The sequence below is a fragment of the Brotaphodocola sp. genome (assembly GCF_983179755.1).
On record NZ_CFAHBC010000010.1, the window covers coordinates 1 to 57,671 of the forward strand.

54 protein-coding genes, 1 tRNA gene and 2 pseudogenes (1 of these 57 running past the window's edge) are annotated in these 57,671 nt (G+C 48.3%); 50 read left to right on the forward strand and 7 right to left on the reverse strand.

Features of this window, described 5'->3' with window-relative positions; genetic code table 11:
- Positions 1-396 precede the first annotated feature (396 nt).
- The 4 genes from AC4EVX_RS05575 (at position 397) to AC4EVX_RS05590 (ending at position 5,020) form a co-directional block, all read left to right on the forward strand.
- Positions 397-1,248, forward strand: coding sequence for a site-specific tyrosine recombinase (locus AC4EVX_RS05575; protein WP_490159771.1), 852 nt, complete (start codon positions 397-399; stop codon positions 1,246-1,248).
- 66 nt (positions 1,249-1,314) lie between these two features.
- Entirely contained in the window at positions 1,315-1,983 is a 669-nt protein-coding gene (locus tag AC4EVX_RS05580) for a peptidoglycan recognition protein family protein (RefSeq protein WP_490159750.1), read from the forward strand.
- Between the two features lie 128 nt (positions 1,984-2,111).
- Positions 2,112-4,334 carry a DNA topoisomerase gene (locus AC4EVX_RS05585; RefSeq protein WP_490159751.1) on the forward strand — a complete coding sequence of 741 codons (2,223 nt, stop codon included), beginning with the start codon at positions 2,112-2,114 and terminating at the stop codon, positions 4,332-4,334.
- 8 nt (positions 4,335-4,342) lie between these two features.
- On the forward strand, positions 4,343-5,020 hold the full coding sequence (locus tag AC4EVX_RS05590; protein ID WP_490159752.1) for an acyltransferase: 678 nt from the start codon (positions 4,343-4,345) through the stop codon (positions 5,018-5,020).
- Positions 5,021-5,296: 276 nt separating this feature from the next.
- Here the strand turns inward: AC4EVX_RS05590 and upp are convergent, their stop codons facing one another.
- The 4 genes from upp to AC4EVX_RS05610 all read right to left on the reverse strand — a co-directional run bounded on the left by upp (position 5,297) and on the right by AC4EVX_RS05610 (position 8,413).
- Positions 5,297-5,926, reverse strand: a complete 630-nt coding sequence (gene upp / locus AC4EVX_RS05595) for a uracil phosphoribosyltransferase (protein WP_308450656.1) — start codon at positions 5,924-5,926, stop codon at positions 5,297-5,299.
- Positions 5,927-6,041: 115 nt separating this feature from the next.
- On the reverse strand, positions 6,042-6,884 hold the full coding sequence (locus AC4EVX_RS05600) for a hypothetical protein (protein WP_490159753.1): 843 nt from the start codon (positions 6,882-6,884) through the stop codon (positions 6,042-6,044).
- Between the two features lie 148 nt (positions 6,885-7,032).
- A tRNA-Leu gene (locus tag AC4EVX_RS05605) sits at positions 7,033-7,115 on the reverse strand.
- Positions 7,116-7,216: 101 nt separating this feature from the next.
- Complete coding sequence (locus tag AC4EVX_RS05610; protein WP_490159754.1) at positions 7,217-8,413, reverse strand: LL-diaminopimelate aminotransferase; 1,197 nt, start codon at positions 8,411-8,413, stop codon at positions 7,217-7,219.
- Positions 8,414-8,653: 240 nt separating this feature from the next.
- Between AC4EVX_RS05610 and AC4EVX_RS05615 the strand changes: the two genes are divergently transcribed.
- The 10 genes and pseudogenes from AC4EVX_RS05615 (at position 8,654) to AC4EVX_RS05660 (ending at position 18,734) form a co-directional block, all read left to right on the forward strand.
- Positions 8,654-9,001: a zf-HC2 domain-containing protein gene (locus AC4EVX_RS05615; RefSeq protein ID WP_308450653.1), complete on the forward strand. Its 348-nt coding sequence runs from the start codon at positions 8,654-8,656 to the stop codon at positions 8,999-9,001.
- 196 nt (positions 9,002-9,197) lie between these two features.
- Positions 9,198-11,852, forward strand: a complete 2,655-nt coding sequence (polA, locus tag AC4EVX_RS05620) for a DNA polymerase I (protein WP_490159755.1) — start codon at positions 9,198-9,200, stop codon at positions 11,850-11,852.
- A gap of 232 nt (positions 11,853-12,084) precedes the next feature.
- A pseudogene (locus AC4EVX_RS05625) lies at positions 12,085-12,501 on the forward strand (GNAT family N-acetyltransferase); the annotation flags it as partial.
- A 156-nt stretch (positions 12,502-12,657) separates the two neighbouring features.
- A complete protein-coding gene (locus tag AC4EVX_RS05630) occupies positions 12,658-13,101 on the forward strand; it encodes a 2-thiouracil desulfurase family protein (RefSeq protein WP_490159772.1) in 444 nt (147 codons plus the stop codon).
- A 217-nt stretch (positions 13,102-13,318) separates the two neighbouring features.
- Positions 13,319-13,819, forward strand: a complete 501-nt coding sequence (locus tag AC4EVX_RS05635; protein WP_308450651.1) for an SseB family protein — start codon at positions 13,319-13,321, stop codon at positions 13,817-13,819.
- A 51-nt stretch (positions 13,820-13,870) separates the two neighbouring features.
- Entirely contained in the window at positions 13,871-14,506 is a 636-nt protein-coding gene (coaE, locus tag AC4EVX_RS05640; RefSeq protein WP_490159756.1) for a dephospho-CoA kinase, read from the forward strand.
- Entirely contained in the window at positions 14,503-15,300 is a 798-nt protein-coding gene (locus AC4EVX_RS05645) for an MBL fold metallo-hydrolase (protein ID WP_490159757.1), read from the forward strand. Before coaE ends, AC4EVX_RS05645 begins: the two co-directional genes overlap by 4 nt.
- 373 nt (positions 15,301-15,673) lie before the next feature.
- Entirely contained in the window at positions 15,674-15,946 is a 273-nt protein-coding gene (locus AC4EVX_RS05650) for an ACT domain-containing protein (protein WP_308450648.1), read from the forward strand.
- 150 nt (positions 15,947-16,096) lie between these two features.
- Positions 16,097-17,461 carry a PFL family protein gene (locus tag AC4EVX_RS05655; RefSeq protein WP_308450647.1) on the forward strand — a complete coding sequence of 455 codons (1,365 nt, stop codon included), beginning with the start codon at positions 16,097-16,099 and terminating at the stop codon, positions 17,459-17,461.
- Positions 17,462-17,512: 51 nt separating this feature from the next.
- Positions 17,513-18,734: pseudogene (locus AC4EVX_RS05660) on the forward strand (class I SAM-dependent methyltransferase).
- Positions 18,735-18,818: 84 nt separating this feature from the next.
- On the opposite strand, the gene AC4EVX_RS05665 reads toward AC4EVX_RS05660, so the two are convergent.
- Positions 18,819-20,234, reverse strand: a complete 1,416-nt coding sequence (locus AC4EVX_RS05665) for a nucleotidyltransferase family protein (protein ID WP_177976590.1) — start codon at positions 20,232-20,234, stop codon at positions 18,819-18,821.
- A gap of 222 nt (positions 20,235-20,456) precedes the next feature.
- Here AC4EVX_RS05665 and pta point away from each other — a divergent pair, with 222 nt between their 5' ends.
- The 16 genes from pta (at position 20,457) to AC4EVX_RS05745 (ending at position 39,466) form a co-directional block, all read left to right on the forward strand.
- A complete protein-coding gene (gene pta, locus AC4EVX_RS05670; protein WP_177976591.1) occupies positions 20,457-21,452 on the forward strand; it encodes a phosphate acetyltransferase in 996 nt (331 codons plus the stop codon).
- A 278-nt stretch (positions 21,453-21,730) separates the two neighbouring features.
- Entirely contained in the window at positions 21,731-22,927 is a 1,197-nt protein-coding gene (locus tag AC4EVX_RS05675; RefSeq protein WP_177976592.1) for an acetate/propionate family kinase, read from the forward strand.
- Positions 22,928-23,143: 216 nt separating this feature from the next.
- Positions 23,144-23,671: a YceD family protein gene (locus AC4EVX_RS05680; protein WP_490159758.1), complete on the forward strand. Its 528-nt coding sequence runs from the start codon at positions 23,144-23,146 to the stop codon at positions 23,669-23,671.
- Between the two features lie 3 nt (positions 23,672-23,674).
- Positions 23,675-23,857 (forward strand): 50S ribosomal protein L32, encoded by a 183-nt coding sequence (gene rpmF, locus AC4EVX_RS05685; RefSeq protein ID WP_177976594.1) that lies wholly within the window; start codon positions 23,675-23,677, stop codon positions 23,855-23,857.
- 293 nt (positions 23,858-24,150) lie between these two features.
- Entirely contained in the window at positions 24,151-25,161 is a 1,011-nt protein-coding gene (gene plsX, locus AC4EVX_RS05690) for a phosphate acyltransferase PlsX (protein ID WP_490159759.1), read from the forward strand.
- 105 nt (positions 25,162-25,266) lie between these two features.
- Positions 25,267-25,497, forward strand: a complete 231-nt coding sequence (gene acpP / locus AC4EVX_RS05695; RefSeq protein ID WP_308450642.1) for an acyl carrier protein — start codon at positions 25,267-25,269, stop codon at positions 25,495-25,497.
- A 126-nt stretch (positions 25,498-25,623) separates the two neighbouring features.
- Positions 25,624-26,316 (forward strand): ribonuclease III, encoded by a 693-nt coding sequence (gene rnc / locus AC4EVX_RS05700; RefSeq protein WP_308450641.1) that lies wholly within the window; start codon positions 25,624-25,626, stop codon positions 26,314-26,316.
- 6 nt (positions 26,317-26,322) lie between these two features.
- A complete protein-coding gene (gene smc / locus AC4EVX_RS05705; protein ID WP_490159760.1) occupies positions 26,323-29,883 on the forward strand; it encodes a chromosome segregation protein SMC in 3,561 nt (1,186 codons plus the stop codon).
- 115 nt (positions 29,884-29,998) lie between these two features.
- Positions 29,999-30,940, forward strand: coding sequence for a signal recognition particle-docking protein FtsY (ftsY, locus tag AC4EVX_RS05710; protein ID WP_177978157.1), 942 nt, complete (start codon positions 29,999-30,001; stop codon positions 30,938-30,940).
- Between the two features lie 124 nt (positions 30,941-31,064).
- On the forward strand, positions 31,065-32,342 hold the full coding sequence (gene ilvA, locus AC4EVX_RS05715; RefSeq protein ID WP_177978156.1) for a threonine ammonia-lyase: 1,278 nt from the start codon (positions 31,065-31,067) through the stop codon (positions 32,340-32,342).
- A 179-nt stretch (positions 32,343-32,521) separates the two neighbouring features.
- On the forward strand, positions 32,522-33,778 hold the full coding sequence (locus AC4EVX_RS05720) for a chloride channel protein (protein ID WP_177978155.1): 1,257 nt from the start codon (positions 32,522-32,524) through the stop codon (positions 33,776-33,778).
- Between the two features lie 89 nt (positions 33,779-33,867).
- Positions 33,868-35,184, forward strand: a complete 1,317-nt coding sequence (locus tag AC4EVX_RS05725; RefSeq protein ID WP_490159761.1) for an amidohydrolase — start codon at positions 33,868-33,870, stop codon at positions 35,182-35,184.
- Positions 35,185-35,486: 302 nt separating this feature from the next.
- On the forward strand, positions 35,487-36,320 hold the full coding sequence (locus AC4EVX_RS05730) for an ABC transporter permease (RefSeq protein WP_490159762.1): 834 nt from the start codon (positions 35,487-35,489) through the stop codon (positions 36,318-36,320).
- Between the two features lie 15 nt (positions 36,321-36,335).
- Positions 36,336-37,373: an ATP-binding cassette domain-containing protein gene (locus tag AC4EVX_RS05735; protein ID WP_177978154.1), complete on the forward strand. Its 1,038-nt coding sequence runs from the start codon at positions 36,336-36,338 to the stop codon at positions 37,371-37,373.
- A 37-nt stretch (positions 37,374-37,410) separates the two neighbouring features.
- Positions 37,411-38,565, forward strand: coding sequence for an ABC transporter substrate-binding protein (locus AC4EVX_RS05740; protein WP_308450635.1), 1,155 nt, complete (start codon positions 37,411-37,413; stop codon positions 38,563-38,565).
- A 121-nt stretch (positions 38,566-38,686) separates the two neighbouring features.
- Entirely contained in the window at positions 38,687-39,466 is a 780-nt protein-coding gene (locus AC4EVX_RS05745; protein WP_177977319.1) for an ABC transporter permease, read from the forward strand.
- Between the two features lie 134 nt (positions 39,467-39,600).
- On the opposite strand, the gene AC4EVX_RS05750 is transcribed toward AC4EVX_RS05745, so the two are convergent.
- Positions 39,601-40,524, reverse strand: coding sequence for a PfkB family carbohydrate kinase (locus AC4EVX_RS05750; protein WP_308450634.1), 924 nt, complete (start codon positions 40,522-40,524; stop codon positions 39,601-39,603).
- A gap of 259 nt (positions 40,525-40,783) precedes the next feature.
- Here AC4EVX_RS05750 and AC4EVX_RS05755 point away from each other — a divergent pair, with 259 nt between their 5' ends.
- From AC4EVX_RS05755 to pgeF, 16 genes are all read left to right on the forward strand, one after another.
- Positions 40,784-41,491: an FCD domain-containing protein gene (locus tag AC4EVX_RS05755; protein ID WP_177977317.1), complete on the forward strand. Its 708-nt coding sequence runs from the start codon at positions 40,784-40,786 to the stop codon at positions 41,489-41,491.
- 76 nt (positions 41,492-41,567) lie between these two features.
- On the forward strand, positions 41,568-42,881 hold the full coding sequence (locus tag AC4EVX_RS05760) for an amidohydrolase (protein ID WP_308450632.1): 1,314 nt from the start codon (positions 41,568-41,570) through the stop codon (positions 42,879-42,881).
- Between the two features lie 175 nt (positions 42,882-43,056).
- A complete protein-coding gene (locus AC4EVX_RS05765) occupies positions 43,057-43,629 on the forward strand; it encodes a phosphatase PAP2 family protein (RefSeq protein WP_177978597.1) in 573 nt (190 codons plus the stop codon).
- 105 nt (positions 43,630-43,734) lie between these two features.
- The gene (locus AC4EVX_RS05770) at positions 43,735-44,370 is read left to right on the forward strand and encodes an endonuclease III (protein ID WP_177978593.1); all 636 of its coding nucleotides are present in this window, start codon (positions 43,735-43,737) and stop codon (positions 44,368-44,370) included.
- Positions 44,371-44,467: 97 nt separating this feature from the next.
- Entirely contained in the window at positions 44,468-44,809 is a 342-nt protein-coding gene (gene ylxM / locus AC4EVX_RS05775; RefSeq protein WP_177978591.1) for a YlxM family DNA-binding protein, read from the forward strand.
- 53 nt (positions 44,810-44,862) lie between these two features.
- Complete coding sequence (gene ffh, locus AC4EVX_RS05780) at positions 44,863-46,236, forward strand: signal recognition particle protein (RefSeq protein WP_490159763.1); 1,374 nt, start codon at positions 44,863-44,865, stop codon at positions 46,234-46,236.
- Positions 46,237-46,409: 173 nt separating this feature from the next.
- A complete protein-coding gene (gene rpsP / locus AC4EVX_RS05785; RefSeq protein ID WP_177978588.1) occupies positions 46,410-46,652 on the forward strand; it encodes a 30S ribosomal protein S16 in 243 nt (80 codons plus the stop codon).
- A 17-nt stretch (positions 46,653-46,669) separates the two neighbouring features.
- On the forward strand, positions 46,670-46,897 hold the full coding sequence (locus AC4EVX_RS05790; protein WP_177978586.1) for a KH domain-containing protein: 228 nt from the start codon (positions 46,670-46,672) through the stop codon (positions 46,895-46,897).
- Positions 46,898-47,026: 129 nt separating this feature from the next.
- A complete protein-coding gene (rimM, locus tag AC4EVX_RS05795) occupies positions 47,027-47,539 on the forward strand; it encodes a ribosome maturation factor RimM (RefSeq protein ID WP_177978595.1) in 513 nt (170 codons plus the stop codon).
- A gap of 88 nt (positions 47,540-47,627) precedes the next feature.
- On the forward strand, positions 47,628-48,401 hold the full coding sequence (trmD, locus tag AC4EVX_RS05800) for a tRNA (guanosine(37)-N1)-methyltransferase TrmD (protein ID WP_177978584.1): 774 nt from the start codon (positions 47,628-47,630) through the stop codon (positions 48,399-48,401).
- Positions 48,402-48,550: 149 nt separating this feature from the next.
- Entirely contained in the window at positions 48,551-48,898 is a 348-nt protein-coding gene (gene rplS / locus AC4EVX_RS05805; protein ID WP_177978582.1) for a 50S ribosomal protein L19, read from the forward strand.
- Positions 48,899-49,102: 204 nt separating this feature from the next.
- The gene (lepB, locus tag AC4EVX_RS05810; protein WP_308450628.1) at positions 49,103-49,642 is read left to right on the forward strand and encodes a signal peptidase I; all 540 of its coding nucleotides are present in this window, start codon (positions 49,103-49,105) and stop codon (positions 49,640-49,642) included.
- A 49-nt stretch (positions 49,643-49,691) separates the two neighbouring features.
- Positions 49,692-50,609 carry a ribosome biogenesis GTPase YlqF gene (ylqF, locus tag AC4EVX_RS05815; protein ID WP_308450627.1) on the forward strand — a complete coding sequence of 306 codons (918 nt, stop codon included), beginning with the start codon at positions 49,692-49,694 and terminating at the stop codon, positions 50,607-50,609.
- Complete coding sequence (gene rnhB, locus AC4EVX_RS05820; protein WP_308450626.1) at positions 50,609-51,268, forward strand: ribonuclease HII; 660 nt, start codon at positions 50,609-50,611, stop codon at positions 51,266-51,268. Before ylqF ends, rnhB begins: the two co-directional genes overlap by 1 nt.
- A complete protein-coding gene (locus AC4EVX_RS05825) occupies positions 51,265-51,606 on the forward strand; it encodes a YraN family protein (protein ID WP_490159764.1) in 342 nt (113 codons plus the stop codon). The genes rnhB and AC4EVX_RS05825 overlap by 4 nt, the downstream gene beginning before the upstream one ends.
- 40 nt (positions 51,607-51,646) lie before the next feature.
- On the forward strand, positions 51,647-52,504 hold the full coding sequence (pgeF, locus tag AC4EVX_RS05830) for a peptidoglycan editing factor PgeF (RefSeq protein WP_308450624.1): 858 nt from the start codon (positions 51,647-51,649) through the stop codon (positions 52,502-52,504).
- Between the two features lie 144 nt (positions 52,505-52,648).
- On the opposite strand, the gene AC4EVX_RS05835 is transcribed toward pgeF, so the two are convergent.
- Positions 52,649-53,857 (reverse strand): ribose-phosphate pyrophosphokinase, encoded by a 1,209-nt coding sequence (locus tag AC4EVX_RS05835; protein WP_308450623.1) that lies wholly within the window; start codon positions 53,855-53,857, stop codon positions 52,649-52,651.
- 236 nt (positions 53,858-54,093) lie between these two features.
- Here AC4EVX_RS05835 and AC4EVX_RS05840 point away from each other — a divergent pair, with 236 nt between their 5' ends.
- The 4 genes from AC4EVX_RS05840 to AC4EVX_RS05855 form a co-directional block, all read left to right on the forward strand.
- The gene (locus tag AC4EVX_RS05840) at positions 54,094-55,563 is read left to right on the forward strand and encodes a DUF512 domain-containing protein (protein ID WP_490159765.1); all 1,470 of its coding nucleotides are present in this window, start codon (positions 54,094-54,096) and stop codon (positions 55,561-55,563) included.
- 2 nt (positions 55,564-55,565) lie between these two features.
- Complete coding sequence (gene der, locus AC4EVX_RS05845; RefSeq protein WP_432629922.1) at positions 55,566-56,894, forward strand: ribosome biogenesis GTPase Der; 1,329 nt, start codon at positions 55,566-55,568, stop codon at positions 56,892-56,894.
- On the forward strand, positions 56,894-57,535 hold the full coding sequence (gene plsY / locus AC4EVX_RS05850) for a glycerol-3-phosphate 1-O-acyltransferase PlsY (RefSeq protein ID WP_177977137.1): 642 nt from the start codon (positions 56,894-56,896) through the stop codon (positions 57,533-57,535). Before der ends, plsY begins: the two co-directional genes overlap by 1 nt.
- 117 nt (positions 57,536-57,652) lie before the next feature.
- Positions 57,653-57,671, forward strand: partial view of an NAD(P)H-dependent glycerol-3-phosphate dehydrogenase gene (locus tag AC4EVX_RS05855; protein WP_177977136.1) — the beginning only. The gene runs 989 nt beyond the window's last position; the window shows 19 of its 1,008 coding nt (coding positions 1-19); the start codon lies at positions 57,653-57,655; the stop codon falls past the right edge of the window.

Sequence of the window (57,671 nt, forward strand, 5' to 3'; positions counted from 1 at the left end):
TGATTGGTTTTGCATTTTCAGATGCTCGGCCATTCAATGACCGAGTAGTTCACAAAATTAAGAGTTTTTTCATTTTTAAAAGATTGTGCCAAGATGTTGAAAGTGTCTACCGTTGACGCTCAACATCTTGTTTTTCTGTCTGGAAAATCATTCTTTTTATGGGAAGATGGAGGGCAAGGAGCGACTGAAGGAAAAAAGAATCGTTTGATTTTGCAGGGCAGAACGGCTATAATGATAACGAGTTGTCATGTGAGAGCGTGGCAAGGTAAGGGAATCAAAGACAAATGAAAACGTACAAAAGACGTTAATATAGATGAGCGAATTAGAGTTAAAAAATTTGCAGAGAGTCAAGTGAGTACTGGGAATTTTGTGAGACAGAGGGAAATATTTATGAACATTCAAACAGAGCTGGAGGAATTTTCCGTCTATCTGGAAAATGTGAAGAGAGCATCTCAAAATACCATTGTGTCTTATCGCCGGGATTTGCGCCAGATGCAGGAGTATCTGGAGAAGGAGGGGATTTTTGATCTCAGAAAAGTGACGAAGACAAGTTTGAATTCCTATATCCTTTATCTGGAACAGCAGGGAAAGGCGACGGCTACGATCTCGCGTATGCTGGCGTCGATCAAGGCATTTTTTCATTATGAATTTTCAAATAGAAAGATTTCTCAGGACCCGGCGGAGTTTGTCAAAGCGCCGAAGATCGAGAAGAAACCTCCGGTTGTTCTTTCTGTGGAGGAGATAACTCGGTTCTTAAGTCAACCGGACGGAAGCACGCCGAAGACAATTCGAGACCGGGCAATGTTGGAACTCCTCTATGCGACTGGAATTCGAGTTTCTGAGCTGATTGGGCTTTGCATGAAGGATGTCAATATGCAGGTCGGATTTATCGTGTGCCGGGCTGGAGCGCGGGAGCGTATTGTTCCGTTTGGGCGCAAGGCGAGCCAGGCATTGCGCGCTTATCTTGAGCCGGCGAGGGAGAAGCTTTTAGATGGCAAGTCATCTGAGTATTTCTTTGTGAATTGCAGTGGGGGTCAGATGTCGCGACAGGGCTTCTGGAAGATCGTCAAGGGCTATGGAGAGCAGGCGGGAATTGAGGCGGACATTACTCCGCATACTCTGCGTCATTCCTTTGCTGTCCATCTACTCAGCAGTGGAGCAAATGTGCAGGTGGTACAGACGATGCTCGGTCATGCAGATCTTACAACGACATTGGCATATCAGAAGATCGGTCTTAGTAAAGTATAGATAAAACAGTAAGTGTAAGCGTGTGCTTAAAGAGGAATAGAAGTGTCAGAAGAAAGCAGAAAAAAGATGCGTCAAAGACAGCTGGAGAGAAGACGGAGACAGAGACGACGCCGGCGAATAAAAGTAGCAGTGGAACGGCTGGCACTTTTTATTCTTTTGGCAGTGGCGATTCTTTTTATGACAAGTGCGCTCTTAAAAGTGAGAAGGCGGGAAAATCTGCAAGCCTTATCTCTGCCAGACTGGTGTCAGGAAGCCTATCTTCCGGTCAATCCGTATTCGAGACCGGGGACAGAGCGCACAAAGGTCAAAAACATTGTGGTGCATTATGTTGCAAATCCGGGGACGACGGCACGGGAAAACCGAAATTATTTTGCGGGGATGGCAGACGCACCGGAGTCAGAGCGCAGATCAGTGAGCAGTCATTTTATTATCGGACTTGAGGGGGAGATTCTGTGCTGTGTTCCGGTTCAGGAAGTGGCCTATGCAAATTATCCAAGAAATGAAGATACGATCTCGATTGAATGTTGTCACCCGGATAATTCCGGAAAGTTTACGCAGGAGACACAAAAATCACTTGTCAAATTGGTCTCGTGGCTGTGTGGCTCGTTGGATTTGAAGGCTTCAGATGTGATTCGTCACTATGATGTCAGCGGAAAGAATTGCCCGAAATATTACGTGGAGCATGAGGATGCCTGGACAACATTAAAAAGCGAGATTGCAGATCAGATCAGGTAAGAAGCTACAAGAATAATAAGTAAATCAATCCAATCAAGTGAGTCAGATCAATGGATTTCGAGTGATAAGATACGAAATAAATGGATACGTACAAAGGTTGATTGATAAAAGAGAGGAATTCAGACTGAATGGGAAAATCATTGTACATAGCCGAGAAGCCGAGTGTGGCACAGCAGTTTGCGACGGCACTCAAGATCTCGGGAAAGCGGGCAGATGGCTATATCGAGTCGGATACAGCGATCGTGACTTGGTGTGTCGGACATTTAGTGACGATGAGTTATCCGGAGGCCTATGATCCGAAATTTAAACGTTGGAGTCTGGAAACTCTGCCGTTTTTGCCAAAAGAGTTCAAGTATGAGGTTATCGGCGGTGTTGCAAAGCAGTTTCAGATTGTCTCTGGTCTTTTGAAGCGGGCAGATGTCGAGACGATTTATATTTGTACCGACTCCGGACGTGAGGGAGAGTATATTTACCGGCTTGTAGATCAGATGGCGGGAGTCAGCAAAGAAAAGAAGAGAAAACGTGTCTGGATCGACTCGCAGACGGAGGAGGAGATTCTTCGAGGAATCCGTGAGGCAAAGGACTGGTCAGAATATGACAATCTCGCCTCCTCCGCCTACTTGCGTGCGAAGGAAGATTATCTGATGGGAATCAATTTTTCTCGTCTCTTGACACTCAAGTACGGTCCGGGGATTTCCTCGTATCTGAGGACGAATCGAACCGTTCTCTCGGTTGGGCGAGTGATGACCTGTGTTCTTGGAATGGTTGTGCGACGGGAGCGGGAGATTCGAGAATTTGTGAAGACACCGTTTTACCGCGTGGTTGGCAGATTTTCGAGTCAGGAGATGGAGTTTGATGCAGAGTGGCGCGCGGTCGAGGGATCAAAGTATTTCCAGTCCCCGTATCTCTACAAGGAAAATGGATTTAAGGAGCGCCGTCATGCCGAGGAGTTGATTCACCTGCTTCAGGGGCAGTCAGCCTCTACCTCTGCAAATTTGCAGATGCAAAAACAGGGAGAGCCGGGAGATTCAGACGGTAGAGAAAACGGAACTGGAATCCAGGCACATCTCGTCAAAATTGAAAAGAAGAAGGAGACGAAGAATCCTCCGCTTCTCTACAACCTTGCGGAGCTTCAGAACGATTGTTCCAAGATGTTTAAGATCAGTCCGGATGAGACGCTCAAGATTGTACAGGAACTTTATGAGAAAAAGCTCGTCACCTATCCGAGAACGGATGCCCGCGTGCTCTCCACAGCGGTTGCAAAGGAGATTCACCGTAATATCGGCGGACTTCGCAATTTTGCCCCGGTCAAGGAATTTGCATCTTATGTGCTTGATGCGGGAAACTACAAGTCGATCGCAAAGACACGTTATGTCAACGACAAGCAGATCACCGACCACTATGCGATTGTTCCGACCGGACAGGGATTTGGGGCGATTCGCAGTATCTCTCCGCTTGCGATGAAGGTGTATGAGGTGATTGCGAGACGTTTTTTAAGCGTTTTTTATCCGCCCGCTGTTTATCAGAAATATGCGCTGGAGCTTGTGATCGGAGCAGAGCATTTCTTTGCGAATTTCAAGGTGCTCACGGAAGCGGGATACCTGAATGTCGCAGATGTGGCGCGAATGAAGAAACGCACAGACGATGGAAGTTCCAGAGAGACGGCTTCTCAGGAGGTATCTGGAAGCGGGGACGAGAAGGACGAGTCAGAGGTTAACCAGAAGGATCTGGAAAATCCGGCATTTGTCGCAATGCTTGCGTCCCTCAAAAAAGGAATGCAGTTTCCGGTCAAGGGGCTTGCGATCCGGGAGGGCGAGACTTCCCCGCCTAAGCGATATTCATCTGGATCAATGATTCTTGCGATGGAAAATGCTGGTCAGCTGATCGAGGATGAGGAGCTTCGCGCTCAGATCCGAGGAAGCGGAATCGGGACGAGTGCGACCCGCGCAGAGATTTTAAAGAAACTAGTGAACATCGAGTATCTTGCCCTGAACGGAAAGACGCAGATCATCACACCGACACTTCTCGGTGAACTGGTCTTCGAGGTCGTCCACGCATCGATCCGTCAGCTCTTAAATCCGGAGTTGACGGCGAGCTGGGAGAAGGGGCTGACCTATGTCGCAGAGGGAACAATCACGTCAGAGGAGTACATGGAAAAATTGGCGCGCTTTGTTGCCGGAAGAACCTACGGTGTCCTGCAACTTCAGAACAGCTGGCAGCTGCGCGGAAACTTTGAGGCAGTCGGCGCGATTTACCAGAAAGACCAAAAGGCAAAGAGCCGTGCGGATCGTGACGGGACAGGTCGCACCGAAGGTAGTGCGAAAAGCAAAAAGAAACAAGAAAAGGAGTAAAGAAGATTATGAAGAAAGAAGAAATGAAGACAGCAGAACTTTATACACTTGAGCATACGATGGCAAAATCCCTGCTTGAGCAGTTTGAGTATCCGTGGCAGGCACTTGAGCACATCGGAGAGTTTGTGGAGAACCTTGGAAAAACGCTCTCCGAGGAGGAATATGACAATCCGGTTCCGGGTGTCTGGATTCACCGCACCGCAAAGGTCGCCCCGACCGCAGGCATCATGGGACCGGTTGTAATCGGACCGGGAGCAGAGATTCGTCACTGTGCATTTATCCGCGGAAAAGTCCTGATCGGCGCAAACAGTGTTGTCGGAAATTCCTCAGAGTTAAAGAATTCGATCCTGTTTGACAACGTACAGGTTCCGCATTACAATTATGTGGGAGATTCGATTCTTGGATACAAGTCCCACATGGGTGCAGGTTCGATCACTTCAAATGTAAAGTCTGACAAGGAGCTTGTCAAGATCCACGCAGAGGATGAGGAGATCGAGACCGGACGCAAGAAGGTCGGTGCAATGATCGGAGATTGTGTTGAGGTCGGCTGTGGTTCCGTGCTGAATCCGGGTACGGTGATCGGAAAGAACAGTAACATCTACCCTCTCTCTAGTGTTCGCGGTGGCGTGGATGCAAATTCCATTTACAAGAGACAGGGTGAGATTGCAGAGAAGCATAATGATTAAAAACGCGCCAGGATGTATATGCATTGGTTGAATGATGTGCCAGGTTTTTATAAATGTTGACAGGAGCATATTGTATGATGCCCGTATAGGTGCTGGTATTGTATAGGTGTCGGAAACAAGAAGGTCAGGAAAACCCGCTACGTTCGCATTCGGAGCGAGTTTTCCTGACCTTACTTGTTGGAGACACCCTGTAAAAAAGTATTTATAAAAAGTACTTATAACAGAGAAACAGAGAAGTCTCAATTATTTTATTATTTGTGCGCGATACCGTGCATCTCACTTCGTGCCGAAGATTCTGTCGCCTGCATCTCCAAGACCCGGGCAGATGTAGGCATTCTCATTCAGGCAACGATCAAGATGTCCAACATAGATCTGGATGTCCGGATGAGCCTCATGGAGACGCTTGAGTCCTTCCGGAGCAGCGATGATCGACATGAACTTGATGTTCTTTCCGCCATGCTGTTTGATAAAGTTGACAGCCTCGACGCCAGAACCGCCGGTAGCAAGCATCGGATCGGTCACAACGATGGTACGCTGTTCGATCGGGTCCGGAAGTTTGCAGTAGTATTCGTGAGGCTCATGAGTCTCCTCATCACGGTACAGTCCGATATGACCAACTTTTGCACTCGGAACGAGGGCGAGAATACCATTGACCATGCCAAGTCCTGCGCGCAGGATCGGAACAATAGCGAGCTTCTTGCCGGCGATCATCGGGGTCATACAGGTCTCGATCGGTGTCTCAACCTCAACATCCTCGAGCGGAAGATCACGCAGAGCTTCATAGCCCATCAACATTGCGATCTCCTCGATCAGGGAGCGGAATTCGTTGGTTCCGGTGTTCTTATTTCTCAGAATTGAAATCTTGTGCTGAATCAGCGGATGATCAAAAATGGTAACATTTTCCATAAATCAAAGTTCCTTTCTCGATACAGTATTGTAAAACTAACCAAATTTTATCAAATTTAAGGACAAAGATCAAGAGTCATGCCAAGGTTTTGAAAGTCTCTTTTATAAGAGCCTTTTATTTATCTTCCGGGGTGTAGACCACCGTCACATAATCTCCAAGCTCATGGGTGACAGGAAGCATGATATAGATCTCTCCGTTTGACTCATAACTGAAACATCCCGGGAATCCATTCGTTCCGCCGAAATCCGCATTTGCAAGCAGGGCTACATTCTGTTCGCGGTCGGTATTTTTGAGAAACTCAAGAATAGCTGGCTGATCTGCCTGGTTGACACCGGAGAGCACAACCCCATCGGACATCACATAATCTGCAAGTTGAACCGGATCTGCATAATCACTCAGGCGAACATCGGAGATTTCGGTCAGATCAACGGTGTTTGTGAGAAAAAGATTTGAGGGATACGACGCCTGATTCGGATAGCAGTATCCGCGGTAGATCACGGTGAGCCGGCTCTGGTCAGCAGAGACGACTTTGCAGGTCAGCTCGAGTGTATCCTTTGCCTCATTGATTCCCCATCCGCCGAGAATGGAGAGAGCATTATTCTTTAATAATTCATTTGCAGAGGCGGTACGGTCATCATCGTTTAAGTCCTGAATCACCGGATATTGGATGAAGATTTTGTTGTTCATGTAAGTCTCCATCATCACATGGATTCCCTTTTTGGTAGAAGAAGCGTCCGCAGTCGTTTCCGCAGTGTCGAGCGTCAGACTGTCCGCAGAATCTACGCTTTCCGGGGCTGAGGCTGACTGAACCGTCTCAGTGGGGACTGAGCGGGCACCGGAGAGATCAATGACCTCCTGCTGACGCTTGCAGGCAGAGCTGAGAAGAGCGACAGAAAGGATTGTGAATGCACAGGCAGATCGCCGGATGCATTTCCATGTTTTTTTATGTGTAATCATACAGAAAAGTCCTCCCAATGAGTATAATCATACATTTGATGTATTCAATATATTTATGCAACCTATTATAATCGATAATCGAGCAAAAAGAAAGAGCCAACAGAATCATCGAGAGATAATTCTGCTGGCCCTTGCCCCTGCCAAGGAATGCCGGCAGCCGGACTCGAACCGGCACGAGGTCGCCCTCGTCAGATTTTGAGTCTGATGCGTCTGCCATTCCGCCACGCCGGCTTACTTACGCAACAAAAGAATTATAGCATAAGTGCCGAGCGTTTGCAAGCAATTTTTTCAAAAATTGGAATTTGAAATTTGATTTCAAACAACCGCTTCTCTTAGAACAGCTTCTCAAAGCGCTTCATTGCCTCGATCGTGTTCTCGTGGTTGTTAAACGAGGTTAAGCGGAAGTAGTTTTTGCCGTTCTCACCGAAACCAGCACCCGGAGTTCCGACAACCTGAGCATTGTTTAACAGGTAGTCAAAGAATTCCCAGGACTCCATTCCATCCGGGCACTCAAACCAGATGTAAGGCGAGTGAACACCGCCAAAGAAACGGATGTTTTTCTTCTTTAAGGTCTCAGCGATGATTCTTGCATTTTCCTGATAATAATGAATGTTCTCCTGGCACTGTTTCATGCCTTCCTCAGAGAAGACCGCAGAAGCACCCTTCTGGATGATGTAGGAAGTACCGTTGAACTTTGTGCACTGACGACGGTTCCACATTGCATGCAGAGACATTTCCTTACCGTTGGAAGCGGTGAAGACAAGCTCCCTCGGAACGACGGTGTATCCGCAGCGGGTTCCGGTAAAACCGGCGGTCTTGGAGAGGGAGCAGAACTCAATCGCACACTTCTTTGCACCCTCGATCGTGTAGATACTGCGTGGAAGTTCTGGATCGCTGACGAAAGCCTCGTAAGCGGAGTCAAACAGGATGACTGCATCATTTGCGAGCGCGTAGTCCACCCACTCCTTGAGCTGAGCCTTGTTATAGACAGCACCAGTCGGGTTGTTCGGGGAGCACAGGTAAATAATATCCGCATGAACAGACGGATCAGGCATCGGAAGGAAATCGTTTTCCGCATTTCCGGAGATATAGGTGACGTGCTTTCCGCCCATAAGGTTGGAATCCACATAAACCGGGTAAACCGGGTCCGGAATCAGAATCACATTGTCGTTGGAAAACAGCTCAGAGATGTTTCCGGTATCGCTCTTTGCACCGTCGGAGATGAAAATATCGGCTGGTTCAACCTCCGCACCGTTTCTTGCATAGTATTCAGAAATTGCCTTGCGCAGAAATTCATATCCCTGTTCCGGACCATATCCCTTGAAGGTCTCGGCGCTTGCCATTGCATCAACACCCTCGTGAAGTCCCTCGATGGCAAGGCTTCCGAGTGGAAGGGTAACATCTCCGATTCCGAGACGGATGATGTTTGCATCCGGATGTGCCTCCGAGTAAGCGGAAACACGATGTGCAATTTCGGAGAAAAGATAGCTTTCTTTTAAATCCTGATAATGTTCATTCAGCTTTGGCATAAAAAATCCCCTCTTCCTGTAAGTATGAACGCTCAAAGTCTCTCTTTCAAAAAAACAGGCATAAAGAGATTCTGGGAGCACATGAATTAAAAAAATACAAACACACTCTAGCAGAGATTAAAAATCAAGTCAAGAATAAGAAAATCAAAAAAAACACAGAGAAATGATAAAATAGGGTAGATTCGAGGACGGAATCAGTGGTATGATGGGGGCACATAAAAAAATAAGGTGGTGACAGGGATGACATGCCGGGAGGCGGAAAAACTGATTATGCCATTTATTGATATGAAGCTGGAGGAGGAAGAGCTGGAAGCGTTTCTGACTCATGTGAGCACCTGTCCGGAGTGCCGGGAGGAACTGGAAATCTATTATACGGTATCGTTAGGACTGCGCCAGCTTGATTCGGGTGCAGGCGGATATGACATTGCGGGAGCCTTGGAGGAAAGCCTTGAAGATGCGTGGATTAAGGTTCGCACAGCCCGTCTGCGAAAAGTGATTTGCTATGCGGTCAATACGCTCTGTGTGGCAGGGGTTCTGACACTTCTGGTGATGCAATTTCGCATCTGGGCAGAGACAGGAATTCTCTGATGGCACAGAAATAAAATGGGTTAAAAGAGCGGACTAGAAAGGAAAGAGGAAAGACTTTTTCGTCTGTCTTTGGGAAAAGGTACGCTCTTAATGCACTCAGAGGAAATAAAAACTGGCGATAAAAAACAGCCAAACTCAGACAAAAAAACGATCAGACTTTAGAAAATTAGGAATTTTTGAGATAAAGGAGAACAAGGTGGAAAAACTCGTACTGATTGATGGACACAGCATTTTAAACCGTGCATTTTACGGAGTTCCGGAGCTTACAAACTCGGAGGGACTTCACACGAATGCGGTTTACGGCTTTTTAAATATCATGTTTAAAATTCTCGAGGAGGAGCAGGCAGATCATCTTGCAGTTGCCTTTGATTTGAGTGCACCGACGTTTCGCCATGAAAAATATCCGGATTACAAGGGAACGAGAAAGCCGATGCCGGAGGAACTCAGGGAGCAGGTTCCTCTTATGAAGGAAGTGTTGACTTCGATGGGAATCCCGATCCTGAGTCTTGCAGGCTATGAGGCGGATGATATTCTCGGAACAGTTGCAAAGCGCAGTCAGGCAGATGGGATCGAGGTCTCCGTCGTTTCGGGTGACCGGGATCTCTTACAGCTTGCGGATACGCACATCAAGATCCGGATTCCGAAGACAAGCCGGGGAAAGACCGAGATCCATGACTATTATCCGGAGAATGTAAAGCGCGAGTATCAGGTAACACCGACCGAGTTCATCGATGTGAAGGCGCTGATGGGGGATTCCTCCGACAACATTCCGGGCGTTCCGTCAATCGGAGAGAAGACGGCGACGAACCTGATTGTCACTTACGGAAGTATTGAGAATGTCCGGGATCACTTGGAGGAGGTGCGCCCGCCCCGCGCACAGAAGGCACTTACGGAGCACTATGATCTTGCAGAGATGAGCAAGGATCTCGCGACGATTCGTCTTGACTGTCCGGTTGATTTTGTCTATGACGATGCACGGATTGAGAACCTTTATACTCAGGAAGCCTATCATTATATGAAACGCCTGGAGTTTAAGTCGATTCTTGCGCGGTTTGACGCTGTGCAGATCGGGGCTGAGGAGAATCAGATCGAGGAGAAATTCTGGACGATCGAAGATTTTGCCGGGGCAGAGACAATCTTTGAGAAGGCAGAGCAGGCGAGGACGATCGGATTTGAATTGATTCTCGATCAGAAGAAGGCGGTTGTCGGTCTCGCACTCTGTTTCGGGGAGGATGAGATCTATGCGATTCGGGCGGAGGGATTTCTGACCGGAGCCTACCTCGCAGATAAGATGAAGTCATTGATTGAAAAGCGCAAAGAGCCGGATTCTGTTGCCACGATCGGACTTAAGGATCAGCTCAAGGTCATGGATCTTGAGGAGACAAATGTCGTCTTTGACACGGCGATTGCGGGCTATCTCTTAAATCCGCTCAAGGATACTTACGAATACGATGATTTGGCGAGAGATTATCTCGGAATGACCGTTCCGTCAAGAGCGGATCTGCTCGGGAAAAAGAGTGCGGGATCAGCGATGTGTGCGGGGGACGAGAAGGGATGCACCTGCGCCTGCTACATGGGATATATTGCGTGGAAGTCGATGCCGAAACTTCTTGAAAATCTTCAGAATACCGGAATGGAAAAGCTGTTCCATGAAGTAGAAATGCCTCTAATTTTCAGTCTCGATCACATGGAGAAGGCGGGAGTGCGCGTCGACCGTGCTCAGCTTGAGGCATACGGCGACAGACTGAAAGAGAAGATTGCAAAGCTCGAGCAGGAAATCTATGCGTCTGCGGGTGAGACGTTCAACATCAATTCTCCGAAACAGCTTGGAGAGATTCTGTTTGAGCGCATGGAGCTTCCTCACGGAAAGAAGACAAAGACCGGATATTCGACGGCAGCGGATGTTCTTGAAAAGCTCGCACCGGAGTATCCGATCGTGCGGATGATTCTCGATTACCGTCAGCTCACAAAGCTCAACTCGACGTATGCGGAGGGACTTGCCGGATTCATTCAGGAGGATGGAAGAATTCATGGAACCTTCAACCAGACGATCACGGCGACGGGACGAATCAGCAGTACCGAGCCGAACCTTCAGAATATTCCGGTGCGGATGGAGCTTGGACGGGAGATCCGCAAAGTCTTTGTGCCGGAGGACGGGGCAGTCTTTGTGGATGCCGATTACTCCCAGATTGAGCTTCGTATTCTCGCTCACATGTCGAAGGATGACCGTCTGATTGAGGCATATCGGGAGGCACAGGACATTCACGCGATTACGGCATCGCAGGTCTTCCACACTCCGCTTGAGGAGGTGACCCCGCTTCAGCGTCGAAACGCGAAGGCAGTAAACTTTGGAATCGTCTACGGAATCAGCGCGTTCGGCTTGAGTGAGGATTTGAGCATCAGCCGAAAGGAGGCGCTTGCCTATATCAACAAGTATTTTGAGACGTATCCGGGTGTAAAGACGTTTCTTGACGATCTCGTCAAGGAGGGAAAGGAGCAGGGATATGTGACAACACTCTTTGGCAGACGTCGTCCGATTCCGGAGCTCAAGTCATCGAATTTCATGCAGAGAGCGTTTGGTGAGCGAGTGGCGATGAACTCTCCGATTCAGGGAACGGCAGCGGACATCATGAAGATTGCAATGATTGCGGTTGATCGGGAACTTCGGGCGAGAAAGTTGAGATCCCGGATTGTGCTTCAGGTGCACGATGAACTTCTTGTCGAGACGTTTGTGGATGAGCAGGAGGAAGTGACAGCACTTCTCGAGGAAAAGATGCGTCATGCTGTGGAACTCTCCGTTTCACTCGAAGTCGAGGCGCATGCGGGCGCAACCTGGTTCGATGCAAAATAAAATAATCTGGGAGCAAAATAAAATCAGGGAGAGTGACTTCCATTTTTGGACTTGTATTTTTCTTTGCAGATGTGATATAGTAGGAGAAATTTTAAATTTGGGAAATCGCGAAAATTTTGAAAATTGCGGGAGTGAGTGACAAACAATGAGAGATGACCAGATAACGTTTCGTCTGGCTCAGGAGACAGACATGGTCCGGGTCAAGGAACTGATGGACCGCGTAAAACAAAATATGGAGCATCCGGACTGGTATATCACGGATGAATTGCCATGGCTTCTGCGCCATGTGTCGGCGGAGGGATTTACGGTTCTTGCGGAAGTAAAGTCGGAGGACAGTGGAGAATCCGAGAATGGACAGCCAAGGCTTGTTGCTTTCTTCACCGTGGATCTTCCGGGAGTCCGGGAGCTTTCTGGCGGGATTCAAAATCCGGATCAGGAAGTGAATCTCGGAATCGATGCCGGGTTTGATGCGGAAAAACGTCTTCTTGTCGCCCATTTAGATTCAGTTGCAGTTGATCCGGAATTTCGAGGTCACCATTTGCAGGGGAGACTTGTCGAGAAAGCGGAGCGGGAGCTTTCCGGGCGGATACAGAAGTTTTGGATGTGTACGGTTCATCCGGACAATCACGCGAGTCTTTACTCGATGCAGAGACACGGTTACCGCATCATTGCGACGAAAGAAAAATATGGGGGCACACTCCGCCACATTCTTTTAAAAGAAAAAAATAGTGTAGGAACTGAATCAGCAGAAGAAAAAGAAAAGAGTGAAACGGTCACAGATCCAATTCAGAAAAAGCGACCTGCGGTGCTTGTGAGTGCCTGCCTGCTTGGTTCTAACTGCCGTTATAACGAAAAAGGAGTTCTCGATGAGAATGTCCGGTCACTTATGGAAGTCGCAGATTTGATTCCGATCTGTCCGGAGATCTATGGCGGTCTTTCGACTCCGAGAGTGCCGTCCGAGCGGGTCGGGGATCTGGTGAAAACGAAAGCCGGGTCGGATGTGACACCACAGTATCAGAAAGGTGCCAGAGAGGCATGGAAACTTGCCGAGCTGTTTTCCTGCACCTGCGCCGTGCTAAAAGAGAGAAGCCCTTCCTGTGGTCACGGTCAGATTTATGATGGCACATACAGCGGAAAACTGACAGCGGGAAACGGAGTGACCGCGGAACTGTTGCTGGCACACGGCATTCCGGTCTTTGGAGAATCCGAGACAGAAGAGTGCCTGATATACTTAAAAAATCGGGGCTAGATGAAGAGTGATTTCCGGGCTGTGCAGATAGGAAGAAATGAGAAGGCAGGAACTGTGACATTCAAAAAAAAGTGCGGAAATGAAAAATTTTATGGATGAGCGCACAGATTTATGATATGATACAGAATGATAACGATTCAGCAGAAGGAAATCGTTGCCAAAAACAAACGTTCAGAGAACCCATTCAGAAGAGGGCGCGCACACAGAGGCGCAACTGATGAATGCAGATAAAAGTAAGAAAAGTGAGGAATTTATTGATATGAAGAATGAGTCCGCAGAGACAATCAAGAATCAGAGACTGGTAGATGCGATGCAGGAAGTGCTGAAGGATGACAATGCTTACACGCGCGGAAAGATGGCAGCAGCTCTGATGGAGTCGAGACTGCTTTCTCCGATTCAGCGTCAGACGATTCTGACTGAGAAAGATGGTCCGTCCGTTCGAGTTCGTTTTGAGTCTATTCAGAACGATAAGGGCGAGAAGTACTACATGGGATTTACCGATCTCGATGAGTATGAGAAATGGAACGAGGATGACCGTCACAATCAGGCACTGATCATGACGATGGAAGATTTCGGAAATATTCTGATCCGCAACTTAAATGATCTGCGCGGATTTGTCATCAACCCGTATGGAGAGAATATCAGCATTTCCAAGGATCTGCTCTTATCTCTGCTCAAACAGCGTGAGGCAAAGAGAAACGCACACAAGGCAAACTAAAATTTATTCAAAAATAGAATGGATTTACGGAGAAAAGAGGAAGAGGCAGTCATGATCATCGGAATGACCGGCGGAATCGGAGCCGGAAAGAGCAGAGTTCTCCAGATTTTGAAGGACAAGTATAAGGCCTTTGTGATTGAGGCAGACCAGGTCGCAAAAGACTTGGAACAGCCGGGGCAGGAAGGTCTGAACGGTCTGGTGAAAATCTTTGGAGATAAGATTTTGTCTTCGGATGGAACGCTGAATAAAGACCTTTTTTCTAAATTGATTTTTGGAAATCCGGATGCACTCAAAAAAGTGAATGCGCTGATTCATCCGCTCGTCTGGGCGCGTATTCGTCAGATGAGCAGGGAGAGCAGTGCAGATCTCATTGTTGTGGAGGCGGCTTTGTTTGACGAGAACAGTCGACGTGTCTGCGATTTTCTTGTCTGCGTGGACACCGATCCACAGATTCGGATGGAACGTCTGATGAAGAATCGCGGATATTCGAGAGAGAAATGTCTCGAGATCATGGCGAAGCAGCAGGATCGCGAATCGTTTGTGCGGTTGTCCGACTATGTGATTCACAATGACGGAACACCTGAGGAGGTGGAGCAGGAGATCGCAAGAATGATGGAGACGATTTCCGGCTCTGATCCCACTCTCAATGGACAGGATGAGAAAATCAGGCAGGAAGGTGCACAATGAGATTAGCGAGTATAGCCAGTGGCAGTAGCGGAAATTGCGTCTATGTCGGTTCTGAGAAGACGCACATTCTCGTCGATGCCGGAATCAGCAATAAACGAATTGAGCAGGGACTCAATGAAATGGGGATTAAGAGCAGTGAGCTTGCAGGCGTGGTGATCACGCACGAACATTCCGACCACGTGAAGGGGCTTGGGGTGCTTGCAAGGCGATGTCATATCCCGATTTACGCGACACAGGGGACTCTCGATGAGATTTCCCAGATGAAAAATCTCGGGGAGTACCCGAAAGAGCTTTTAAAACCGGTCAAACCGGATGTTGCTTTTACTGTGGGAGATCTCACGATCGACCCATTTTCTATAGATCACGACGCGGCGGATCCGGTTGCTTATCGGGTCAGTCATGACGGAAAGTCTGTTGCGGTGGCGACTGACATGGGACATTTTGATTCCTATGTGGCAGATCATCTCAAGGGGCTGGATGCGGTTTTGCTGGAAGCCAACCATGATATCCGCATGTTGGAGACAGGTCCGTATCCGTATTATCTGAAACGCAGAATTCTGGGGGACCGCGGTCATCTGTCAAATGAGACTGCGGGACGGCTGCTCAGCCTGATTCTTCATGATAATCTGAAGCAGGTGTTGCTTGGCCATTTAAGCAGGGAGAATAATTATGAGGCGCTCGCCTATGAGACTGTGTGCATGGAGATCAATGAGGGGGATACGCCTTATCGGGCGGATGATTTTTCCATTGCCGTAGCAGGGCGGGACAGTCTGTCACCGGTTGTTGAATTATAAGAACTATTATAGTTTATAAGGATTATGATAGAATAGGGATAAGCCGGACAACCTGTTTTATTAAACTATTTATTAGTCTGTTTTTATTGTGACAGATTGTATGCAAAATGCACGTTCAGACACACTCTGGAAAATGCTGAGGTATGCAGAAGAGACTGAAAAATCAGCTCTTTTTGTCATAGAAGAAATAAGAAATATCATTACAGTTTATGCGTTGCACAAACTGTAACGGATTTTGCCGATGCTTCGCAATTTTAAATCGGCAAAATCAGCTCCACTACTGTATCATACGGAATTTTCAGTTCAGAAAATTCCTGATTGTATGCAGTAACATATTACTCATTTCATCATTTCAGAAAGGCGGAAGAGGAACATGGACAAGATTATCATTACCGTAGTAGGAAAGGACACCGTAGGAATCATCGCAAAAGTCTGCACATATCTGGCAGAGAAGAAAGTGAACATTCTGGATATTTCCCAGACAATTGTTCAGGAGTATTTCAACATGATGATGATCGCTGATATGGAGCATGCAGATGCTTCATTTGCTCAGATTTCTGAGGAGCTTGAGAAGCTCGGAGAAGAGATCGGCGTGAGAATCAAGTGCCAGAGAGAAGAGATCTTTACCAAGATGCATCGTATCTGATCCTGAATATCTAATATTAAATATCTGCTCCTATTTGTATGGGATTGATTGTATGAAATAACAAATGCAGAAATTACAGATTATCAATTACAGATGAGATTTTTCTGAATGAACAAGAGAAAAGATGAAAGATGACTGAGGTGAATAGCGATGTTGAATATGTTTGAAGTTATTGAGACAAATAACATGATCGAGCACGAGAAACTCGATGTGCGCACGATCACGATGGGAATCAGCCTTCTTGACTGCTGTGATGCAAATCTGGATGAGCTGAACCGCAAGATCTATGAGAAAATCACTTCCTATGCGAAAGATCTGGTAAAGACCGGTGAGGAGATCGCAAGAGACTTCGGTGTTCCGATTGTCAACAAGAGAATCTCCGTAACTCCGATTGCGCTTGTCGGCGGATGTGCCTGCAAGACTCCGGAAGATTTCGTAACGATTGCGAAGACACTTGACCGTGTGGCAAAAGAGGTTGGCGTTAACTTCATCGGCGGATATTCCGCTCTTGTGAGCAAGGGAATGACGACGGCGGAGGAAAATCTGATTCGCTCAATTCCACAGGCACTTGCACAGACGGAGCGTGTGTGCAGTTCCGTCAATGTCGGCTCCACAAAGACGGGTCTGAACATGGATGCTGTCAATCTGATGGGGCAGATCGTGCGCGAGACGGCAGAGGCAACAAAGGAGAATGATTCTCTCGGATGTGCGAAACTCGTGGTATTTTGCAATGCACCGGATGATAACCCCTTCATGGCAGGTGCATTTCACGGCGTGACTGAGGCAGATGCGATCATCAATGTCGGTGTCAGCGGACCTGGTGTGGTAAAGGTAGCGCTTGAGAAGGCAAGAGGTGCAAACTTTGAGGTTCTGTGCGAGACGATCAAGAAGACGGCATTCAAGATCACCCGTGTAGGTCAGCTCGTCGCTCAGGAGGCATCGAAACGTCTCGGTGTTCCATTTGGAATCATTGATCTTTCTCTTGCTCCGACTCCGGCAGTTGGCGACAGTGTCGCTGAGATTCTTGAGGAGATCGGCTTAGAGCGTGTCGGCGCACCGGGAACGACGGCAGCGCTTGCAATGCTCAACGATCAGGTCAAGAAGGGCGGTGTCATGGCCTCCTCTTACGTCGGCGGACTCAGCGGTGCGTTCATTCCGGTCAGCGAGGATCAGGGAATGATCGATGCAGTTTCTCTCGGCGCTCTGACAATCGAGAAACTTGAGGCGATGACCTGTGTCTGCTCCGTTGGACTTGATATGATTGCAATTCCGGGAGATACACCGGCAACAACGATTTCCGGTATCATCGCGGATGAGGCGGCAATCGGAATGATCAACCAGAAGACGACTGCGGTGCGTGTGATTCCGGTTATCGGAAAGAGTGTGGGCGATACCGTAGAGTTTGGCGGACTGCTCGGATATGCGCCGGTTATGCCAGTGAATCGCTATTCCTGCGAGAAGTTTGTGACTCGTGGCGGACGAATCCCGGCACCGATTCACAGCTTTAAGAACTAATTGCGTTTTGGAGAAATGAATATGGAAGAGACTACAAAAAAAAAATCCGGGATAGAACCGGAATCGGTGGAGAAGATCCGCTCGCTGGCAGAGGAATTTGCCAATGAGTATTTAAAACATATTGTAGTCAGCAATCCGGTGAACCGGGAGGGTGTGCAGAAAGTGCGCATCCGCCCGGTTCTTTTAAAGGGAGAGCTGACGATGCAGGCGGAAGAATTGATTGGAACGCAGGCATTTCACAAAAATCTGAAGCCGGAGGAGCTTGCCGAGTATCTGATCGGGCTTTTTTCTGGTGTGCTCAAGCAGGCGCAGGTAAGTTCTGCACTTGGTGAAGCAACCGTACTTGTGAGCAAGAGTGGGACAGTGACTGTAAAGATCCGCCGAAAGAATGGCGCAAAGCAGGCATATGCACAGATTCAGCCGAACTCATCAGGCAATGCAAACTTGTCAAAACAGAGGAATCCTTTAAATGCCGTTCTTGATCACAACCGTAAGAAGCGTTATCTGCTTCCGGAGGGAGTGCCGGTTCCATTTCTCGTTGATCTTGGTGTTATGACGGAGCAGGGAGCGATTGTCAAGAGTCGTTATGACAAGTTCCGCCAGATTAATCGTTTCCTGGAATTTATTGAGGATATTCTTCCGGAGCTTTCAAAAGAGCGGGAGAATACGATCATTGATTTCGGATGTGGAAAATCGTATCTGACGTTTGCGATGTATTATTATCTTCATGAGGTGCAGGGCTATCCGATCCGCGTGATTGGTCTTGATTTAAAGAAAACAGTTATTGAGCATTGCAATCAGCTTGCGCAACGCTATGGATATGAGAAGCTCAAGTTTCTCTGTGGCGACATCGCATCTTATGAGGGAGTCAACCAGGTCGATATGGTAGTAACTCTGCATGCGTGTGATACGGCAACAGATTTTGCACTCGCAAAGGCAGTGCGCTGGGGCGCAAAAGTCATTCTCTCAGTTCCGTGTTGTCAGCATGAACTGAATCGTCAGATGAAAAATGATCTCTTAGCCGGTGCTTGGATATGGGCTGATCAAGGAAAGAATGGCGGCGCTCTACACCGATGCTCTGCGCGCAGAACTCCTTGAAAATCAGGGCTATCGGACGCAGATTCTGGAGTTCATCGATATGGAGCACACGCCGAAGAATATTTTGATTCGCGCAGTGCGAAGTGGACGAAAGAAAAACAACCGTGCAGAGATCGAGGCGATCTGCAAGGAATTTTCTTTAAAGCCAACACTTGCACAGCTTTTGTGGGAGTAAGGTTATTTGCGTTTTTATACAGCAATGAATTTAAGTCGGGGCAGTTCACGAAAGATTCTGACAAAAATCAAAAAGTATAGCGTTTTACGGAAGCAGAACGATCGAGCGTGTATACTCATTCTTCATCAGTCTCCCTTTCTGGAACACGACAGACTGATAGAGATGAGATGCAAACAGCTCTTCCCGTAACATCTGCACTCCTTCTTCACTCAATTTACTTTCTGCACCGGCGATCTTTGTGAGAGTCGGAATAGAAGAATTTGCCTTCAGCTTAGAGAGGAGCTGGGAGGCGGACTTACGGAAGCCGAGAATCCGGGCGTATGGAAGACGCTCGGATTTTTTGTATTCTTCCACAGTTTCTGTCTTGATTCCGAGCAGAAGATGAAGCAGGGCACGGCTGATTCGCGTGTAAGTGTATTGACGACTCTTTAATGCTTTGATGCGACCGGAAAAAGAATCAAAGTTCAGCACAGATGCCAGAAGGCGGGAGGCAAGCTCTGGCGACAGATCAACGAATTGCTCAAAAGGAATCTGATTCTGCGACAGCTCAAGCAGTCGGCTGTTTAATAGCAGAGAAAAGTCGTCAGCAAAAATCGGAGCTGCAAGAGCACCTTCTGCATTCAGTGCGTCGAGTGCGGAGGGGGGAATCCAGCGGGAGAGTGTTTGAATAAGGCTGGCAGCTTTAGCAGTTTCCGTACCCTCCTCTCTTTGCGTGTCCCCATCTCCAATATTTCCCTTATTTTCACGAATCATTGCGCGGAGCGCAGAAGCAGACGGAAAACTCATAGAAGCCGAATGCAGAGCCCCTAAAGCCTCCGGATTTGTCGTGTCATTGTATCCTTGTCCCTCCCTGCGGATCGTGAATGGTTTAATCGAACTGCCGGTTCGGATCAGCGCCTTGAGATACTCGACTCCAAGGATGTCATTGGGAGAAGAGAGTGGGATCTGAGGATTTGAACTTGAAGAGGATGAGGACGCAGAAAGCATAACCGAAGACTCTGAACCGGAAGTTAGAGAATCTGGAGATGCCTCGACATTCTGAGACTCTAAAAACGCACGCAGGGCAAGGCTTCGAGCGAGTGGAAAAGTATTTCCCTCTTTTAAAAACGCGCGCAGACTTTGCGTGTACTCCTCGGGCTCATGCACAAGAATCTCGGCGGTGGCGCGCAGATCACTCAGAGAACCGCTCTCGCTTCCAAAGCAGAGCAAATCAACGATGCCGATCTGGTTAAAGAGTGAGACGGCTCCCCGTGCAAAGAGTTCGGCACTTGCAGTCGCAAAGGAGACCGGAAGCTCCAAAACAAGGTCAGCTCCGGCGGAGAGTGCCATGCGCGTTCGGGTGTATTTATCAAAGATTGCCGGTTCTCCGCGCTGGACAAAATCCCCGCTCATGACAACGACAACATAGTCGGCACCGGTCTGTTTTCGCACCTCCTCGATTTGATAGAGATGACCATTGTGAAACGGATTGTACTCCGCAATAATTCCTGCTGTCTTCATAACAAAAATCCTTTCTGCATATAGGGTTTTCCCTATTATATCGTTTGTTTTTTTTGCTGTAAATCCCCCATCTGCCCCGTTGACGAAAGAAGAGGATTGGGATAGAATGAAAGTATGGAAAAAAAAACATTTTTTTCCGAAAAAACATCTTGTATACAAAAAACAGGTGTTATATAATAGTATCAAAAGCAAACGCTAAACAAATGAAAGGGGTATTGCACCATGGCATTTATTGATGTAATCAAAGAAAAAGCAAAAGCTGACAAGAAGACCATCGTTCTCCCGGAGTCTATGGACAGAAGAACTTTTGAGGCTGCTGAGAAGATTCTGAAAGAGGATCTGGCAAACTTAATCATTATCGGTACACCGGAAGAGGTTGAGGCTAACAGCAAGGGTCTGGACATCTCCGGAGCAACCATCATCAACCCGTTCACCTATGAGAAGACTCAGGAGTATGTAGACCTGTTCGTAGAGCTTCGTAAGAAGAAGGGTCTGACTCCGGAGGAAGCTAAGGAGATCATGCTCAAGGACTACGCTTACTATGGCTGTCTGATGATCAAGAACGGCGATGCTGACGGTATGGTATCTGGCGCTTGCCATTCTACCGCAAACACCTTAAGACCGTGCCTGCAGATCATCAAGACCAAGCCGGGCACCAAGCTGGTATCCGCATTCTTCCTGATGGAAGTTCCGAACTGCGAGTACGGCGAGAACGGTACCTTCGTATTCTCTGACTGCGGTCTGAACCAGAACCCGACTGCTGATGAGTTAGCAGCAATCGCTCTGAGCTCTGCTGAGAGCTTCAAGATGCTGGTTGGCAAGGAGCCGAAGGTTGCTATGCTGTCCTACTCCACCAAGGGAAGTGCAAAGCACGACGATGTAACCAAAGTACAGGAAGCTACCAGAATCGCAAAAGAGGCAGCTCCGGAGCTTCAGCTCGACGGCGAGATGCAGCTTGATGCAGCTCTGGTTGAGTCTGTTGGCGCTTCCAAGGCACCGGGCAGCACCGTTGCAGGTCACGCAAATGTTCTGATCTTCCCGAACCTGGATGCAGGTAACATCGGTTATAAGCTGGTTCAGAGACTGGCAAAGGCAGAGGCTTATGGTCCGATGTGCCAGGGTATTGCAAAGCCGGTTAACGATCTGTCCAGAGGATGCTCTGCTGACGATATCGTAGGCGTTGTAGCAATCACTGCTGTACAGGCTCAGATGAACTAATTAGACCGATTAGCGAAAGCTTTGAGTCGAATCAAAAATGTTTGATCCCACGATCATCATAAAAAGAATTAGCGTTTACAACTCAGAAGGGGATTGTTTCCCCTCCTGAGTTATATGCTCCGCGTGGATGCGCAGTGATTCTGATTGAAAAATGTCAGCAGAGCTGACCAGAATCACGCGCCAGGTCTTCGCGAGCGTAGACTTGAGTTCAGGTGCTCCCGGGATTGTCTAAATGGCGATTCCGAGAGCACATTAAGGAAAAATAGGAGAAAATAGAAATGAAGATTTTAGTCATCAACTGCGGAAGTTCTTCCCTGAAATATCAGCTGATCGATATGACCGATGAGAGCGTAATCGCAAAGGGATTATGCGAGAGAATCGGTATCGAGGGTTCTAAGCTGACCCATCAGCCGGCTGGCAAAGACAAGTATGTCGTAGAGAATCCGATGCCGGATCATACCGTAGCAATCAAGATGGTTATGGACGCTCTGCAGGACCCGGAGCACGGTGTAATCAAGAGCACCGATGAGATCTCCGCAATCGGTCACCGCGTTCTGCACGCTGGTACCGTTTACAGCGAGTCTTGCGTTGTAAATGAGGATGTAAAGCGCGTTGTTCGTGAGTGCTTCGATTTAGGACCTCTGCATAACCCGGCAAACCTGATGGGTATCGAGGCTTGTGAGAAGGCAATGCCAGGCAAGAAGAACGTAGCTGTATGGGATACCGCTTTCGGTATGGCTATGCCGGAGAAGGCATACATGTATGCAATCCCGCATGAGTACTATGAGAAGTACAGCATCCGCAGATATGGCTTCCACGGAACCAGCCATATGTTCGTATCTGGCGAGGCTATCAAGTTTGGTGGACTTGACCCGAAGACTGCAAAGGTTATCGTTTGCCACTTAGGAAACGGTGCAAGCATCTCTGCTTCCATCGGTGGTAAGTGCGTAGACACCAGCATGGGTCTGACTCCTCTTGAGGGTCTGATCATGGGAACCAGAAGTGGTGATATCGACCCGACCGTTGTTCAGTTTATCTGCAACAAGGAAGGCAAGACCGTAGACGAGGTTCTGAACATTCTGAACAAGAAGTCCGGTGTACTCGGCATGAGCGGTGGCGTTTCCAGCGACTTCCGTGACATCGAGAATGCAGCAAAGGAAGGCAATCACCTTGCAGAGGTTGCTCTCGAGGCATTTGTTTACCGCGTAGCAAAATACATCGGCGCTTACACCGCAGCAATGAACGGCGTAGATGCAATCGCATTTACCGCAGGTGTTGGTGAGAACGATAAGGCAACCAGAAAGAACGTATGTGAGTACCTTGGCTACCTCGGCGTGAAGATTGACGATGAGGCAAACGATGTAAGAGGTAAGAACAGAGTGATTTCCGCTGCTGATTCTAAGGTTAAGGTTATGCTGATCCCGACCAATGAGGAGTTGGCAATTGCACGCGAGACCAAGCGTCTGACCGAGTAATTTAAGTAATATAAGCAATTAATTGTAATCAACAGAACTCCTGACAGAATTGCAGAGTGGTTTTGGAAGACGGCGGTGATCCGAAGCAATGAGACTTTGGAATGACCGCCGTTGTTTCCCGCATTTTGCGGAAAATTTTAGAAAAAGATAAAACTTTTTATTGACAAAGCAAGACCATCTATGTATAATGTTTAAGGTGCGTATTAGGAGATTAATATGCTGATTAATTTAACAGAGCTGTTTACCAGAGATGGAAAAGAGAAAGACTATACATGCGAGATTGACATGGGTGGACTTGAGACCAGAAATGGGATATATCCGATCGTGTCAAAGGAGCCTGTGTCCCTTCATATTCGGAATCTCGGAGATCGTAAGTTATTGCTTGAGGGTCAGACAAAGGTAACTTTGCAGATCCCATGCGACCGGTGCCTGGAGCCGGTGAACTGTCCTTTCGATCTTACCCTTGAGGACGAGCTGGATATGAGCAAGACAAAGGAAGAGCGTGCAGAGGATCTCAATGAACAGCCCTATGTAAGCGGTTATAATCTGGATGTAAACCGGTTGCTCAGTAACGAGCTATTGCTGAATCTGCCTATGAAGGTATTGTGCAGGGAAGACTGCAAAGGGATTTGCAATAGATGTGGTGCGAACCGGAATCACACGGCTTGCTCCTGTGACCAGAGTTCGCCTGACCCAAGAATGTCAGTAATCCAGGATTTATTTCAAAAGTTTAAGGAGGTGTAAACCATGTCTATCTGCCCAAAGAATAAAACTTCCAAAGCAAGACGCGACAAGCGTAGAGCTAACTGGAAAATGAGCGCTGTAAATTTAGTAAAGTGCAGCAAGTGTGGCGCGCTGATGATGCCTCATCGTGTGTGCAAGGCTTGTGGGTCTTACAATAAGAAAGAGATCGTTAAGGTTGAGGACTAATTCCCAGATCGATTTGCGAACTCGATATGAATGAATATCAGAAGACTTTCGGATGTATACGTCCGGGAGTCTTTTTTTGTATGATAGGAAATTGCGTCCTATCATACAAAAACGCTCCGCGAGGGTGCAAAGCGCCAGTGGCGCTTGTTGTGCACCGACCGCAGTGGAACGAAGAAGCACACTCGGCGCATTTGCTCCTCAAAAAATTTGGAGAAATTCATGTTGATTTATAAAATATAATCTAGTATAGTAATTAAGGAATGGAAAGACAAAAGCCGGAAAGGAGAATCGGCATGATTAAGGTAGCAGTAGACGCGATGGGCGGAGACAATGCCCCTGGCGAGATCATAAAAGGTGCGGTGGATGCGGTGAGTCGCAGAAATGACATTCAGGTTCTGCTGACAGGTCGCAAAGAGGTGCTTGAGGCGGAGCTGAACAAGTTTTCGTATCCAAAAGAGCAGATTCAGATTGTTCCCGCATCGGAAGTGATCGAGACCGGAGAACCGCCGGTGAATGCGATCCGTAAGAAGAAGGATTCCTCGATTGTGGTTGGCATGAATCTGGTAAAGAACGGGCAGGCTGATGCTTTTGTGTCTGCGGGAAGCTCAGGAGCGATTCTTGTGGGCGGACAGGTCATCGTCGGCAGAATCAAGGGAGTCGAGAGACCACCATTTGGTGCATTGATTCCGACGGAGAAGGGCGTTTCCCTTCTGCTTGACAGCGGAGCAAATGTGGATGCAAGACCGTCTCACCTGCTTCAGTTCGCGCGGATGGGTTCGATTTACATGGAACATGTGGTCGGCATCCCGCATCCGAGAGTCGGCATTGTGAATGTCGGAGTGGAGGAGGAGAAGGGTAATGTGCTCGTAAAAGAGACGTTTCCTCTCTTAAAAGAATGTTCCGACATCAACTTTACCGGAAGTATTGAGGCAAGAGAGATTCCGCATGGCGGAGCAGATGTCATTGTCTGCGAGGCATTCACGGGAAATGTCATCCTGAAACTTTATGAGGGAACGGCATCGACGCTGATGCATATTGTGAAAAAGGGAATGATGAGTTCACTTCGGAGCAAGATCGGAGCTTTGCTGGTGAAGCCGGCACTCAAGGAGACGCTTAAGTCGTTTGATGCGACCCAGTATGGCGGAGCACCGCTTCTGGGACTCAAGGGACTCGTTGTGAAGACACACGGAAGCGCAAAGGCAGTGGAAGTGAGCAATTCCATCATACAGTGTGTGACTTTCAAGGAACAGAAGATCAACGAGAAGATTCAGGAAAGCCTGAAGACGGAAAAACAGGATCTTTAAATAAAGATCAAGTAAAAGCAAGACAGACAGTAAAACAAAAAGTAAGTAAAAACCAACAGAAAACAAAAAAAGAAGAAAAAGAAATAGAAAGAGGAGAGAAAAAATATGGAATTCGAGAAGCTTCAGAACATTATTGCGGAGGTTATGAACGTAAGCGCAGATGAGATCAGCATGGAGACCACTTTTGTTGAGGATCTGGGAGCAGACTCTCTGGATATTTTCCAGATCATCATGGGAATCGAGGAGGAGTTTGACATCGAGATCCCGACTGAGGCAGCAGAGCAGATCGTGAGCGTTGCAGATGCCGTTGATCAGATCAAGAGTGTTCTGAACTAATTGTAAATAATCGGAACAATTCTGGACGAATCGAATCAGAAGAGTCAAAAAAGAGATGAGCAGAGAAACAAAAAGGGGCTGTCGGGAGTGTCCGTGCGCCCCTTTTGCTTGTAAAAAGGAGAAAACATGAATCGCGAATTGAAAGAACTGGAACAGAAAATAGGTTATCAGTTTCAGGATGAAAAGTTATTTGCCCAGGCAATGACACACAGCTCCTATGCAAATGAGCACCGTCTGAGCAAGGCCGGATGCAACGAGCGTCTGGAGTTTCTTGGAGATGCCGTTTTGGAGGTTGTCTCAAGTGACTTCCTTTTTCACATGTATCCGGACAAGCCGGAGGGTGAGCTGACGAAGATCCGCGCGAGCATCGTGTGCGAGCCGACTCTGGCATACTGTGCAGGGGATATTGATCTTGGTTCCTATCTGCTTCTTGGAAGAGGCGAGGAGGCAACCGGTGGACGAGGACGCAATTCTGTCGTATCGGATGCGATGGAGGCATTGATCGGAGCCATTTATCTGGATGGTGGTTTTGCTAATGCAAAAGAGTTCATACATCGCTTTATTATGAACGACATTGAGCACAAACAGCTCTTTTATGATAGCAAGACAATCCTTCAGGAGATGGTGCAGGCTACCACGGAAGATCATCTGGAGTATGAGGTTCTGCGCGAGGAGGGACCGGACCACAACAAGACATTTGAGGTGAGAGCGCTTCTCGGTGGCGAGGAGATCGGTCGCGGAACCGGAAGAACAAAGAAGGCGGCAGAGGCAGTCGCTGCCTATCGGGGAATTTTAAAGCTGAGAAATAATAAGGAATAATCGAGCATGTATTTAAAAAGCATAGAGATTCAGGGCTTTAAATCATTTGCAAACAGGATTCTCTTTGAGTTTCACAACGGAATCACCGGAATTGTGGGACCGAACGGAAGCGGAAAGAGCAATGTTGCAGATGCGGTTCGCTGGGTTTTGGGCGAGCAGAGAGTCAAGCAATTGCGCGGTGGGACGATGCAGGACGTCATCTTTGCCGGAACGCAGATGCGCCGTCCGCAGGGATTTGCCTATGTTGCAATCACACTGGACAACTCGGATCACCAGCTGGCGGTTGATTTTGATGAGGTGACGGTCTCGAGACGGCTGTACCGCTCCGGTGAGAGTGAGTATCGGATCAATGGAACGGCGTGTCGTCTGAAGGATGTCAATGAGCTGTTCTACGATACGGGTATCGGAAAAGAGGGATACTCGATCATCGGTCAGGGACAGATCGACAAGATTTTGAGCGGAAAGCCGGAGGAGAGGCGTGAGCTTTTCGATGAGGCTGCCGGGATTGTGAAGTTTAAGAGACGAAAGGCGCTCGCACAGAAAAAACTCGAGGATGAGAAACAGAATCTTGTCCGCGTGACGGATATTCTCGTGGAGCTGGAAAAACAGGTCGGACCGCTTGAGCGACAGGCGGAGACCGCAAAGAGATATTTAGCACTCAGAGAAGATCAGAAGCGCTGTGAAGTCAACCAGTTTTTGATGGAGACCGAGGAGTTTCAGGCTCAGGCGGAAGCGATCAATGAGAAATTAAAGATTGCGGAGGCAGATCTTTCGCAGGTCAGGGCGCAGTCGGATGCACTGAAAGAGTCTTACGGAAAACTTGAGCAGGAGACTGCTGAGCTTGATCTTGAGATCTCGGAAAAGCGCACGCTCTTAAATCAGCATGAGATGGAGGCGGGAAGCCTTGAGGGACAGATCAATGTCCTCCACGAGCAGATCAATACCGAGAAGATGAATGCAGAGCATATCCGCTCGCGCATGGAGACGGTGCTTCGCGATTTAACAGACCGCAATCAGCAGATGGAGTCCTACCGGATCACAAAGGATGAAGCATCCGAGAAGGCATTAGAGAGCAGTCAGCGTCTGACGGCACAGACGGATGAACTTCGCAGACAGGATGAGAATCTTGCATTTCTCGAGCAGAAGATCGAGGAGGCAAAGAATGGAATTATCACAGCGTTAAATGAGAAAGCCTCCCTCACGGCGAGAGAACAGCGCTATGAGGCGATGCTTGAGCAGGTTCAGGTGCGTCGCTCGGAGGTCAGCCAGAAACTTTTAAAGATCAAGAGTGATGAGTCGGTTCAGGATGAGCAGATCGAGAATCAACAGGTTGAGATTGGGCGCGCAAAGGAGAAACTTGAAACACTGAAAAGCGCGCAGGCGGAGTCGGAGAGTCAGCAGACTCTGCTTGAGAAAAGCTGTCGAAAACTTCGCCAGTCGCTCTCGGAGGCACAGCAGGAGCAGAAGATTGCGTCTGCAAAGCTCGATTCCCTGCGAAACCTTGCAGAGCGCTATGAGGGCTATGGAAGCAGTACACGGCGTGTGATGGAGCAAAAAGCGCGTGTTTCCGGAATTCACGGAGTCGTTGCCGATCTGATCACGACGAAGAAAAAGTATGAGACGGCGATCGAGACGGCTCTCGGCGGAAGCATTCAGAATGTAGTGACGGATTCCGAAGAGACCGCAAAAGAGCTGATTGAGTACCTCAAGAAAAATCGTTTCGGTCGTGTGACGTTTCTTCCACTCACAAGTATCGGTCAGGGCGGAGGATTTTCAAGACCTGAGGCGCTCTCTGAGCCGGGAGTCATCGGTCTTGCGAGTGATCTCGTCTCAACGGAGGCACAGTATCAGGTGCTTGCGCTTCATCTGCTCGGTCGCGTGCTCGTCGTCGACACGATCGATCATGCGATTGCACTCGCAAGAAAATTCCGCTACACACTTCGCATTGTGACCTTAGAGGGCGAGCTTTTGAGCGCCGGAGGTTCGATGACGGGTGGTGCGTTCAAGAATACGAGCAATCTGCTCGGAAGAAAGCGAGAGCTTGATGAGCTTGAAGGGCAGTGTGTGCGTGCCGGTGAGAAGAGTCAGAGACTTGCTCAGGAACTGAAAGAGCAGGAAAACGCTCTCGCAAAAGTACAGAGGGAGCGGACAAAACTGAATCAGAATGTGCAGGAGGCTTCGATCCGCTACAATACCGCTACGCTTGCCCTCAAACAGATTGAGACGAGAAGAGAGGAGATCCGCGAGTCTTCAAGAGATCTTGTGCTTGAAAACGGACAGCTCGAGACTCAGATCAAGGAGATTGAGGCGAGTCGGAGAAAGGTCAGAGAGGAGACGGGGATTCTCGCAAAGAAGAATCAGGACTTCAACGAGGAGATTGAAAAGCGGGGAAGCGAGCTGGAAAAAGCCAAGCGCGAACGTGAGCTTGCATCTGCAAAGCTTGAGCAGATCCGTATGGAGGAATCGACACTCAAGCAGAATGAGGCATTTGCACAGCAGAATATTTCCCGTGTAGAAGAGGAAATTGGCAAACTCGAGGAAGAACTCAAATCGCTCAGAGGTGGGAGCGAGGGGTCTGAGGACGCCATTGACCAGAAAAATCAGGAGATCGAGGCACTGAAAGCGCGGATTTCGGATTCGGCGAAAGAGAAGGAAGAACTTGCGAGCTCTCTTGAAAAGAAACTTGCTGACCGCGAGGCAAAGGGAAAACGCCAGAAAGAATTCTTTGATCAAAGGGAAGACCTCTCCGGTCAGATCAGCCAGCTTGACCGCGAGGCTGTCCGCCTGCAAAGCCAGAGAGAAAAGCTCGAGGAGAAGCAGGACGGACGGATTCATTATCTCTGGAACGAGTATGAGCTCACGCCGAGCGTCGCAAAGAATCTTCGTGACCCCGATCTTCATGATCTTTCAGATCTTCGTGCTCGGGCAGATTCCCTCAAACAGCAGGTGCGGGCACTCGGAAATGTCAATGTCAATGCAATTGAGGCGTACAGGGAAATCTCAGAGCGCTATCTGTTTATGAAGGGACAGCACGAGGATCTTGTGCAGGCGGAGGAAGCGCTTGTAAAGATCATTGAGGAGCTTGATCTCGGAATGCGCCGTCAGTTTGAGGAAAAATTTAAGGAGATTCGGCAGGAGTTTGACCGGGTGTTCCAGGAACTCTTCGGAGGAGGTCACGGAACGCTGAACCTTCAGGATGATGAGGATATCCTTGAGGCGGGCATCCAGATTATTGCACAGCCACCGGGCAAGAAACTCCAGAATATGATGCAGTTGTCCGGAGGAGAGAAGGCACTGACCGCAATCTCTCTGCTGTTTGCGATCCAGAATCTCAAGCCGTCACCGTTCTGCCTGCTCGATGAGATTGAGGCGGCACTCGATGACTCAAATGTCGACCGTTTTGCAGGGTATCTCGGCAAGTTGACGAAGAACACGCAGTTTATCGTCATCACACACCGAAGAGGTACGATGATGGCATCCGACCGTCTCTACGGAATCACGATGCAGGAGAAGGGTGTCTCCACACTTGTGTCGGTAAATCTGATTGAAGACCAGTTGGATGAATAGAAGAAGTTGGACGAATAGAAGAAATTAAGGAAATAACGAACGAATTCATGTTTGAAAAGAAAAACATGGATTTCTGTGACAGAATGTATTAAAATCGACTTATGGAGGTGGACGAGTGGAAGAGAAGAAGAAAAAGGGATTTTTCAGCCGTCTCGTGGAGGGGCTGAACAAGACGAGAGAAAATATTGTGAGCGGAATGGACTCGATCTTCAGCGGATTTTCCTCGATTGATGAGGATTTCTATGAGGAGCTTGAGGAGACTCTGATCATGGGCGATCTTGGAATCAAGACCACGACGACGATCATGGAGGATCTTCGTGCAAAGGTCAAGGCTCAGCATATCAAAGAGCCGTCTGAGTGTCGTCAGCTTCTGATCGATTCGATCCGCGAGCAGATGAACCTCGGAGAGAATGCTTACGAGTTTGAGAATCGCAAATCCGTTGTCCTTGTCATCGGTGTCAATGGAGTGGGAAAGACGACTTCGGTCGGCAAACTTGCGGGTCAGCTCAAGGATGAGGGCAAGAAAGTCATCCTGGCAGCGGCAGATACCTTCCGTGCGGCAGCGATTGAGCAGTTGACGGAGTGGGCGAATCGTGCCGGAGTCGAGATCATCGCCCAGCAGGAGGGATCGGACCCGGCGGCTGTCATCTATGATGCGGTTGCAGCGGCGAAATCCCGCCATGCGGATGTTCTGATCTGCGATACCGCAGGTCGTCTTCACAACAAGAAGAACCTGATGGAGGAGCTTCGCAAGATCAACCGGATCATTGACAAGGAGTATCCGGATGCTTACCGCGAGACGCTTGTGGTTCTCGACGGAACGACCGGACAGAATGCGATGGCACAGGCAAAGCAGTTTATGGAGGTGGCGGACATCACCGGCATCATCCTGACAAAGTTGGACGGAACCGCAAAGGGTGGAATTGCTGTGGCAATTCAGTCAGAACTGGGAATTCCGGTGAAATATGTGGGAGTTGGAGAGAAGATTGAAGATCTTCAGAAATTTGATTCCGAGGACTTTGTAAAGGCACTTTTCGAGACCTCAAAGACAGAATAGAAAAAAACATTACCGTACACAGGTAGGAATTTTAGACAGACAGAATGAAGAACAGCTGTCAGACGTCAGGGATCTGTTTTTTGATCGGATCGGGCGGATGATGGCGGGAAAAGAGGGAAAAGACATGGATCAGGAAAAGAACGAGAAGAGCATCGTAGAAGAGAACAACGAACAGGAGCTGACACTGGAAAAATTTGAGGAGGCTTCCGAGATCGTCAAGGAGGTAACTTCCGAGACGAAGCTGATTTACAGTGAGTATTTTTCTTCCATTACCGGAAACAAGGTATACTTAAAGCCGGAGAACATGCAGTACACCGGTGCTTACAAGGTGCGCGGTGCTTACTACAAGATCAGCACCCTCTCAGAGGATGAGAAGAAGAAGGGACTGATCACCGCTTCCGCAGGAAACCATGCGCAGGGCGTTGCCTATGCAGCAAAGCTCGCAGGAATCCCGGCAACGATCGTAATGCCGACGACGACCCCTCTGATGAAGGTTAACCGCACGAGAAGCTACGGTGCAGAGGTTGTGCTCTACGGAGATGTGTTTGATGAGGCGTGCGAGTACGCATACAAGCTGGCAGATGAGCACGGCTACACCTTTGTTCATCCGTTTAATGACCTTGATGTGGCAACCGGTCAGGGTTCGATCGCAATGGAAATCATCAAGGAACTGCCGACGGTTGATTACATCCTGGTTCCGATTGGTGGAGGCGGTCTGTGCACCGGCGTTTCCACTCTGGCAAAACTGCTCAATCCGAACATCAAGGTAATCGGTGTTGAGCCGGCTGGCGCAAACTGCATGCAGGCATCCTTAAAAGCAGGTCATGTGCTGACTCTGCCGACGGTCAACACGATCGCAGATGGTACCGCAGTAAAGCGCCCGGGCGAGAAGCTCTTCCCGTACATCCAGAAGTATGTGGATGACATCATCACCGTTGAGGACTCCGAGCTGATCGTAGCCTTCCTCGACATTGTAGAGAATCACAAGATGGTTGTTGAGAACTCCGGTCTTCTGACTGTCGCAGCACTCAAACATCTGAATGTGAAGAAGAAAAAGATCGTTTCCATCCTCAGCGGAGGAAACATGGACGTCATCACGATGTCTTCCGTTGTACAGCATGGTCTGATCCAGAGAGACAGAATCTTCACCGTTTCTGTTCTGCTTCCGGATAAGCCGGGTGAGCTTGCAAAGGTTGCAACTCTTCTTGCGAGTGAGCGCGGAAATGTCATCAAGCTCGAGCACAACCAGTTTGTCAGCATCAACCGAAACGCAGCTGTGGAGCTTCGCATCACGCTTGAGGCGGAGGGTACCGAGCACAAGAACAAGATTGTTCAGGCACTCAGCGATGCAGGATATCGTCCGAAACTCGTAAAGTCCAAGGGAAGTTGCTACAATGAGTAAGAAGAAGTCATACGCTTCACACATTACATTTTGCAGGCGCTGACTTAAAACTTGAATATCGTCAATGCAGTTAAGGAAAATGTAGTTAAGGAAAAAGAAACAAGACAGCCGGGTGTCTCAGTGGGATATGGGATATCCGGCTGTTTGTTGAGAGGGACAAAGAGGGGAAAACGGGAAAGATGGAAGAATACAAGGAGAAAACCCCGCTCGGGGCAAATATTCATTATTTTATTAAATGGACACTGATCTCGGTGGTGACGGGATGTATCGTTGGTCTGGTGGGAACTGCATTTGGAAAGGGCGTCGCGTTTGCAACAACGTTCTGGCAGAGTCATCACTGGAGTCTGTTTCTGATGCCGGTAGTCGGACTTTTCATTGTCTGGCTCTACCGCGTTACAAAGGAGGAGAAGAACCGAGGAACGAACATGGTGATCTCCTCGATCTCCTCAAATGAGAAGATTACGCTGGCGACAGCGCCGTTGATTTTCTGTTCGACGATCTTGAGCCACTGTGTCAGTGCATCCGTCGGAAGAGAGGGAGCTGCCTTACAGCTTGGAGGTGCGCTCGGCGATCTGTTTGGAAGTGTGCTTCGTCTTGATGAGAAGGACAAGAAGATTGCGGTTATGTGTGGAATGAGCGCCTGCTTTGCGGCCGTGTTTGGGACACCGCTTGCAGCGGGAGTCTTTGCGATGGAGGTTGTGAGCATCGGTGTCATGTATTATTCGGCTCTTGTGCCGTGCTTGTTTGCCTCATTTATCGGAGCCGGGATTGCGGGAAAACTTGGACTTGCACCGGAATCATTTCCGGTCAGCGAGATTCCGGCGATGAGCATTTCCGGAGCAGTCTTTGCGGTGATTCTTGCGATGGTCTGCGCGTGCGCGGGAATTCTTCTGTGTGTTTCCTTGCATAACAGTGGAAAGCTCGCTCAGAAACTTGTGCCGAATCCTTATCTTCGCGTTCTTGCAGGAAGTGCGATTTTTATTGTGCTGACGCTGATTTTTAAGGAGCGTTATTACAATGGCGGAGGCATGCAGTTGATTGAGCGCTGTTTTGAGGGCGAGAGCGTTCCGGTCTATGCGTTTCTGATGAAGATTGTGTTTACCTCGATTGCACTCAGCGCTGGATTCAAGGGCGGTGAGATTGTGCCGACGCTGACGGTTGGAGCGAGTGTCGGCTACCTGTTGACAGGTGTGCTTCCGCTCCCGTCTTCACTTGGAACTGCAATGGGAATGGCTTGTTTGTTCGTGAGCGTGACGAACTGTCCGGTCTCGACGATTCTGATGGCATTTGAGCTGTTTGGATTTGAGGCAATGCCGTATTTTGCGATTGCGGTTGCAGTCAGCTTCACGCTCTCGGGATATTATGGGCTGTACAGCAGTCAGAAGTTTATTTATTCCAAGATTCGCAATGAGTATATCAATCGGAAGTCTCATTAAAATCTTATTAAATGAGTGGCTGTCTGGGCAGCTTCAGGTATTTTGGGATGTTTTACATGGAGTTTATTTTTGTAAAGAGGGAGGACAAGATGAAAACGAAAATCAACCATGCATGGGTTTTGACGATGAACCAGGAGTTTCAGATGTACCGGGATGGGTATGTCGTGATTGAGGATCAAAAGATTGTTGAGACAGGAGACGGAGAGGGGCCGAGTGATGTGGATCAGACCGTGAACGCACAGGGCGGAATCCTGATGCCGGGCATGATCAACACGCACAGCCATATCTCAATGATTCCGTTTCGCTCGATGGGCGATGACTGTCCCGATCGTTTGAGAAAGTTTCTCTTCCCTCTTGAGCTTGAGGCGATGACACCAGAGCTTGTGTATCGTGGGGCACGTTATGGGATCTGTGAGCTTCTGCTTTCAGGGGTGACGACAATCACCGACATGTACTATTTTGAAGAGGAGGCCGCGAGAGCCTGCGAGGAGATGGGAATCCGCGCATGGGTCGGTCAGACGGTTATTGACCAGCCGACCTGCGATGCGAAGGACGGAAGAGAGGAGCTTGCGCGCTGTGAGAATTTTTTGAAAGAGTGGGCAGGTCATGATCGGATTCATCCGATCGTCGCTCCACATGCGACAAACACGAACCCGCCGGAGCTTTTAAAAGAGGCCTATGAGCTTGCAAAGAAGTATCAGACACTTTATACCCTCCATGTCAGCGAGATGGACTATGAGATGACGATGTTCCGCGATAAATACGGAAAGACTCCGATCGAGTTTCTCTATGATCTCGGAGTGCTCGGACCGGATACGCTTGCAGTTCACTGCATCCATGCGACACCGAACGATGTACACTTATTTGCTGAAACGGGGACAAAGGTGGCACATTGTGTCGGGGCAAATATCAAGGCGGGAAAGGGAGTTGCACCAGTCAAGGAAATGCTTGAGTCCGGTGTCGTTGTCGGTGTCGGAACGGATGGACCGTCCTCTGGAAATACCCTCGATCTCTTTACACAGTTTAAGATGATTGCCGGTCTTCAGAAGACGCACTACCATGACCGCAGTGCGATGCCGACGCAGAGTATTGTCGTAATGGGAACGAAAGGCGGTGCGTGTGCACTCGGAGCGGAGACAGAGATCGGAACGATTGAGGTTGGAAAGTGCGCAGATCTTGTCCTTGTCGAGACGAAATCGGTCAACATGTTCCCGGTCTACAATCCATATTCAGCTCTCGTCTACTCGGCAAATGCCTCAAATGTAGATAAAGTCTGGGTCAATGGAAGACTTCTTGTCGATGGTCACAAACTCGTGAATGTCTCGCTTGATGCGGAGAGAGAGGCACTGATGCATGAGATGCCGGCGTTTGTCCGTCAGGCGGAGACCTACGCGGATGTGCTGTAAAAGGACTCCTATTCTTAGTTGCATAAGGAAATTTATAAAAACAAGGTTGACTTTTGAATCACATAATGATATGGTATATTTATTAAAAAATGTGATAAGAGATAAACTAAATATAAGAGGGACTGTTTAATAAAAGCAAAATTGCTTATAAATGAAGAGTCCCTTTTTGATTGGCATTGGAGTCGAAAAAGAAGGATGAGAGTCAAACGATATCATTCAAAAGATTCGGAAGATGCGATTTCAAAGATGCCTTCGGTTTGTCCTGTCATCATGATTTACATGCAGAAAGGTTGGGAAGACCATTGTTAGAGAAGAAGACAAAGATTTATCTGTTATTTATTCTGCCGGGCTGTCTGTTTCTTGCGGTATTTATGCTGATTCCGCTGTTCTCCCTCATTTTCAAGACGTTTTTCGATGAGAGTGGAGCGTTCTCCCTGGCGAATTATTTCACCCTGCTTCAGAGTACTTACTTTCAGCAGGTATTTTGGCGAAGCATTCGCTTGAGCCTGATCAGCACGATTGTCTGTGCCGGTCTGGGATTTCCGACCGCCTATTACATTTCCAAGTATTCCAAGAACAAGGGTGTGCTGATGGCGCTTGCCGTCTTCCCGATGTTCACGAGTCCGGTTATCCGCTCGTTCAGCTGGATGGTTATTCTCGGTAAGAAGGGCATTATGAATCAGATGCTTGTGTCGACCGGTCTGATCCATAAGCCGATCAGCCTGCTCTATAATGAGTTTTCGATGGTCGTTGGTTTCATTCAGCTCTTCCTTCCGCTGATGATTCTCTCTCTGATCGGTGTGATGGACAACATTTCGGAGGATCTGAATCTGGCAGCGGGAAGCCTTGGAGCTTCCAAGATGGCGACGTTCCGCCATGTGGTTTTGCCACTGAGTATTCCGGGACTTGTGACCGGAAGCGTTCTCGTCTTTACCGGATGCCTGACTGCGTACACGACCCCTCAGCTTTTGGGAGGTACCGATACCCGAGTGCTTGCGACGATGATCTATCAGCAGGCGATGTCTTTAGGCGACTGGACACAGGCTTCCGTAGTTGCGGTTGTGATGATTGTTGTGACGATTCTCGTCTCGAGTGGCATCAACGCAATCAGCCGAAAGTTAAACCCGACGATTTGATAAAAGGAGAAGATTATGGCACTTCTGGAATTACAGAATATTACAGCTGGATATGACAAAAACATCATTCTGAAGGATTTAAACTTTCAGGTGGAGAAAGGAGAACTCGTCTCCCTGCTCGGCTCGAGTGGCTGTGGAAAGACAACGACGCTTCGTCTGATTGCAGGATTTTCCAATCCGATTGACGGACAGTTTATTTTTGACGGAAAGGACTACACGAACGTTCCATTGAACAAGAGAAACTTCGGCTTCGTGTTCCAGAGCTATGCTCTGTTCCCGCACATGACGGTGTTTGACAACGTGGCATTCGGACTCAGAATGAGAAAGACTCCGGAGGATCAGATCAAGAAGGAAGTTCTTGAGATGCTTGAGACCGTAGATCTGAAGGGATTTGAGAATCGTTTCCCGAAGGAGATGTCCGGTGGACAGCGTCAGCGAGTTGCGCTTGCCCGTGCGCTGGTGATCAAGCCGGATCTTCTGCTTCTCGATGAGCCGCTCTCGAACCTGGATGCGAAACTGCGCGTCAAGATGCGTGTGGAGATTCGTCGTCTTCAGCAGAAATTTGGATTTACCGCAATCTATGTTACTCATGATCAGGAGGAGTGCTTTGCAATCTCTGATAAGGTTGCGATCATGAATCACGGTGTGATCGAGCAGATGGATACCCCGTCTGCAATCTACAATCATCCGAAGACCGAGTTTATCGCTCATTTCGTTGGATTTGAGAATTTCCTTGACCTGAAAAAGACCGAGACCGCAGGCATTTATCTTGCGGACGACGGTACAAAGATTCAGGTGGCGGACAGAAAAGAGGGAGAGAACCTGCGCGGATGCATCCGCCCGGAGGACATTCTGATGGTTTCGGCGGGATCTGAGGCACCAAATCAGATTTCCGGAGAGATTCTGGTAAGTACATTCCTTGGAAAGCGCAATCAGTACAACGTGCGCACCGCAATCGGTGAGTTCGAGGTCAGCACTGACCAGGAGAGTGTTTACAAGGCAGGAGACAAGGTGGCACTGTCTCTGACCCCAAATAAAATCATTTTGCTTTAAAATTTTGTTTTAACGAAGGAGAGGAAGGAAAAGGATTATGAAAAAGAAAATCATGAGCGTTGCAATGGTCGCACTGATGACCGCATCCCTGACTGCATGTGGCGGTTCTGCAAAGGAGGAAACCACCGCACCGGCATCCGAGGCAGAGAAGACAACGGAAGCGGAGCAGAGTGAGGCAACTGAGGCAGGCAGTGAGTCTGCTGATACCGCAGATCTGGGAAATTTTGAGGGTCAGGAGCTTCGTGTTTCCACCTTCTCTTTCAATGCAGAACTGCTTCAGAAGAACGTTTATGATCCGTTTGAGAAGGCAACCGGCTGTAAGCTGATTGTTGAGGGCGGAAAGAACGCAGAGCGTGTAACCAAGATCAAAGAGACTCCGGACAATTACGATGTCGTTGTGATCGGTGATTCCTTTGTCGCTGATTTGATGGATCAGGGTCTGATCGATACGATCGATTCCACGAAACTGACGAATCTCGATGGTCTGTATGACGTTGCAAAGGCACCGTTTGGCGAGGAATACGGTCCGGCTTATACCTTCAACCGTCTGGGAATCGTTTATGATAAGTCCACCTGCCCGATCGAGATCAAGTCCTGGGCTGATCTGTGGAATCCGGAGCTTGAGGGTTCGATTGCAATCCCGGATATTACGACGACAACAGGTCCGCTGTTCTACTACTCTGTTGCAGAGATGGAGAACCTGACTCCGGGCAAGGATGACGATGCAATCTTTGCAAAGATGGAAGAGTTAAAGCCGAACGTAATGAAGACCTACACCAGTGCAAACGACACGATCACAATGCTGAATCAGGGGGAGATCTCCGTTGCAGTTCTTCTTGACTACTCCTACACCTCCGCAAAGTCCGCTTCTGAGGATTATGTATGGGTAGATCCGACTGAGGGAAGTTACAGCGGTTTCAACACAATCAACATCATCAAGGGAACCAAGAACAAAGAGCTGGCAGAGGCATTTGTAAATTTCTACATCTCTAAGGAAGTTCAGGAGGCAGAGGCACTTGACGGTGTAGATGCTCCGGTTCGCAAGGATGTAGAGCTGACTGAGGAGCAGGCAGCAAACTTTACTTACGGCGAAGAGATGATCAACAGCCTTCAGATTCCGGATTGGGCAGTCATCAACGAGAACAAGGCTGACTGGACAAACCGTTGGAACGAGCTGTTCTCTGTACAGTAATCCATCTGTTCCTGTATATGGGCAGGTATTTTCTGAACGGAAAATGCCGTATGATACAGTGATACTTATCTCTCTGCTGACAGACAACATTAGGAATTAAAAAAGAGGAGCAAAATACATCATGAAGAAGAGTAAATCTCTGTTGGCCGTCACGATCCTGGTTTACATCTTTCTGATCGGACCCCTGCTTGTCATCATGGCAGCGTCCTTCAGTGAGACGAATTATCTGAAATTCCCGGGAGAAGGATTCACACTTGAGTGGTATCGTCAGATCCTGAAAGTGAAATCTTTCGGCAGTGCGGCAAAATACAGCACCATCATTGCATTTGTTGCTACATTTATCGCCCTGATTCTGGGACTTCCGGCAGCTTATGCACTGAATCGTTACCGTTTTAAGGGAAAGGAAGTCATCAAGGGTATGTTCCTTTCTCCGGTGCTGATTCCGGTGATTGTACTCGGATTCGTGATGTTGCGCTATGTCGTGAATCGTTTTCACCTTCCGGCTCTGCCGAGTCTTCTGATCGGTCATACGATTCTTTCGATTCCGTATGTGATGCGAGTGATCACCTCGAGTCTTGCAAACTTTGACTTCTCGATGGAGGAGGCAGCGCGGATTCTCGGAGCAAGCAGTGGATACACCTTTTTCCACATCCTGCTTCCGAACATCAAGTCCGGTATTGTCTCTGCCTGCATCATGGCAGTGATCAACTCCTTCAACAACGTATCCCTGTCTGCCTTCCTCACAAGTGCCGGTGTATCGGTACTGCCGATTGAGATGATGGCATATGTGGAGTATCACTTTGATCCGACGATCGCAGCGCTTGCGACGCTGATGATGGTGATTACGCTTGGCGTTATGCTGATCATTGAGAAGACGTTGGGACTTCAGAGTGTGGTTTAAAATCGATTAGGTCCTTTGGATTAGATTTAGAAAAATATGGGGCTGTTGCCTTGCAGAGGAATTTCCGGATGAAGTTCTTCTGTCAAGCGACAGCCCCTGTTTTTATAGGGAATTCTGGTTAATGTTACTGGATTTTATTTAATTAGTTTTGCAAGGGCTTCCGGGAGCGGTGGAAGAAGCTCTGCGGGGAGAGTACCGCCCTTGACACCAACGATTGCGGAAGAAACCTGGTTTGCGTAGGCGATGGAGTCATGAAGCGGAAGACCAAGTGTCAGACAGGCGAGGATCGTTCCGATGTGGGAATCTCCGGCGCCAATTGTGTCGACGATCTTCTTTGCCGGGACAGGAGGAACGAGGTAGGAAGTTCCGTCTTTCTCAATGCAGAACGCTCCGTCAGCGCCGAGGGTGATGATGACGGTGTTCTGTGTCTTCTCGTGAAGAAGGCGTCCGGCTTCCTTAACATCTGTGCATCCGCTTAGATCCATCGCTTCCTGCTCATTGATGTGAAGCATCGGGTGAAGTGCCATCATTCGGTCGGTGCGCTCAGCCGAAATCCGTTTTCCGCGCGGTCCCGGGGCATAGCAAACGGTCAGCGAAGGGTGATCCTCCAAGTATTCGATGAGGTTGTCGCCGGTCTTCTCCTCAATTTCAAGTCCGCATACATAGACAAGACCATATTCATCTGCAGGATAAGGTTCCATCCATTCTTTTTGAAAGGTGTATTCGACACCGTGATAGGAGAGAAACGTGCGCTCTCCGGAAGCCTCAACGAGGCAGTAGCAACAGCCATTCTCCTGGTCGGGAACGGAGACAGAGATCGGGATTCCTGCACGTTTCATATTGGAAGCAACATAATCGCCGAACATTCCACTTCCGACCGGGGTGATGAAGGTGTGCGGAGCGTGAAGAAGACGGAACATCTGAGCGGTATTGAATGCACATCCGCCAAGTGCCATGCTCTGAGAAGTCGGACGGAGATTTTCCTGCGTCTTTGGAAGATGGTCGACATTGATGATGACATCCACGCAGGTGGAGCCGATGATAAGTGCTGGTTTCATGAAAGTATGCCTCCTGACTGTGTAATTTCTGAGATTGTGAAACTCGATAAATTTCCACAGCTGTTTCTGCTGACAGTGCTTGTCAGGTGTGGAAATTGTGTGTGAAATAGCACAAAAATATTCCAATTTATTATAAGGCAAGAACAGGTTTCTATCAAGAGCGATGCTTGTAGAAAGCAAAAAAATGTTCTATAATAGTTACAGTTTGTGCAGCGCATAAACAGGAACAGAAAATTTTGCAGGAAAGGGAAAAAGGCAGATGATTCTTGTACTGGAAAAAAAGCGGAAAGAATCGGCAAAAGAATACATCATGCGGATTCTCCTCGATAATATTGTCAACGTCAGATTAAAACCGGGGGATCAGCTTCTTGAGAGAGATTTCTGTGAACTTTGCGGTGTAAGTCGGACACCGTTTCGGGAAGCACTTTTGGAACTGGCGCAGAGACATCTGGTGGAGATTCGGCCAAAGATCGGTACCTATGTCTCTTATATTGATCTGGATCTTGTCGATGAGGTGCGCCACATGCGAAGTGTTCTGGAATCAGAGCTTGCAAGGATGGCATGCAGAATGATCGGGGAAGACGATTTGAAAAAACTTCGGGAGAATGTTGCACGCTGGAAAGTGTGTGTCGAGACGGATCAGGTCGAGGAGAGTCTTGTCCTTGACAAAGAGTTTCACGGAATGATTTATCAGCTGTGTGGGAGAGGCTACTGGCATGAGCTTGCAGAAGGGTTGGCTCCTCATTTTGACCGAACTTCAACGTTAAAGTATCTGTGCAGATTGGCAACAGAAAATGTGATTCAGGATCATGAAGAACTGCTCGATGCGATTGAAGACAGGGATGAGGAGAAGGCATCGGAGATTGCGCGCCGTCATTTGAACCGCTATACGGAGAATATCGAGGAGATTCGGGAACATTTTCCGGATTATTTTGTGAAGCCCAAAATGTTGCAAAAAGAAGGATAAACATAATAAGAAAAAAACAATTATAGTTCATACAGAGTGTAAGCTGTGACAAAAATAAGATGATGGGAGAAAAACGATGTACGAGAAGATTACAGAATATGCGCGTATGCTGGATGAGAAGAGCCGGGCGAGAAGAAGAGATTTTCATAAGCATCCGGAGATGGCCTGGTATGAGATGCGAACCTCGGCAATCATTGCAAAGACGCTGACTGAACTTGGCTATGATGACGTGTTGACCGGAAAAGAAGTTTGTCTGGAATCTGCCCGTATGGGAGTCCCGTCGGAGGAGGAGCTGCAGGCTCATGCGAGGGAGGCGATTGCGTGGGGAGCGCCAGAGGAGTATCTGACCGATGAGATGAAGGAAGGATACACCGGAGTGATCGGAATTCTGCACTGTGGGGAAGGCCCGGTTGTTGCTCTGCGTTTTGATATTGATTGCCTTGGAATGAGGGAGGATGCAACCACGGAGCATCGCCCGTACCGCGAGGGCTTTGCGTCTGAGCATTTGGGGTGGATGCATGCCTGTGGTCATGATGGTCATGCGACGATCGGTCTCGGAGTTGCCGAGGTTCTGATGAAGATGAGAGATCAGATTCACGGCACAGTCAAGCTGATTTTTCAGCCGGGCGAGGAGGGCGGAAAGGGCGCACGCGCGATTGTTGCCCACGGTCATCTCGACGATGTGGATTACTTTATCGGAACTCACGTTGCACCGAGCGGTGGTCCGGACGATGGAGATCTGACACCGGGAACCTGGGGCTCTCTTGCAAACTGGAAGTACGATGTGCATTTTTATGGAAAGGCTGCACATGCGGGCGGATTTCCGGAGAAGGGATGCAATGCGATCGTTGCAGCGGCAAATGCAGTCCTCAACCTCTATGCGATTCCGAGACACAGCGATGGCATTACGCGCGTCAATGTCGGCGTGATTGAGGGTGGAACAGGAAGAAATGTGATCCCGGATCATGCGGTGCTTCAGATGGAGGTGCGTGGAGCGACGACCGAGATCAACAGCTATATGGATGAGCAGGCAAAGCGGATCTGTCAGGCAGCGGCAGATATTGCGGGATGTCGGTGTGAGATGGTGCTTCAGGGAGGCGGAGAGTCCCAGCAGAGCGATGAGGATTTCCTCGCCTACATCGGCAATCTTGTCCGCGAGCAGATGCCGGATTTGAAAGTCAGCAGTTGTGAGAATGCACAGAACTGGGGAAGTGAGGACATCTCCCTGATGATGAACCGCGTGCAGGAGCATGGCGGAAAGGCGACTTATATGAGATCGGTAACGGACATGGCATCTGCTCAGCACACGACAGCCTTTGATTTTGATGAGAAGGTGCTTGTCGATGCAATCCGTGTCTTCTCTCTGATTGTGTGTGATCTCCTGAAATAGTTAGTGGGAAAAGCCGGGACGATAAGAGCGTACAAGTGATAAGATAGTAAAAACAATAAGAGAATAAATGCGATAAGAAAGTAACTACGGTAAGCGTCTTAAAAGAAACTTAGAGAAGAGAAGATGACTGACATGGAAGACATGAAAGAAAGGTATGGAAGGCAGGTGAGTGCGGATGACGGCTGTGACACAGATGGAGCTTGGAATTTTGCTTTGGATTCAGAATCATCTGAGAACGGAGATCGGGACAGAATTTTGGCGGGCGATCACAATGCTTGGGAATGCTGGATGGTTCTGGATTTTTCTTACACTTGTTTTGATTCTTAATAAAAGAACAAAAACAGAGGGTATTGCATCTGCTCTCTCTCTTATCTTTGGCTTTCTTGTGACGAATCTTTTCTTGAAAAATCTGGTAGCGAGAACCAGACCATACGATTTTTCGACATTGATCGTTCCGTTGATTGTGCGCCCGCATGACTACTCGTTTCCGTCGGGACACACCTGTGCGTCGTTTGCATGCGCGCTGATCTGTTTTCATCTACTTCCGAAAAAAGCGGGGGTTCCTTTACTGATTTTGGCGGTGCTTGTGGCATTCTCGAGGCTTTATCTCGGTGTGCACTATCCAACGGATGTGCTTGGAGGTTTTCTCATTGCGCTTACCGGTAGCAGTCTGGTATTAAAGATGCGTCCGTACTGGGAGAAGAAGTTCTTGTCAGAGCCGGATAGCGGAGAGAAAAGACAGGATTGACGGAGCGGGAGAACAAAGGATTCGAAATAAGCATGAGAAAAATGAGTATGAGAAAGAGAAATAGAAATAGGTAAAAAAGACTACTTGCGGGAGGAAGAACGAAATATGACAAAACAGGAACGGACTTTGGAGATCATCCAGAGACTGAAGGAGGCATATCCGGATGCGGATTGTACGCTCAACTACGAAGAAGCGTGGAAATTGCTTGTGAGCGTGCGTCTCGCAGCGCAGTGCACCGATGCAAGGGTCAATCAGGTTGTGCCGGCGCTCTTTGAAAAATATCCGTCTCCTCAGGCACTTGCGAAGGCCCCGGTGGAATCGATCGAGGAGATCGTCAGACCGTGTGGTCTTGGACACAGTAAGGCGAGAGACATCAGCGCATGCATGAAGATGCTCTGTGAGAAATTCGGCGGACAGGTTCCGGATGATTTCGATGCTCTGCTCTCGCTTCCGGGAGTCGGGAGAAAGAGTGCAAACCTGATGATGGGCGATGTGTTTGGCAAGCCTGCAATCGTCACGGACACGCACTGCATCCGTCTTGTAAATCGAATGGGACTTGTGGACGGAATCAAGGAGCCAAAGAAGGTCGAGATGGCGCTCTGGAAGCTCGTTCCGCCGGAGGAGGGAAGTGAGCTCTGTCACCGCCTTGTCTGGCATGGACGGGAGGTCTGCACGGCACGCACGAAGCCGTACTGTGACCGGTGCTGTCTGAGTGACATTTGCCCGAAGGTGGGAGTATAAGTCGATGCTTTCATCGACTTGAATAAAATTTTATAGGTGTAAAGAAAAAATACTTGACACCGAAAATGTTTTCATGTATGATATCCAAGGTGATGTTATGGAAAGCATTGTAAAACAGAGTCTTCTGTATGATTTTTACGGAGAGCTTCTCACAGAACATCAGCGAAACGTCTATGAGGATGTGATCTTCAATGACATGTCGCTGAGTGAGATTGCGCAGGAACAGGGAATCAGCCGACAGGGTGTGCATGATCTGATCAAGCGCTGTGACCGGATTCTTGCCGGATACGAGGAGAAACTTCATTTGATTGAGAAGTTTCAGGAGACAAAGCAGCTGGTGACAGAGATCCGCGAGTTGACGCAGAGGTTTCAAGAGACAAACGACAGAAAATTGATTGAAAAAATAGAACAGATTTCCAGCGACATCATAGATCTGTGATGCGAAGGCAAAACTGACGCAGAAACAGCGAAAGCTGGGCAGGAGGATGTTAGATGGCTTTTGAGAGCTTATCCGATAAATTGCAAAATGTATTTAAGAACCTGCGAGGCAAGGGACGTCTGAGTGAAGCAGATGTAAAGACCGCACTGAAAGAAGTTAAGATGGCACTTCTCGAGGCGGATGTCAGCTTCAAGGTCGTCAAGCAGTTCATCAGCTCCGTTCAGGAACGGGCAGTCGGTGAGGAAGTGCTTGGTTCCCTTCAGCCGGGACAGATGGTAATCAAGATTGTAAATGAAGAACTCGTTCGACTGATGGGGTCGGAGACAACCGAGATTGCGCTTCGTCCGGCAAGTGAGATCACCGTCATTATGATGGCAGGTCTTCAGGGTGCAGGTAAGACGACGACCACGGCAAAGATTGCCGGAAAGATGAAGGCAAAGGGCAGAAAACCGCTTCTGGTAGCCTGTGATGTCTATCGTCCGGCAGCTATTCAACAGTTACAGATCAATGGAGATAAGCAGGGAGTACCGGTTTTCTCCATGGGTGAAAATCAGAATCCGGTCAACATTGCAAAAGCTGCCGTAGAGCATGCAAGCAAGAATGGATACAATGTTGTGATCCTCGATACGGCTGGTCGTCTTCATGTCGATGAGGACATGATGGAGGAGTTAGTCAACATCAAGGAGACGGTTCATGTCGATCAGACAATTCTCGTTGTCGACGCGATGACCGGACAGGATGCAGTCAATGTAGCATCGAGCTTCCAGGAGAAGGTCGGAATTGACGGTGTGATTTTAACGAAACTTGACGGTGATACCCGAGGCGGTGCGGCTCTCTCGATCCGTTCCGTGACAGGCAAGCCGATTCTCTATATTGGTATGGGAGAGAAGCTCTCCGATCTGGAACAGTTTTATCCGGATCGTATGGCATCCCGAATCCTTGGAATGGGCGATATCCTGACCCTGATCGAGAAGGCAGAACTTCAGGTCGATGAGGAGAAGGCGCGCGAGATGAGTCAGAAACTGCGAAAAGCAGAGTTTGACTACAACGATTTCCTTGAACAGATGGCTCAGATTAAGAAGATGGGCGGTCTGGGAAGCATCATGAGCATGATGCCGGGAATGGGACAGCTCAAGGGCGGAATTCCGGAAGTTGATGAGAAGTCGATGGACCGGATTGAGGCAATCATCCTTTCCATGACAAAGGAAGAACGGGCAAATCCCGCTCTGATGAATCCTTCGAGAAAACAGCGCATTGCGCGCGGTGCCGGAGTGGACATCAGCGAGGTGAATCGAATCGTCAAGCAGTTTGACCAGATGAAGAAGATGATGAAACAGCTTCCGGGCATGATGGGCGGTGGAAAGAAGAATCGCGGTGGTCTGGGCGGTCTCGGAAATATGCTGGGCAAATTTAAGATGCCTTTCTAAGCACAGGATAAAGATATTGAGCGAGAGAGGTCAGCAAATGGTTATTGTTTATGCAACATATGAACGGTATGAACGGTAACAATAAATGTGATAACAATACAGGAAGCTGTATTTGTTGATAAAAAAGAAAACAGATCAAGAAGATTGAAAGAAAGTCAAGGAGGCTAATTAAAATGGCAGTTAAGATGAGATTAAGAAGAATGGGCGCAAAGAAGAATCCTTTTTATAGAATCGTTGTAGCAGATGCTAGATCCCCGAGAGACGGAAGATTCATCGCTGAGGTTGGTACCTACGATCCGAACCTTGAGCCGAGCGGAATCAAGTTCAACGAGGAAGAGACCAAGAAGTGGCTGGCAACTGGCGCTCAGCCGACCGACCGTGTAGCAAAGCTGCTGAAGACTGCTGGTATTCAGTAATCTAAGTGGAGACAGCTATGAAAGATTTGGTTGAGGTGATTGCGAAAGCATTAGTAGACAATCCGAATGAGGTGGTTGTCACCGAGACTGAAAAAGACGGCGAGACTGTGATTGAACTGAAGGTTGCCCCGTCCGATATGGGCAAGGTGATTGGCAAGCAGGGACGCATTGCAAAAGCAATCCGCTCCGTTGTCAAGGCGGCTGCTTCAAAAGAAGAAAAAAAGGTTGTTGTCGATATTCAATAGCCGATTTGGCTGTCGCTGGGAGATTCCTGGCGACAGCTTTTTTTATATGATAGGAAATTGCGTCCTATCATGCAAAAAAGCTCCGCGAGGATGCGCATTTATATCATATTTTTTAGGAGAGTTTGAATGATGGAACAGACACTGCGAGTAGGTGTGATTTCTTCTACACATGGAGTACGCGGAGAGGTGAAGGTTTTTCCAACCACCGATGATCCGAAGCGTTTTAAAAAACTCAAGACCGTGATGCTCGATACCGGACGGGAAAAGCTGACCTTAAACATTGAGCAGGTAAAATTCTTTAAAAACATGGTCATCTTGAAATTTAAAGAGTTCAATGACATCAATGAGATCGAGAAATATAAGGGAAAAGATCTGCTGATCAACCGTGACCAGGCAGTAAAACTCGCACCGAACGAGAACTTCATCGTGGATTTGATCGGACTGAAGGTTGTGACGGATGAGGGTGTGGAGTTCGGTACACTGAAGGATGTCATGGAGACCGGAGCAAATGATGTCTACATCATTGACGGAAATGACGGAAAAGAATATCTCTTCCCGGCAATCAAGCAGTGTATTTTGAACATTGATCTCGAGGCTGGTGTGATCACCGTGCACATTTTGGACGGACTTCTTGATCTGTAAATAAATATAAGAAATTTTATAAGAAGTTTTGTTGAGAAATTTTATAAAGAATTATAAGACTAGATCTTAAAAGATGGAGGAAGAGAAGGTGAATTATCACATTCTGACACTGTTTCCGGAAATGGTGATGGACGGACTGAACACGAGCATCATCGGACGCGCCACAAAGAAAGGACTTCTCTCGATTGAGGCGATTAATATCCGGGATTATACAAAAGAAAAACACGGTCATGTGGACGATGCGCCGTACGGTGGCGGTGCCGGAATGGTGATGCAACCGGCTCCGGTCTGCGACGCGTATGAAGCACTCTGTGAGAAGATCGGGAAGCGTCCGCGAGTCCTCTACATGACTCCGCAGGGAAGGGTTTTTAACCAGAAGATCGCGGAGGAGCTCTCAAAGGAGGAGGATCTCGTCTTCCTCTGTGGACATTACGAAGGCATCGATGAGCGTGCGCTTGAGATGATCGTGACCGATTATCTCTCGATCGGAGACTACGTGTTGACGGGTGGAGAGCTTCCGGCGATGGTGATGATCGACTGTATTTCCCGTCTCGTGCCGGGAGTGCTCAACAACGATGTCTCCGCAGAGATCGAGTCGTTTCACGATAATCTGCTCGAATATCCGCAGTACACTCGCCCGGAAGTCTATGAGGGACGACAGGTTCCGGAGGTGCTTCTTTCCGGTCATCACAAGAAGATTGAGGAGTGGCGCAGAGAGCAGTCGATCAAGCGAACATTAGAGCGCCGTCCGGATCTTCTCGAGGATGCAGTTTTAAGCAAGAAGGAAAAAATTTACCTTGCAAAACTGCGGGCACAGCAAGAGGTGCAGAAATCACAAGAAGAGCAGAAAAATCAGGAATAAAAATAAGGTTACAGAAATAATTAGAAAAGTACTTGCAATTACAAAATGAATATGATAGAATTGATGCGTTGTGACGAAGAAAAAAGAGATATTCCTCTGTTGCGCGGGACGCATTAAGAATGTCAAGTAGATGAAGGAGGTTCACACAAATGAACGAAATTATTAAGAATATTGAAGCAGCTCAGCTGAAGGCATCTGTACCGGAGTTCCGTGTTGGTGATACTGTTAAGGTATACAACAAGATCAAAGAGGGTAACCGTGAGAGAATCCAGGTATTCGAGGGTACTGTAATCAAGAGACAGAATGGTGGCGCAAGAGAGACCTTCACCGTTCGTAAGAACTCTAACGGAATCGGTGTAGAGAAGACCTGGCCGGTACATTCCCCGTTCGTAGACAACATCGAGGTTGTTAGAAAGGGTAAAGTAAGACGTGCAAAACTGAACTATCTGAGAAGCAGAGTTGGTAAGGCTGCAAAGGTAAAAGAGCTGGTTAAATAATTTTGCGAATTTTGCGTAGACGAGAGGGGACAATGTTTATTGTCCCCCCTTTTGTTATTTTACATGTCGAGGATGCGTCGAGGACGCGTCCATTGATTATAACACGAAGGGATGCAGAAAGAACTACGTAAAAAATGCATGGAGAAATGCATACAGAAACGTAAAGGTATCCTTTTGTGTCAGAGATGAATATGGAGTATTTTCGTGTATTTTTATCAAAGTGATGAAAGCAACCTGGTTCGGCGTGTGTCCAGCTGGGTGGTGGATATTGCAGTCGCATTGGCGTTCGCCTGGTTTTTCCTCAATTTTTTTGGTTCTCAGATTGTAGTTGGAGGTCCTTCCATGCAACCCCTCTTAAATTCGGGGGATGTAGTTCTGATCAACAGGATGGCTTATGATTTTGGAAAACCGGATCGCATGGACGTTGTCGTGTATGAGCGGGAGGACCAGAAGACAAATGTGAAGAGGGTGATTGGAATCCCCGGCGATACGGTTCACATTCAAAACGGGACAGTTTACATCAATGGAGAGGTCTTTGAGGAGGCAGGGACGGTGTCGCTTGCAGGTCTGGCGGAGACCCCGATCACACTTGACGAGAAGGAGTATTTTCTTCTGGGGGATAACCGGGAGAGCAGTGAGGATAGCCGTTTCGTCAATGTAGGAAATATCAGAGAAGAGCAGATTATCGGGAAGGTGTGGCTTCGGATCGCCCCGCTTTCCGGGTTTGGGCTGATACGATCATAGAGATTGTATACAACTTTTGTAACATAAATTTGGGATAGGAGGAAAAAATTTGAATATTCAGTGGTATCCGGGACATATGACAAAGGCGAAGAGAGCCATGAAAGAGGATATCAAACTCATTGATCTGATTGTGGAGCTTGTAGATGCGCGTGTACCGCTTGCAAGTCGCAATCCGGATATTGATGAGCTTGGAAAGGGAAAGGCGCGCCTGATCTTACTCAACAAGGCAGATCTTGCAGATGAGCGCGCGAGTGCGATGTGGGCATCGTGGTTTCAGTCAAAAGGCTGTTTTGTAGTCAAGCTCGATTCAAGAAGCAAGGCGGGAATCAAGCAGATTAATGCAGTGGTGCAGGAGGCTTGTAAGGAGAAGATTGAGAGAGATCGCCGTCGTGGCATTTTAAATCGTCCGGTTCGTGCGATGGTAGTTGGTATCCCGAATGTAGGAAAGTCTACATTTATTAACTCATTTGCAGGAAAGGCATGTGCAAAGACCGGAAATAAGCCGGGTGTGACGAAGGGAAATCAGTGGATTCGTCTCAACAAGACCTTAGAGCTTCTCGACACTCCCGGAATTCTTTGGCCGAGATTTGAGGATCAGCGTGTTGGTCTGCTTTTAGCGATGATCGGATCAATCAACGATGAGATCCTCAACAAGGACGAGCTTGCAGTGGAACTGATTCGTCTGCTGATGCAGAGATGTCCGGAGACGATGACGGAGCGCTATAAGTTAGATGGAATGAGCGAAGAAGAGAAAAACGAGCCGGGAGAGATCCTTGCCCAGATTGCCCGCGCGCGTGGATGTCTGAAAAAGGGTGGAGAGCCGGATTACAGCAAGGCATCGGCAATTCTGATTGAGGATTTCCGTTCTGGTCGTCTCGGTCGAATCACACTGGAGCTTCCGCCAAGATCGGATGAATCCGACAAGACGGAAGTAAAAGCAACAGCAGATAAAACGGAGGCAAGGTGATGGCACTGAGAGAACTCAAGGGAGAAAAACTTCAGGCAGAGCTGGAGCGCCTGAAAAAAATGCGCGAATATGAGGACACTTATGCGGCGTGTAGTGCAATCTGCGGAATTGACGAGGCAGGACGAGGACCTCTCGCAGGTCCGGTTGTCGCAGGCGCCGTGATTCTTCCACCGGATTGTGATATCCTGTATCTGAATGATTCCAAGAAACTTTCCGAGAAGCGCAGAGAGGCTCTTTTTGTTGAGATTCAGGAGAAGGCAGTCGCATGGAGTGTTGGTATTGTCGGACCGGATGTGATTGATGAGATCAACATCTTGCAGGCAACTTATGAGGCAATGCGCCGTGCGATCGCAGGTCTTGGTGTCCAGCCGGATCTTCTGCTCAACGATGCAGTGACGATCCCGGGAATCGAGATTCCGCAGGTACCGATCATCAAGGGAGACGCAAAGAGCCTTTCCATCGCCGGAGCGAGTGTGCTCGCGAAAGTGACGAGGGATCACATGATGATCGAGTACGACAAGATTTTCCCGGAGTACGGATTTGCAAAGCATAAGGGATATGGAACAGCTATGCATACTGAGGCACTCAGAAAGTATGGTCCATGCCCGATCCATCGCAGAAGTTTTATCGGAAAGATCATGCAGGAAAGCGGAAAATGAATCGCCGTGCAGTCGGATCAAAATATGAACAAATCGCAAAAGAATGGCTAAAAAAACAGGGACTTACAATTCTCGCACAGAATTTTCGATCGAGAACAGGAGAGATTGACCTGATTGCGAGAGATGAGAGGACAATCATCTTTGTGGAAGTCAAGTATCGAAGCTCGGTCTCGACCGGAGATCCAGCCGAGGCGGTCGGCTGGCAGAAGCAGATGAAGATCCGAAATACCGCAAGATATTATCTCTATCGAAACCATTATGCGGAAGGGACACCCTGCCGTTTTGATGTGGTCGCAATACTCGGGGGCGAGGTGCGCTGGATTAAAAATGCATTTTGACAAATGTGTGGAATTATAAGGCTTTTCAGGAGGAAGGACGATGGCAGATTGGATCAGAAAACAGGATGCAAGAGAACAGGTAAACATAAATCAGAAAAACAGAGTCTGCTATCTGACATTTCCGGCGCTTGAGCAGACCGGAATGGTGTCACATGCCTTTTCGACGAGGATCGGCGGGGTGAGTGAGGGAATCTTCTCGACAATGAATTTTGGATTCACAAGAGGGGACAACCCGGCGCATGTGCTGGAGAATTATCAGCGGATGGCAAATGTTCTTGATGTCGACATGGAAAAGATGGTGCTGTCCTACCAGACTCATACGACGAATGTGCGCAGAGTCACGGAGGAAGACCTTGGAAAAGGTGTGGTCTATCCGCGCGATTACAGAGATGTGGATGGTTTGATTACAGATATCCCGGGCGTTACGCTTGTGACCTTCTATGCAGACTGTGTGCCGCTCTACCTGCTTGATCCGGTTCATTGTGCGATTGGACTGTCTCACTCAGGCTGGAGAGGAACGGTTCATCGCATGGGAAAGGCGACGCTTGATGAGATGGAGAAAGCCTTCGGGACAAATGCCTCCGATGTGATTGCCTGCATTGGACCGAGCATTTGCCAGGATTGCTTTGAGGTCGGTGCTGAGGTTGTCGAGGAGTTTGCGACGACCTTCGCACCAGAGTATCACAAAGAATTATTCTACCGCAAGGAAAACGGTAAATATCAGCTGAATCTCTGGAGAGCAAATGAGATCATTTTTGCAGAACGCGGAGTAAAGCCGGAGAACATTCACACGACAGACATCTGCACGCGCTGTAACCCGGATTTCCTGTTTTCACATCGTGCGGTTGGAAAAGATCGTGGAAATCTTTCGGCATTTCTATGCCTAAAAGAAAAATAAGAAAACGGAGCCCCCGTATATCGATATGTATAGACAAAGAAAAGGCTATTGCAAAACAGATCGTTTTCTGCCCTGCAATAGCCTCTCTTATTGTTAATTCTGCATTTTACTAACTGCTAATTTTATGCCTTCATGCTATTATATTTATTTGATGGAGCCAATATAATCGTATCCGTCGGAATGGTATCTGCGGAGCAGATTCTGGATCTTTTCTGTCGGGGACAGAGAAGCACCGATAGAAACATCGTGGTTGAAGGAGTTGATGATGGCAGCGATGTATTTGCTCATATCAGCCTCTAAGTACCACGGGCGATCAAGAAGCTCGGACGGACGATAGTTTAAGTTGGTCGTGATGACATAGTCGATGTAACCACGGTTGTAAAATTCATCAAATTTCTCAAGTCCTCCGGTGAACAGACCGAAGGTACAGCAAACGATAACCTTGTCAGCCTTGCGCTCCTTCAGCTCTTTTGCGGTATCGAGCATACTCTCGCCGGAAGCGATCATATCATCGATGATCAGAACGGTCTTGCCTTCTACGGAAGAACCGAGGAACTCATGAGCAACGATCGGGTTTCTTCCATTTACAACGCGGGAGTAATCACGGCGCTTGTAGAACATACCCATATCGACACCGAGGTTGTTTGCCAGATAAACAGCGCGGTTCATTGCACCCTCATCCGGGCTGATGATCATCAGGTGATCCTTATCAATCTTTAAGGACCGGTCATGCTTGAACAGAGTCTTTACGAACTGATAGGTCGGCATGAAGTTGTCAAATCCGTTTAACGGGATTGCATTCTGCACGCGCGGGTCATGAGCGTCGAAGGTGATGATGTTGGAGACACCCATCTCTACAAGCTCCTCAAGTGCCATTGCGCAGTCTAAGGATTCACGCTTGGTGCGCTTATGCTGACGACCCTCATATAAAAATGGCATAATCACGTTGACACGGTGTGCCGTTGCGACAGAAGCACCGATGATACGCTTGAGATCCTGAAAATGATCATCCGGTGACATGTGGTTGGTGTATCCGCATACGGTGTATGGAATGCTGTAATTGGTGACATCCACCATTGCGAACAGATCGACACCGCGGACAGACTCGTTGATCACACCCTTTGCCTCACCAGAACCGAAACGCGGACAAGAACAGTTCAGAAGATAAGAATCTACATCGTAACCGCGATAGTTGAGGTCTTTTTCGCGACGAATCAACTCTTCTGTATCGTTTCTGCGGAATTTGACGATGTGGTCATTGACCTTGCCAGCGAGATCCCGGCAACTTTCCAGAGCTGCGATTTTGAGTGGTGCAACCGGAAGAACATCATTGAACACATAATTATTTGCCATTTTTAAGCTCCTTCACAAATATATTCGGTTAAATTGAAGTTAAATTCATCCTCATTTATACCATTTTGAAAACAAGGCAGTCAATAGGCAAATGTCGAATTTCGTAAAAAAAAACAAAGTCTTGTTTCTTTACAAAGAGAGGGAATCTTGTTATGATAAAAAGACGGGTATATGGAAAGAATGTAGAACTTAGAAATCTAATAAAAATTTATAAGTAAGTAGGGAAGAAAATTTAAATGAAGAAAAAAGGTCATTTGATAAAATCCATTGATCCGGGTTCGATTGCGGAGGAGCTCGAGCTTGAGGCAGGAGACCGCCTGCTGACAATCAATGGAAATGAAGTAGAAGATATCTTTGACTATGAGTACTACGTTGACAGCGAGAGCATGGTCATGGAGATTGAGAAGGCGGACGGTGAGCTGTGGGAACTTGAGATCGAGAATGACTACGAGGACCTCGGAATCAACTTTGAGAATGGTCTGATGAGTGATTACAAGTCATGCAGTAACAAGTGCATCTTCTGTTTTATCGACCAGATGCCACCGGGAATGAGAGAGACCCTTTATTTTAAGGACGATGACTCACGCCTCTCATTTCTTCAGGGAAATTACGTCACACTGACGAACATGAAAGAGCATGATATTCAGCGTATCATCGATTTCAAGCTTGCGCCGATCAACATTTCCGTGCACACGACGAATCCGAAACTGCGCTGTGAGATGCTTCACAACCGCTTTGCGGGACGGGCGCTTGAGAACATCGATCGTCTTTATCAGGCGGACATTCCGATGAACGGACAGATCGTTCTCTGCCCGGAGGTAAACGACGGGGAGGAGCTTGACCGCACGATCGGAGACCTCGCAAAGTACATTCCGTGTATGCAGAGTCTGTCGGTCGTTCCGGTCGGACTGACGAAGTACCGCGACGGTCTTTTTCCGATGAAACCGTTTGACAGGAAACGTGCGGAGGATGCACTTGAGATCATTGAGCGCTGGCAGAAAAAGATTTATGCAGAGCACGGAATTCACTTTGTTCAGGCGAGTGATGAGTTCTATATCTTAGCGGAGCGCCCGATGCCGGAGGAGGAGCGCTACGACGGTTATATCCAGCTTGAGAATGGAGTCGGCATGCTTCGCCTTCTCGACACCGAGGTCACTGAGGCGCTTGAGGAATTGAAGAAGGAACAGAAAAAGGAACAGAATAAAAAGAATCACCACAAAGACCAGAAAAATAAGAAGAGCCATAAGCGTCAGAATAGGCAGGGGGATTCGGACAGCCAGAAAACGGTGGAGGCAGTCGAGGCGGAGGAACTCTCGATTGCGACCGGAAAACTTGCCTACCCGTATCTGAAAAAGCAGATTGAAAAAATCATGAAGGACTTTCCGCAGAAAAAGGTGCATATCTATGAGATCCGCAATGATTTCTTCGGTCCGATGATCACAGTTGCAGGTCTGATTACGGGACAGGATTTAAAAGCCCAGCTGACCGGCCAGAAACTCGGCCAGAGACTGCTGCTTCCGGCATGCATGTTTAGAAGCGGGGAAGAGGTCTTTCTCGACGATGTGACGCGCACGGAACTGCAAAATGCTTTACAAGTTCCGGTGAATATTGTAAAATCAAGCGGACAGGATCTTGTTGATGCAATCCTGTACCCGGAGATTGAACAAAATACTGAACATAATAAATACGAATTGAAGGAGATTTGAGAATGAGCAAACCGATTGTAGCGATTGTAGGACGCCCGAACGTGGGAAAATCCACCCTGTTCAACGTGCTGGCGGGGGAGACGATTTCGATCGTAAAAGACACCCCGGGCGTAACCAGAGACCGTATCTATGCGGACTGTACCTGGCTGAACATGAACTTTACACTGGTGGATACCGGTGGTATCGAGCCGGACAGCAAGGACATCATTCTCTCCCAGATGAGAGAGCAGGCACAGATTGCGATTGACACGGCAGATGTCATCATTTTCCTTGTGGATGTGAGACAGGGACTTGTCGATTCCGACGCAAAGGTAGCGGACATGCTCAGAAAGTCCGGCAAGCCTGTCGTTCTGGCAGTCAACAAAGTCGACAGCTTCCAGAAGTTTGGCAACGATATTTACGAGTTTTACAACCTTGGAATCGGCGATCCGATCGCAGTTTCCGGTGCTTCCCGTCTTGGAATCGGTGATCTGCTTGACGAGGTAAGCCGTCACTTTACGACTGATCAGATGGAAGATGCAGAGGACGAGCGTCCGCGTGTGGCGATCATCGGAAAGCCGAACGTTGGAAAATCTTCGATCATCAATAAGATCCTCGGTGAGGATCGCGTGATTGTGTCCAACATTGCCGGTACGACCCGTGATGCGGTTGATACCGAGGTGGTTCACAACGGAACCGAGTATGTCTTCATCGATACCGCAGGACTCAGAAGAAAGAGCAAAATTAAAGAGGATCTTGAGCGTTACAGCATCATCCGTACTGTATCCGCTGTGGAGCGTGCCGATGTAGTCATCCTTGTGATTGACGCAGTTGAGGGCGTGACCGAGCAGGATGCAAAGATTGCCGGAATCGCGCACGACAGAGGCAAGGGAATCATCGTCGCAGTCAACAAGTGGGACGCGATCGAGAAGAATGACAAGACGATCTACGAATACACAAAGAAGATCAAAGACACGCTCTCCTTTATGCCGTATGCCGAGATGCTCTTCATCTCTGCGGTGACAGGACAGCGTATGAACAAGCTGTTTGATCTGATTGATATGGTGCGCGAGAACCAGACTCTGCGTGTTGCAACCGGTGTCCTCAATGAGATTATGACCGAGGCTGTTGCGATGCAGCAGCCGCCGTCTGACAAGGGCAAGCGTCTGAAACTCTACTACATGACCCAGGTAGCGGTAAAACCGCCGACCTTCGTCATCTTTGTAAACGACAAGAACCTGATGCATTTCTCCTATGTTCGTTACCTTGAGAACAGGATTCGTGAATCCTTTGGATTTAAGGGAACCGCACTGAAATTCATCGTGCGTGAGCGTTCCGGGAAGGAGCAGTAATGGAGCGTCTGATCTGTCTTGTGATGGGATATGTCTTCGGTCTGTTTCAGACGGGGTATCTGTACAGCCGTTCCAAACATATGGATATCCGCAATTACGGAAGTGGCAACTCAGGAAGTACGAATGTTCTTCGCGTGATGGGAAAAAAAGCGGGACTTGTGGTCTTTCTCGGAGATGCAGGCAAGATGATCCTTGCCTGTCTCCTGACGCGTGTGATCTTTCGCAGTCAGCCGGAATCTCTGTATCTCTACCTGCTTTACACGGGATTTGGAGTAATTCTGGGGCACAATTTCCCGTTCTACATGGGATTTAAGGGCGGAAAAGGCATTGCGGCTTCCGCAGGTCTTCTCGCCTCGACAGACTGGCGTCTGATGCTGATCTGTCTCGTCGTGTTTGTGATGGCAGTCGCAATCACGCGCTATGTCTCCCTCGGCTCGATTCTTGTGATGATCTGCTTTGCGATCGGAATGATTTACTTTGGATTGATTCGCAGGGATTATGGTCTGGCAGATTCCTGTCAGACTGAGTTTGCCGGGATTGCTCTTGCGATTTCCCTGATGGGAATATGGAGACACCATACCAATATCCGTCGCCTTTTAAACGGCACAGAGAACAAGCTCGGAGCGAAGAAAAACGCATAACACATGAATACTCTCGGAATCTGACAGAATGGGTTTCGGGAGTATTTGTATATTTAAGTCGGGGTAGTTCACATAAACGCCGACTTGAACTTAAGCAAAAAATAAGGAGAAAAAACTATGGCACAGATTGGCATCA

What these genes read in the sequence shown, in the direction of transcription:
- AC4EVX_RS05580 (WP_490159750.1), top strand. Translation starts at nt 1,315, where the DNA reads ATGCGTCAAAGACAGCTGGAGAGAAGACGGAGACAGAGACGACGCCGG.
- AC4EVX_RS05585 (WP_490159751.1), top strand. Translation starts at nt 2,112, where the DNA reads ATGGGAAAATCATTGTACATAGCCGAGAAGCCGAGTGTGGCACAGCAG.
- AC4EVX_RS05590 (WP_490159752.1), top strand. Translation starts at nt 4,343, where the DNA reads ATGAAGAAAGAAGAAATGAAGACAGCAGAACTTTATACACTTGAGCAT.
- upp (WP_308450656.1), bottom strand. Translation starts at nt 5,926, where the DNA reads ATGGAAAATGTTACCATTTTTGATCATCCGCTGATTCAGCACAAGATT.
- AC4EVX_RS05600 (WP_490159753.1), bottom strand. Translation starts at nt 6,884, where the DNA reads ATGATTACACATAAAAAAACATGGAAATGCATCCGGCGATCTGCCTGT.
- AC4EVX_RS05610 (WP_490159754.1), bottom strand. Translation starts at nt 8,413, where the DNA reads ATGCCAAAGCTGAATGAACATTATCAGGATTTAAAAGAAAGCTATCTT.
- AC4EVX_RS05615 (WP_308450653.1), top strand. Translation starts at nt 8,654, where the DNA reads ATGACATGCCGGGAGGCGGAAAAACTGATTATGCCATTTATTGATATG.
- AC4EVX_RS05635 (WP_308450651.1), top strand. Translation starts at nt 13,319, where the DNA reads ATGAATGCAGATAAAAGTAAGAAAAGTGAGGAATTTATTGATATGAAG.
- coaE (WP_490159756.1), top strand. Translation starts at nt 13,871, where the DNA reads ATGATCATCGGAATGACCGGCGGAATCGGAGCCGGAAAGAGCAGAGTT.
- AC4EVX_RS05645 (WP_490159757.1), top strand. Translation starts at nt 14,503, where the DNA reads ATGAGATTAGCGAGTATAGCCAGTGGCAGTAGCGGAAATTGCGTCTAT.
- AC4EVX_RS05650 (WP_308450648.1), top strand. Translation starts at nt 15,674, where the DNA reads ATGGACAAGATTATCATTACCGTAGTAGGAAAGGACACCGTAGGAATC.
- AC4EVX_RS05655 (WP_308450647.1), top strand. Translation starts at nt 16,097, where the DNA reads ATGTTGAATATGTTTGAAGTTATTGAGACAAATAACATGATCGAGCAC.
- AC4EVX_RS05665 (WP_177976590.1), bottom strand. Translation starts at nt 20,234, where the DNA reads ATGAAGACAGCAGGAATTATTGCGGAGTACAATCCGTTTCACAATGGT.
- pta (WP_177976591.1), top strand. Translation starts at nt 20,457, where the DNA reads ATGGCATTTATTGATGTAATCAAAGAAAAAGCAAAAGCTGACAAGAAG.
- AC4EVX_RS05675 (WP_177976592.1), top strand. Translation starts at nt 21,731, where the DNA reads ATGAAGATTTTAGTCATCAACTGCGGAAGTTCTTCCCTGAAATATCAG.
- AC4EVX_RS05680 (WP_490159758.1), top strand. Translation starts at nt 23,144, where the DNA reads ATGCTGATTAATTTAACAGAGCTGTTTACCAGAGATGGAAAAGAGAAA.
- rpmF (WP_177976594.1), top strand. Translation starts at nt 23,675, where the DNA reads ATGTCTATCTGCCCAAAGAATAAAACTTCCAAAGCAAGACGCGACAAG.
- plsX (WP_490159759.1), top strand. Translation starts at nt 24,151, where the DNA reads ATGATTAAGGTAGCAGTAGACGCGATGGGCGGAGACAATGCCCCTGGC.
- acpP (WP_308450642.1), top strand. Translation starts at nt 25,267, where the DNA reads ATGGAATTCGAGAAGCTTCAGAACATTATTGCGGAGGTTATGAACGTA.
- rnc (WP_308450641.1), top strand. Translation starts at nt 25,624, where the DNA reads ATGAATCGCGAATTGAAAGAACTGGAACAGAAAATAGGTTATCAGTTT.
- smc (WP_490159760.1), top strand. Translation starts at nt 26,323, where the DNA reads ATGTATTTAAAAAGCATAGAGATTCAGGGCTTTAAATCATTTGCAAAC.
- ilvA (WP_177978156.1), top strand. Translation starts at nt 31,065, where the DNA reads ATGGATCAGGAAAAGAACGAGAAGAGCATCGTAGAAGAGAACAACGAA.
- AC4EVX_RS05720 (WP_177978155.1), top strand. Translation starts at nt 32,522, where the DNA reads ATGGAAGAATACAAGGAGAAAACCCCGCTCGGGGCAAATATTCATTAT.
- AC4EVX_RS05725 (WP_490159761.1), top strand. Translation starts at nt 33,868, where the DNA reads ATGAAAACGAAAATCAACCATGCATGGGTTTTGACGATGAACCAGGAG.
- AC4EVX_RS05735 (WP_177978154.1), top strand. Translation starts at nt 36,336, where the DNA reads ATGGCACTTCTGGAATTACAGAATATTACAGCTGGATATGACAAAAAC.
- AC4EVX_RS05740 (WP_308450635.1), top strand. Translation starts at nt 37,411, where the DNA reads ATGAAAAAGAAAATCATGAGCGTTGCAATGGTCGCACTGATGACCGCA.
- AC4EVX_RS05745 (WP_177977319.1), top strand. Translation starts at nt 38,687, where the DNA reads ATGAAGAAGAGTAAATCTCTGTTGGCCGTCACGATCCTGGTTTACATC.
- AC4EVX_RS05750 (WP_308450634.1), bottom strand. Translation starts at nt 40,524, where the DNA reads ATGAAACCAGCACTTATCATCGGCTCCACCTGCGTGGATGTCATCATC.
- AC4EVX_RS05755 (WP_177977317.1), top strand. Translation starts at nt 40,784, where the DNA reads ATGATTCTTGTACTGGAAAAAAAGCGGAAAGAATCGGCAAAAGAATAC.
- AC4EVX_RS05760 (WP_308450632.1), top strand. Translation starts at nt 41,568, where the DNA reads ATGTACGAGAAGATTACAGAATATGCGCGTATGCTGGATGAGAAGAGC.
- AC4EVX_RS05765 (WP_177978597.1), top strand. Translation starts at nt 43,057, where the DNA reads ATGACGGCTGTGACACAGATGGAGCTTGGAATTTTGCTTTGGATTCAG.
- AC4EVX_RS05770 (WP_177978593.1), top strand. Translation starts at nt 43,735, where the DNA reads ATGACAAAACAGGAACGGACTTTGGAGATCATCCAGAGACTGAAGGAG.
- ylxM (WP_177978591.1), top strand. Translation starts at nt 44,468, where the DNA reads ATGGAAAGCATTGTAAAACAGAGTCTTCTGTATGATTTTTACGGAGAG.
- ffh (WP_490159763.1), top strand. Translation starts at nt 44,863, where the DNA reads ATGGCTTTTGAGAGCTTATCCGATAAATTGCAAAATGTATTTAAGAAC.
- rpsP (WP_177978588.1), top strand. Translation starts at nt 46,410, where the DNA reads ATGGCAGTTAAGATGAGATTAAGAAGAATGGGCGCAAAGAAGAATCCT.
- AC4EVX_RS05790 (WP_177978586.1), top strand. Translation starts at nt 46,670, where the DNA reads ATGAAAGATTTGGTTGAGGTGATTGCGAAAGCATTAGTAGACAATCCG.
- rimM (WP_177978595.1), top strand. Translation starts at nt 47,027, where the DNA reads ATGGAACAGACACTGCGAGTAGGTGTGATTTCTTCTACACATGGAGTA.
- rplS (WP_177978582.1), top strand. Translation starts at nt 48,551, where the DNA reads ATGAACGAAATTATTAAGAATATTGAAGCAGCTCAGCTGAAGGCATCT.
- rnhB (WP_308450626.1), top strand. Translation starts at nt 50,609, where the DNA reads ATGGCACTGAGAGAACTCAAGGGAGAAAAACTTCAGGCAGAGCTGGAG.
- AC4EVX_RS05825 (WP_490159764.1), top strand. Translation starts at nt 51,265, where the DNA reads ATGAATCGCCGTGCAGTCGGATCAAAATATGAACAAATCGCAAAAGAA.
- pgeF (WP_308450624.1), top strand. Translation starts at nt 51,647, where the DNA reads ATGGCAGATTGGATCAGAAAACAGGATGCAAGAGAACAGGTAAACATA.
- AC4EVX_RS05835 (WP_308450623.1), bottom strand. Translation starts at nt 53,857, where the DNA reads ATGGCAAATAATTATGTGTTCAATGATGTTCTTCCGGTTGCACCACTC.
- AC4EVX_RS05840 (WP_490159765.1), top strand. Translation starts at nt 54,094, where the DNA reads ATGAAGAAAAAAGGTCATTTGATAAAATCCATTGATCCGGGTTCGATT.
- der (WP_432629922.1), top strand. Translation starts at nt 55,566, where the DNA reads ATGAGCAAACCGATTGTAGCGATTGTAGGACGCCCGAACGTGGGAAAA.
- plsY (WP_177977137.1), top strand. Translation starts at nt 56,894, where the DNA reads ATGGAGCGTCTGATCTGTCTTGTGATGGGATATGTCTTCGGTCTGTTT.